Source organism: Schaalia georgiae DSM 6843, from assembly GCF_000429245.1.
Classification (GTDB): Bacteria; Actinomycetota; Actinomycetes; order Actinomycetales; family Actinomycetaceae; genus Pauljensenia; species Pauljensenia georgiae.
The window spans coordinates 57,172-114,842 of record NZ_AUBM01000010.1 but is presented as its reverse complement, the minus strand read 5'-3'; the positions used below and the strand labels follow the sequence as shown (position 1 = coordinate 114,842).

Annotated in this window: 49 protein-coding genes (2 of these 49 only partly in view); 33 read left to right on the top strand and 16 right to left on the bottom strand. The window is 70.7% G+C overall.

All coding sequences use genetic code 11. The features are described 5' to 3' along the window. The 3 genes from folK to G447_RS11165 all read left to right on the top strand — a co-directional run. A protein-coding gene (folK, locus tag G447_RS0106025) for a 2-amino-4-hydroxy-6-hydroxymethyldihydropteridine diphosphokinase (protein ID WP_243442319.1) crosses the window boundary here: on the top strand, positions 1-1,274 show its 3' portion. Its footprint begins 1,069 nt before the window's first position; only the last 1,274 of its 2,343 coding nucleotides appear in the window; its start codon lies off the left edge, out of view; its stop codon occupies positions 1,272-1,274. Beyond that, positions 1,271-1,744 (top strand): DUF3180 domain-containing protein, encoded by a 474-nt coding sequence (locus G447_RS0106020; protein WP_026430405.1) that lies wholly within the window; start codon positions 1,271-1,273, stop codon positions 1,742-1,744. Before folK ends, G447_RS0106020 begins: the two co-directional genes overlap by 4 nt. A 132-nt stretch (positions 1,745-1,876) precedes the next feature. Then, positions 1,877-2,635 (top strand): hypothetical protein, encoded by a 759-nt coding sequence (locus tag G447_RS11165; RefSeq protein ID WP_243442318.1) that lies wholly within the window; start codon positions 1,877-1,879, stop codon positions 2,633-2,635. An 86-nt stretch (positions 2,636-2,721) separates the two neighbouring features. Here the strand turns inward: G447_RS11165 and disA are convergent, their stop codons facing one another. The 4 genes from disA to G447_RS0105995 form a co-directional block, all read right to left on the bottom strand. Beyond that, entirely contained in the window at positions 2,722-3,792 is a 1,071-nt protein-coding gene (disA, locus tag G447_RS0106010) for a DNA integrity scanning diadenylate cyclase DisA (RefSeq protein ID WP_005869997.1), read from the bottom strand. Between the two features lie 37 nt (positions 3,793-3,829). Next, positions 3,830-5,203, bottom strand: coding sequence for a DNA repair protein RadA (radA, locus tag G447_RS0106005; protein ID WP_026430404.1), 1,374 nt, complete (start codon positions 5,201-5,203; stop codon positions 3,830-3,832). Positions 5,204-5,277: 74 nt separating this feature from the next. After that, positions 5,278-5,958, bottom strand: a complete 681-nt coding sequence (locus tag G447_RS0106000; protein ID WP_005869968.1) for a potassium channel family protein — start codon at positions 5,956-5,958, stop codon at positions 5,278-5,280. Between the two features lie 52 nt (positions 5,959-6,010). Further along, positions 6,011-7,465: a TrkH family potassium uptake protein gene (locus G447_RS0105995; protein ID WP_026430403.1), complete on the bottom strand. Its 1,455-nt coding sequence runs from the start codon at positions 7,463-7,465 to the stop codon at positions 6,011-6,013. Between the two features lie 236 nt (positions 7,466-7,701). On the opposite strand from G447_RS0105995, the gene G447_RS0105990 reads away from it, so the two are divergent. From G447_RS0105990 to G447_RS0105980, 3 genes are all read left to right on the top strand, one after another. Next, entirely contained in the window at positions 7,702-7,920 is a 219-nt protein-coding gene (locus G447_RS0105990) for a helix-turn-helix domain-containing protein (RefSeq protein ID WP_005869960.1), read from the top strand. A gap of 92 nt (positions 7,921-8,012) precedes the next feature. Next, positions 8,013-8,111, top strand: a complete 99-nt coding sequence (locus G447_RS12025) for a 30S ribosomal protein bS22 (RefSeq protein ID WP_003792170.1) — start codon at positions 8,013-8,015, stop codon at positions 8,109-8,111. An 87-nt stretch (positions 8,112-8,198) separates the two neighbouring features. Then, entirely contained in the window at positions 8,199-8,846 is a 648-nt protein-coding gene (locus G447_RS0105980) for a histidine phosphatase family protein (protein ID WP_005870000.1), read from the top strand. Between the two features lie 182 nt (positions 8,847-9,028). Here the strand turns inward: G447_RS0105980 and G447_RS0105975 are convergent, their stop codons facing one another. Beyond that, on the bottom strand, positions 9,029-9,385 hold the full coding sequence (locus G447_RS0105975) for a hypothetical protein (RefSeq protein WP_005869977.1): 357 nt from the start codon (positions 9,383-9,385) through the stop codon (positions 9,029-9,031). Between the two features lie 332 nt (positions 9,386-9,717). After that, positions 9,718-10,620 carry a ribokinase gene (locus G447_RS0105970; protein ID WP_026430402.1) on the bottom strand — a complete coding sequence of 301 codons (903 nt, stop codon included), beginning with the start codon at positions 10,618-10,620 and terminating at the stop codon, positions 9,718-9,720. A gap of 339 nt (positions 10,621-10,959) precedes the next feature. Here G447_RS0105970 and G447_RS0105965 point away from each other — a divergent pair, with 339 nt between their 5' ends. Both G447_RS0105965 and G447_RS0105960 read left to right on the top strand, forming a co-directional pair. Next, positions 10,960-11,907 (top strand): nucleoside hydrolase, encoded by a 948-nt coding sequence (locus G447_RS0105965; protein ID WP_005869981.1) that lies wholly within the window; start codon positions 10,960-10,962, stop codon positions 11,905-11,907. Positions 11,908-12,024: 117 nt separating this feature from the next. Continuing rightward, positions 12,025-13,359, top strand: a complete 1,335-nt coding sequence (locus G447_RS0105960; RefSeq protein WP_026430401.1) for an MFS transporter — start codon at positions 12,025-12,027, stop codon at positions 13,357-13,359. Between the two features lie 16 nt (positions 13,360-13,375). Here G447_RS0105960 and G447_RS0105955 read toward each other — a convergent pair whose 3' ends face one another. After that, positions 13,376-14,272, bottom strand: a complete 897-nt coding sequence (locus G447_RS0105955; protein WP_026430400.1) for a 1,4-dihydroxy-2-naphthoate polyprenyltransferase — start codon at positions 14,270-14,272, stop codon at positions 13,376-13,378. Positions 14,273-14,378: 106 nt separating this feature from the next. Continuing rightward, positions 14,379-15,698, bottom strand: coding sequence for an AMP-binding protein (locus G447_RS0105950; RefSeq protein ID WP_026430399.1), 1,320 nt, complete (start codon positions 15,696-15,698; stop codon positions 14,379-14,381). A gap of 288 nt (positions 15,699-15,986) precedes the next feature. On the opposite strand from G447_RS0105950, the gene G447_RS0105945 reads away from it, so the two are divergent. Both G447_RS0105945 and G447_RS12375 read left to right on the top strand, forming a co-directional pair. Continuing rightward, positions 15,987-17,429: a L,D-transpeptidase family protein gene (locus tag G447_RS0105945; RefSeq protein ID WP_026430398.1), complete on the top strand. Its 1,443-nt coding sequence runs from the start codon at positions 15,987-15,989 to the stop codon at positions 17,427-17,429. A 1,800-nt stretch (positions 17,430-19,229) separates the two neighbouring features. Beyond that, positions 19,230-19,733: an excalibur calcium-binding domain-containing protein gene (locus G447_RS12375; protein WP_165577596.1), complete on the top strand. Its 504-nt coding sequence runs from the start codon at positions 19,230-19,232 to the stop codon at positions 19,731-19,733. Between the two features lie 200 nt (positions 19,734-19,933). On the opposite strand, the gene G447_RS0105935 is transcribed toward G447_RS12375, so the two are convergent. Next, complete coding sequence (locus G447_RS0105935) at positions 19,934-20,914, bottom strand: 1,4-dihydroxy-2-naphthoyl-CoA synthase (protein ID WP_034476523.1); 981 nt, start codon at positions 20,912-20,914, stop codon at positions 19,934-19,936. Positions 20,915-21,021: 107 nt separating this feature from the next. Between G447_RS0105935 and G447_RS0105930 the strand changes: the two genes are divergently transcribed. The 3 genes from G447_RS0105930 (at position 21,022) to G447_RS0105920 (ending at position 25,889) form a co-directional block, all read left to right on the top strand. Further along, on the top strand, positions 21,022-22,110 hold the full coding sequence (locus tag G447_RS0105930; RefSeq protein ID WP_005871502.1) for an o-succinylbenzoate synthase: 1,089 nt from the start codon (positions 21,022-21,024) through the stop codon (positions 22,108-22,110). 205 nt (positions 22,111-22,315) lie between these two features. Continuing rightward, positions 22,316-24,061 carry a 2-succinyl-5-enolpyruvyl-6-hydroxy-3-cyclohexene-1-carboxylic-acid synthase gene (gene menD / locus G447_RS11160; RefSeq protein ID WP_051226260.1) on the top strand — a complete coding sequence of 582 codons (1,746 nt, stop codon included), beginning with the start codon at positions 22,316-22,318 and terminating at the stop codon, positions 24,059-24,061. Positions 24,062-24,164: 103 nt separating this feature from the next. Beyond that, complete coding sequence (locus G447_RS0105920; RefSeq protein WP_026430395.1) at positions 24,165-25,889, top strand: S1C family serine protease; 1,725 nt, start codon at positions 24,165-24,167, stop codon at positions 25,887-25,889. A 110-nt stretch (positions 25,890-25,999) separates the two neighbouring features. Here the strand turns inward: G447_RS0105920 and G447_RS0105915 are convergent, their stop codons facing one another. Next, the gene (locus tag G447_RS0105915) at positions 26,000-27,331 is read right to left on the bottom strand and encodes an isochorismate synthase (RefSeq protein WP_131295698.1); all 1,332 of its coding nucleotides are present in this window, start codon (positions 27,329-27,331) and stop codon (positions 26,000-26,002) included. A 57-nt stretch (positions 27,332-27,388) separates the two neighbouring features. On the opposite strand from G447_RS0105915, the gene G447_RS0105910 reads away from it, so the two are divergent. Then, positions 27,389-28,096 (top strand): class I SAM-dependent methyltransferase, encoded by a 708-nt coding sequence (locus G447_RS0105910; protein ID WP_026430393.1) that lies wholly within the window; start codon positions 27,389-27,391, stop codon positions 28,094-28,096. 274 nt (positions 28,097-28,370) lie between these two features. On the opposite strand, the gene G447_RS0105905 is transcribed toward G447_RS0105910, so the two are convergent. The 6 genes from G447_RS0105905 to G447_RS0105880 all read right to left on the bottom strand — a co-directional run bounded on the left by G447_RS0105905 (position 28,371) and on the right by G447_RS0105880 (position 36,231). Next, the gene (locus G447_RS0105905; protein WP_026430392.1) at positions 28,371-29,213 is read right to left on the bottom strand and encodes a class II fructose-bisphosphate aldolase; all 843 of its coding nucleotides are present in this window, start codon (positions 29,211-29,213) and stop codon (positions 28,371-28,373) included. Between the two features lie 10 nt (positions 29,214-29,223). After that, complete coding sequence (locus tag G447_RS0105900; protein WP_207382542.1) at positions 29,224-30,189, bottom strand: ROK family protein; 966 nt, start codon at positions 30,187-30,189, stop codon at positions 29,224-29,226. Then, the gene (locus tag G447_RS0105895; protein ID WP_026430390.1) at positions 30,186-31,058 is read right to left on the bottom strand and encodes an SIS domain-containing protein; all 873 of its coding nucleotides are present in this window, start codon (positions 31,056-31,058) and stop codon (positions 30,186-30,188) included. The genes G447_RS0105900 and G447_RS0105895 overlap by 4 nt, the downstream gene beginning before the upstream one ends. Before the next feature lie 151 nt (positions 31,059-31,209). Next, positions 31,210-32,406 carry a Gfo/Idh/MocA family protein gene (locus G447_RS0105890; protein WP_026430389.1) on the bottom strand — a complete coding sequence of 399 codons (1,197 nt, stop codon included), beginning with the start codon at positions 32,404-32,406 and terminating at the stop codon, positions 31,210-31,212. Between the two features lie 842 nt (positions 32,407-33,248). Further along, complete coding sequence (locus tag G447_RS0105885) at positions 33,249-34,409, bottom strand: ROK family transcriptional regulator (protein ID WP_026430388.1); 1,161 nt, start codon at positions 34,407-34,409, stop codon at positions 33,249-33,251. A 118-nt stretch (positions 34,410-34,527) separates the two neighbouring features. Continuing rightward, a complete protein-coding gene (locus tag G447_RS0105880) occupies positions 34,528-36,231 on the bottom strand; it encodes a DUF4832 domain-containing protein (protein WP_051226259.1) in 1,704 nt (567 codons plus the stop codon). A 144-nt stretch (positions 36,232-36,375) separates the two neighbouring features. On the opposite strand from G447_RS0105880, the gene G447_RS0105875 reads away from it, so the two are divergent. From G447_RS0105875 to nuoN, 19 genes are all read left to right on the top strand, one after another. Then, complete coding sequence (locus tag G447_RS0105875) at positions 36,376-37,290, top strand: carbohydrate ABC transporter permease (protein ID WP_034476520.1); 915 nt, start codon at positions 36,376-36,378, stop codon at positions 37,288-37,290. Positions 37,291-37,303: 13 nt separating this feature from the next. Beyond that, positions 37,304-38,182 carry a carbohydrate ABC transporter permease gene (locus tag G447_RS0105870; protein WP_005868801.1) on the top strand — a complete coding sequence of 293 codons (879 nt, stop codon included), beginning with the start codon at positions 37,304-37,306 and terminating at the stop codon, positions 38,180-38,182. 28 nt (positions 38,183-38,210) lie between these two features. Beyond that, positions 38,211-39,566, top strand: a complete 1,356-nt coding sequence (locus G447_RS0105865) for an ABC transporter substrate-binding protein (RefSeq protein ID WP_026430385.1) — start codon at positions 38,211-38,213, stop codon at positions 39,564-39,566. Between the two features lie 129 nt (positions 39,567-39,695). Next, positions 39,696-41,186, top strand: a complete 1,491-nt coding sequence (locus tag G447_RS0105860) for a glycoside hydrolase family 36 protein (protein WP_026430384.1) — start codon at positions 39,696-39,698, stop codon at positions 41,184-41,186. Between the two features lie 227 nt (positions 41,187-41,413). Then, complete coding sequence (locus G447_RS0105855) at positions 41,414-42,700, top strand: geranylgeranyl reductase family protein (protein WP_005869351.1); 1,287 nt, start codon at positions 41,414-41,416, stop codon at positions 42,698-42,700. 37 nt (positions 42,701-42,737) lie between these two features. Continuing rightward, positions 42,738-43,097, top strand: a complete 360-nt coding sequence (locus G447_RS0105850) for an NADH-quinone oxidoreductase subunit A (protein WP_005869353.1) — start codon at positions 42,738-42,740, stop codon at positions 43,095-43,097. A gap of 22 nt (positions 43,098-43,119) precedes the next feature. Beyond that, positions 43,120-43,674, top strand: coding sequence for an NADH-quinone oxidoreductase subunit B (locus G447_RS0105845; RefSeq protein ID WP_005869347.1), 555 nt, complete (start codon positions 43,120-43,122; stop codon positions 43,672-43,674). After that, positions 43,671-44,408: an NADH-quinone oxidoreductase subunit C gene (locus G447_RS0105840; RefSeq protein WP_005869343.1), complete on the top strand. Its 738-nt coding sequence runs from the start codon at positions 43,671-43,673 to the stop codon at positions 44,406-44,408. Before G447_RS0105845 ends, G447_RS0105840 begins: the two co-directional genes overlap by 4 nt. Then, on the top strand, positions 44,408-45,757 hold the full coding sequence (locus G447_RS0105835) for an NADH-quinone oxidoreductase subunit D (RefSeq protein WP_005869345.1): 1,350 nt from the start codon (positions 44,408-44,410) through the stop codon (positions 45,755-45,757). The genes G447_RS0105840 and G447_RS0105835 overlap by 1 nt, the downstream gene beginning before the upstream one ends. Continuing rightward, a complete protein-coding gene (gene nuoE, locus G447_RS0105830) occupies positions 45,754-46,455 on the top strand; it encodes an NADH-quinone oxidoreductase subunit NuoE (protein WP_005869354.1) in 702 nt (233 codons plus the stop codon). Before G447_RS0105835 ends, nuoE begins: the two co-directional genes overlap by 4 nt. Next, the gene (nuoF, locus tag G447_RS0105825) at positions 46,452-47,753 is read left to right on the top strand and encodes an NADH-quinone oxidoreductase subunit NuoF (protein WP_005869341.1); all 1,302 of its coding nucleotides are present in this window, start codon (positions 46,452-46,454) and stop codon (positions 47,751-47,753) included. The genes nuoE and nuoF overlap by 4 nt, the downstream gene beginning before the upstream one ends. After that, the gene (locus G447_RS0105820; protein ID WP_026430382.1) at positions 47,750-50,311 is read left to right on the top strand and encodes an NADH-quinone oxidoreductase subunit G; all 2,562 of its coding nucleotides are present in this window, start codon (positions 47,750-47,752) and stop codon (positions 50,309-50,311) included. The genes nuoF and G447_RS0105820 overlap by 4 nt, the downstream gene beginning before the upstream one ends. Beyond that, positions 50,308-51,636 carry an NADH-quinone oxidoreductase subunit NuoH gene (gene nuoH, locus G447_RS0105815; protein WP_005870465.1) on the top strand — a complete coding sequence of 443 codons (1,329 nt, stop codon included), beginning with the start codon at positions 50,308-50,310 and terminating at the stop codon, positions 51,634-51,636. The genes G447_RS0105820 and nuoH overlap by 4 nt, the downstream gene beginning before the upstream one ends. Beyond that, complete coding sequence (nuoI, locus tag G447_RS0105810) at positions 51,629-52,291, top strand: NADH-quinone oxidoreductase subunit NuoI (RefSeq protein ID WP_026430381.1); 663 nt, start codon at positions 51,629-51,631, stop codon at positions 52,289-52,291. The genes nuoH and nuoI overlap by 8 nt, the downstream gene beginning before the upstream one ends. Beyond that, positions 52,288-53,235, top strand: coding sequence for an NADH-quinone oxidoreductase subunit J (locus tag G447_RS0105805; protein WP_005870468.1), 948 nt, complete (start codon positions 52,288-52,290; stop codon positions 53,233-53,235). Before nuoI ends, G447_RS0105805 begins: the two co-directional genes overlap by 4 nt. Continuing rightward, entirely contained in the window at positions 53,232-53,531 is a 300-nt protein-coding gene (gene nuoK / locus G447_RS0105800) for an NADH-quinone oxidoreductase subunit NuoK (RefSeq protein WP_005870474.1), read from the top strand. The genes G447_RS0105805 and nuoK overlap by 4 nt, the downstream gene beginning before the upstream one ends. 14 nt (positions 53,532-53,545) lie before the next feature. After that, positions 53,546-55,513 (top strand): NADH-quinone oxidoreductase subunit L, encoded by a 1,968-nt coding sequence (gene nuoL / locus G447_RS0105795; protein WP_026430380.1) that lies wholly within the window; start codon positions 53,546-53,548, stop codon positions 55,511-55,513. A 27-nt stretch (positions 55,514-55,540) separates the two neighbouring features. After that, complete coding sequence (locus tag G447_RS0105790) at positions 55,541-57,091, top strand: complex I subunit 4 family protein (protein ID WP_026430379.1); 1,551 nt, start codon at positions 55,541-55,543, stop codon at positions 57,089-57,091. Then, a protein-coding gene (nuoN, locus tag G447_RS0105785) for an NADH-quinone oxidoreductase subunit NuoN (protein WP_005870495.1) crosses the window boundary here: on the top strand, positions 57,088-57,671 show its beginning. The gene runs 985 nt beyond the window's last position; the window shows 584 of its 1,569 coding nt (coding positions 1-584); the start codon lies at positions 57,088-57,090; its stop codon lies off the right edge, out of view. The genes G447_RS0105790 and nuoN overlap by 4 nt, the downstream gene beginning before the upstream one ends.

Genomic DNA, 57,671 nt, shown 5'->3' with positions numbered 1-57,671 from the left:
AAGTGCTCGCCGCGTCCGCGCGGGATAAGACGGACGGCCCGGGCGGGCCGGAGGGTGAGCAGCAGGAGCCGGGCGCCCGTTCCGGCGCCCCCAAGGCCGGGGAGTCCCTCGACGAGACCGTGGTCCGTCCGCTCCAGGTCCCCCTGCCCGCACAGGCGCAAGCTGCCGGGGCCCCGCAGGCCGACGGGTCCTCCCCCGACCGGGGACCGGTCCGCTCCCCCAAGCCCGCCACCATCCGTCCGATGCCTGCCCCGCCAGTCGGCGAGGGCGGCGACCAAGCCGTGTGGAACAGCCTGTGGGCGCGGTGGGCCAGCACCGAGGTCGGCGAGGACATCGCCGAGGCGATGGGCATCGAACGCCCGGCGTCGGCCCAGCCATCGTCCGCCGCGGCTGCGTCCGGCTCCGCCACGAGGGCGGGGGCTTCCGCGCCCGGCTCCGCCCCTGTCCCGGTTGTGTCCGAGCCCCCCGCGCCCGAGGACGGAGTGCCGGCCGAGCCGCCGGCCCCGCCGTCCATCCCGCCCAGGCTCCCCGGCTCCATCACGCGTCCGACCCTGGCCGCCAAGGGCGTCGGGCAGCCCCCGGCCCCCGAGGCGGAAGCCGCCTCCGGGGGAAGCGGCCACCGCCCCCAGCAGGGGCAACCCCCCCAGCAGGGGCAGGGCGGGCAGCAGAATCCCCGGAAAGGCGGAGCGAAGCCGCGCCGCAGCAAGCCGCAGCGCGGTTTCACGGGCACGCCCATCACTCGGCCCGACGGGGGGAAGGGAGCTCCGGCCCGCCCCGCCTGGCACCCCATATCCTCCGTTCCCGCGAACAGCCCCTCCGGGCGCGCGCCGGTGCGCACGAAGGCGCGTCCGCCCAAGGCCCAGGCCGCCGCTGTGGCGCAGCAGGGCAAGCCGTCATGGAGCTCGCTCTTCGGCGATGTCGGCGCAGAGGAGAACCACCCGGGCCACGAGACCTCAACCCAGCTGGCCCCCGTGCCCCGTGAGGCCGGGCGCGAGTCGGGCATGTCCCTGCCCGACTGGCAGTTCCCGCTGGCCGGTTCGGAGCAGGTGCGCGTGGTCGACGACCGTTCCCAGGGATCGGATCCCGAGCGCGGACAGCTGGCGGGCGAGGCCGACCAGCGCCGCGCGATCCTGGAGCCCAATCTGCCCAAGGGCACGCCCATCGGGCCCATCCCGGCCGATGAGGCCACCCATACGGGCATCCTCAGGCGCGTCGTCGTGCGCCCGACGATGACGGGGGCCATCCCCATCGTCAAACCGGGCAGGCGTCCGTGAAACCCGTGTCGGTGCTGCTCGTTGCAGCTACCGGCGCGATCTGCGGGGGCTTGGCCTTCGCCGCAACCGAAATGGGCACGAGGGTGGGCGCCACCCCCCTCCTCATCACACCCGCGCCCGCGGTGCTCTTCCTCGTGATCACCGTGTTCCTGCTGTGGGCGGGCGTGCACGTCAGGCGCTACCGCGCCAACAAGGACACGTGGATCGGGGCGCTGGGGGTGCTGCGCGTCGCCGTCGCTGCTCGCGCCTCGTCGATGGTCGGCGCCGGGCTCACGGGGATCCTGGTGGGCCTGACGGGCTCCAGCCTCGCTCACGCCGAGGCGGCCGTCATGGCGCAGAACGCCATCGCCGCGGGGCTCAGCGCACTGGCGGGCCTGGTGTGGACCGTGAGCGCCGTCGTCGTGGAGCGATGGTGCGTCATCAAACCCGATGACGAGGACGCTGCGGGCGACGGGCGGTGCCCCGCGTAGGCGCAGCCGCGCTTGGGCTTCGCAGAGGACGGCGCCAACTGACTCGCGGCGCCCCGCGTAGGCGGGACCGCACTCGCCGGGGCGCTGGCGCGCCCGTTTCCCCCAGCGCCTTCCAGCGTGTAGCGTCGGAACGTGCCAGGTAGACAGAACGGCCCCAGACGGCGAACGCCGTCACAGGGGGCCAGGAGGGCGGGCGGGAGCACCCGCAGCGTCAACCTGTGGCCCCGACGCATCATCACAGGGACGGGTCTGCTCGTCGTCGCCGCACTGCTCGTGTGGAGCGCGGTCTCCGTCGTGAAGGCCCTGCTGGCCGGTTCCCCGCCCGATCCCCAGCCACAATCGGCCTCGCAGTCGGGCGCCGACGCCTCGGGGTACCCGCTGGGCGCCGACCAGCGGGCGACGGCCGACGGGATCGTCACCGGGAACGCCACCGTCGATGTCCCCGTGTGCCTGGAGGCCAACCTCGAGGTGCGCGCCACAGCCTCCGACGCCACATCCGGCCAAGCGGTGCCCATCGGGGTGTCCCTGCGCAACCGCGGGGGCGTGGCGTGCCGCGTGGGTCTTTCCTCATTGGCTGTGAGGATCACCACTGGCGACCTTACGGTGTACGACTCCGCGGCGTGCGAGCAGGGGGCTGAGTCGGAGCAGGTGCTGCTGCTGAGCCCCGACCGCACGTGGAGCGGGACACTGGGCTGGGACGGCCTCGTCCACGTGAACGGGTGCGCGGCGCCCCCGGGGGGCGAGCGCGCCGCCGATCCGGGCACCTACCAGCTGCGCGTGTTCCTGGATGGGAAGGACACGGGGAACCACGTGGTCTTCGATGTGGGCGCGGCGCTCCCGCCCAAGCCCTCTCCCGCTCCCCAGTCGCAGTCGGGGGTCCAATCGGGATAGCGGGGGAGCGGTCCCCTGAGCCGTGCCGTCTGCGGGGCTCGCGGCGGTCGCAGTCCGCTCAGCGCAGGGTCCGGCTGCGCGGCGCCCTACCAGCCGACCAGCCCCGCTCGGGCCATGTGGGACTGGTGCAGCAGGTTCTCGTGGATGATCTTCGCCCTGTACGGGCCGACCCCCTCGACCTTCTGCAGTTCCTCCACGGATGCGGAGCGCAGCTGCGAGAGGGTGCTCCACCGTGAGGAGACCTCCTTGATGATGTTCCACGACAAGTGGGGCACCAGGGACAGCGCGCGGATGCCGCGGGGCTGCACTTCCCGGTCGAGGTCCGCGATCTCGAAGACCCCCAGGCCCAGCACATTGGCGATGGCGGACAGGTCGACGATGCGGTCGGAGCCCAGTGTGGTCAGCTCCGCCTCGACCCGGGCCACATCGCCCTGGTCGTGCGCGTAATCGCGCATCACAAGGGCGCGCTCGGAGGCTGAGCCGCGAACCAGGTCCTCCACCTGCAGGGCAAGCAGGCGCCCGTCCGAGCCCAGTTCCTCCAGGTACTGGTTGATCTCCGAGGTGATGCGGCGGATCATCTCCATCCGCTGCATCACAGTCGCGACATCGCGGACCGTCGCCGCGTCGCGCATCTCCAGGATCGTCAGGGTCTGGAGCACCTCGTCGAGGCGCTGGCTGTAGCGGTCCAGTGTGTCGACCGCCAGGTTCGCCCTCGACAGCAGGGCCTCGGGCTCCTCGACGAGGCGGTGCTCGCTGCCCACGTAGATGGAGATGATCCGCATGGAAGCCGACAGCGACAGGACGGGCAAGTGGATCTGGCGGGCCATGCGCTGGGCGGTGCGGTGGCGCATGCCGGACTCGTCGGTGGGGATCGAGGGGTCGGGCATCAACTGCACGTTCGCCTTGCGTATGCTCCAGTTCGTCGTGTCGATGACGACGGCGCCGTCCATCTTGGACAGTTCACGCAGGCGCGAGGCCGTGAACGGCACGTCCAGGTCGAAGCCGCCCGAGCACAGCGCCTCGACCTCCGGCGTGTAGCCGAGCACGATGAGCGCCCCCGTGTGCGAGCGCTGGATGCGCTCCAGCCCTTCGCGCAATGGCGTCCCGGGCGCGACCGCGTGGAGCGCCTCGCGCAGGATCGCGGCGTCTGAGGTCATTGTGGCCAGCCCTTCCCAAAGGTGGTTGATCCCCCCATTATTGCCGAGTCGGCTCGAAAGCCACGCGGATCGCCGCCGCCAGGTCGGAAATCGTGTAAACCGTTATCCCGGAAGGGGCGTGGAGCTCCTCGGCGCCCTGCGCGGGCACCAGGGCGGAGGCGAACCCCAGTCGCGCGGCCTCCTGCAGGCGCCTGGGCAGCCCGGTGCACGCCCTCACCTCGCCGGTGAGGCTGATCTCGCCCACCGCCACCATCTGGGAGCGCGGGGGCACCCCCTTGAGGCTGGACACGATCGCCACGGCCATCGCCAAATCGATGGCGGGCTCCGTGGTCCTGGCTCCTCCCACCGTCGACACGTACACGTCGGCCCCCGAGCAGTCCGCCCCCAGGCGCGCCTGCAGGACCGCCAGCAGCATGGCGACGCGCGCGTGGTCCACGCCCGAGGTCGTGCGCCTGGGGGAGCCGGCCCCGGTGGGGGCCACGAGGGCCTGGACCTCCGTGGGCATCGGGCGCCGCCCCTCCAGGGACACCGTCGCGCACGTGCCGGGCACGTCCATGCCCGTGCGCGACAGGAACAGGCCCGATGGGTCGGCCAGCCCCCGCACCCCAGAATCCGTGAGCTCGAAGCACCCGACCTCGTCCGTCGGGCCGTAGCGGTTCTTCACGGCGCGCAGCAGCCGCAGCCGCGAGTGCCTGTCCCCCTCGAACTGGCAGACGACGTCGACCAGGTGCTCGAGGACCCTGGGCCCCGCGATGCCCCCGTCCTTGGTCACGTGCCCGACCAGCAGGACCGGCAGGTTGCGGTCCTTCGCGACGCGGATCAACGACGCGGCGACTGCCCGCACCTGCGCGACGCCGCCCGCGCCGCCCTCCACCTGGGAGCTGGAGACGGTCTGGATGGAGTCCACGACCAGCAGGGCGGGGTCCACCGCCTCGATGTGCCCGAGCAGTGCCCCCAGGTCCGATTCGTCGGCGATGAGCAGGCGCTGGTCGATCGCCCCGATCCTTTCGGCGCGGCCCTTCACCTGCGAGGCGGACTCCTCGCCGGTCGCGTAGAGGACGCCCCCGCCACCCTCCAGGCTGCGGGCGGCTTTCGCGGCGATGTCGAGCAGCAGCGTCGATTTGCCGACCCCGGGCTCCCCGGCGAGCAGGATCACCGCGCCGGGGACGATCCCTCCGCCCAGCACGCGGTCCAACTCGCCCACCCCGGTGGGCCGCTTCGAGGCGCGCTCCCCGTCCACCTCGCCGATGGGCACGGCGCGCCTGCGCGGGGCGACCGCGCGGGCCATGGGGGACGCCGCCCCCGCCTCCTCGACCGTGCCCCAGGCGAGGCACTCGCGGCACTGCCCCACCCACTTCGGGGAGGACCACCCGCACTCCGAGCATCTGTAGGAAACCCTGTCTTTCGGCATGCCACAACCGTAAACGCCCCCGTGCGCATCTGCCGCCCCGCTCCGCCCGCGGGTCCGCGCTGTCCGGGGACCGCTCAGGGGCGGTTCGCGAAGTACTCGAGCAGGTGCGCGTCCCCCGACACGATGATCTCGTCCTCGGGGTTGACGCGGGTCAGGGAATCGGCGTACTCGAAGCGGTGCTTGGGGCGGCGCACTGCGAGCACGTTCACGCCGTAGCGGCCCCGCAGATCCAGCTCCTCCAGGGTGAAGCCGTGGATCTCCTTGGGCGGCCGGAGCTTCATGATGGCGAATCCGTCGGTCTCCAACTCGATGTAGTCGACCATGCGCCCGCCCACCAGGTGGGCGGTGCGCTTGCCCGCGTCCAGGTCCGGGTAGACGACGTGGTGCGCGCCCACCCTGCGCAGGATCCGCCCGTGCTGGGAGGAGGTGGCCTTCACCCAGATCGAGGAGATGCCCAGGTCCACCAGGTTCGCGGTGATGAGCACGGCGGCCTCCAACGAGGAGCCGACTCCCACGACGGCGCTGCGGAACTCCCGGGCGCCCAGCTGCTCCAGGGCCTCCTTCGATGTCGCGTCCGCCTCGACCAGGGGGAAGCGCCCGGCGAACGCCTGGACCCTCGAAGGGTTCTTCTCCACCGCCAGGATCTCGTAGCCCAGCTTGTCCTGGGTGACGGCGACCGCCGCCCCGAAGCGCCCCAATCCGATGACGAGGGTTCCGGACGCCAGGTTGTTCGCGTCGCGTTCTTCACTAGCCATGGGGGTATTGTCGCACTTCCCGCCTTCCCACGGGGGCCGCCGCCACGAGGGGCTACCCGATGATGGGCTGTTCCTTGGGCATGCGTATCACCCGGGATCTCTCCCGCAGCGCCAGGGCGGCGGCCACGGTCATCGACCCGGTGCGGCCGGCGAACATCAGTACGATGAGCACGTATTTCGCGGTGGTCGGCAGGTCGGGGGTGACGCCAGTGGACAGCCCCACCGTCGCGAAAGCGGACACCGTCTCGAAGAGGATCGTGTCCAGCGAGTAGGGGGTGAGGGAGAGCAGGAGCACCACGGACGCCGCGACCATCGCCAGGCCCATCAGGGAGACGGCGACCGCCAGGCGGACAGCGGATGCGGGGACGCGCCTGCCGTAGGTCTCGATGTCCCGGTCGCCCCTGGCCTCAGCGACGACCGCCAGCACCAGGATCGCGAAGGTCGTCACTTTCACGCCGCCCGCGGTCGAGGCGGAGCCCCCGCCGATCATCATGAGGATGTCCTGGACGAAGTGGGACTGCGGGTGCAGGGAGCCCGCGTCTATGGCGCTCAGCCCCGACGAACGGGCGTTGAAGCCCGCCAGGAGCGAGTTGAGGATCTTCGACGAGGAGTCGATGCCACCCAGGGTCGCGGGGTTGTGCCACTCGATGAGCGCCATGAACAGGGTTCCCGCGAACGCGAGGATCAGGTAGGTCGAGAGCGTGAGCTTCGTGTGCAGCGTCCACTTGCGGGGGGTGCGCCACCGCTTCGCGATGTCCATGATCACGGGGAAGCCGAGTGCCCCGACGAAGGTCCCCAGGATGATCGGGACGAGCATCCACCAGTCCGAGACGTGCGGGGCCAGGCCGTTGGGCAGGATGATGAAACCAGCGTTGTTGAACACGGAGATCGCCATGAACACCGCCTGCCATATCGCCGTCCCCGGCTCCGCGCCCATAGCGAGGAAACGGGGGAAGAACACCGCGGCGAGCAGCAGCTCCATCGTGAGTGAGGTGAAAATCACAGCTTTGAGGAGGGTGGAGATCTGCCCCATCGATTCGGTCTTCGTCTCCTGTGTGGCCAGCATCCGCTGGGTGAGGCCGAGATGGCGGGACACCGCGAACCCCAGGATCGAGGCGAGGGTCATCACGCCCAGGCCGCCCACCACGATGCCGAGGGCGATCACGGCCTGGCCGAAGCCTGACCAATAGGTAGCTGTGTCAACGGTCGTCAGCCCGGTGACGCAGACGGCGGACACCGCGGTGAAGAGGGTGTCCACGAAGGGGGCCTCCTTATCGGAGGCCGAGGCGAATGGAAGGGAGAGCAGGGCCGTGGTGATCGCGATGATCGAGGCGAAGGTCCCCAGTGCCAGGCGCGAGGGCGCGTAGCGCGCCTGGCGCGACAGCCACACCCGCACCCGCGTCCACGGCGTCGTGGGGACCTGTGGATGTGGCGTGTGGGACGATCCGGGCGCGGGTTTGACGACGGGGGAGGGCGGGGTGGCGATCTCGTCGGGATTCGGGAGCACTGGTTTTCGGCGTGGCTTCAGGAATAAGTGGGGGCGTGCGGAGGGATGCAGAGGATCCGTGGACGACGATGCGCGCGGGCGCGGGGGCACTGTTCCTCCTCCGGTGATAGTGGTGCTGAAGGTGATTGTGTGAAAGGACTTGCGGTTTCCATGCGGTTAGGCAGTAGTATATTCGGGAGGCCACGCAAGCTACGAACACTGGGTTCTGGGCGCCTCATGGACACTGGGAGTCGTCGATGGTTCAGCCTTCCGCGCCGCGTTTCATGACTGTCACCGAAGTGGCGGATATCATGCGCGTTTCGAAGATGACTGTGTACCGCCTGATCCACAGTGGCGAGATGCCCGCGATCCGTGTCGGGAAGAGCTTCCGCGTGCCGGAGGCCGCCGTTTCGCAGATGATCCATTCGGGGCTGACGGATCGTGGTGACGAGCAGAACCGCGCGATCGGCGGTTAGGCGGCTAGTATTAGACCGGCGTGCCCACCGGGCACCAGACTTCCACAGCGGTAGTACCTCTGCCGCGCACCGATCAGCGAGGGAGGAACCCCATGGGCTCCGTCATCAAGAAGCGCCGCAAGCGCATGGCGAAGAAGAAGCACCGCAAGCTGCTGCGCAAGACGCGTCACCAGCGCCGCAACAAGAAGTGAGCGCTCAGGGGTCCGGCGAATGCCGGGCCCCTTTCGACTCCCCAGCGCCTTCGCGGCGCGAGTGCGTGGTATGGCACACTTATCGGCATGGATACGACTATCGTTCACGTCATGCGCCACGGAGAGGTGGACAACCCCCACGGGGTCCTGTACGGCCGCCTGCCCGGATTCGGGCTGACCGGCTGCGGGCAGGCGATGGCGGAGCGCGTCGCGCGGACCCTGGTCGGGCGCGGGGCGGATATCACCCACGTCGTCGCCTCCCCTCTGCTGCGGGCCCAGATGACTGCGGCTCCAACCGCGGCCGCCTACGGCCTTCCGGTCGAATCGGATCCGCGGCTCATCGAGTCCGCGAACGTGTTCGAGGGCCTTCCGCTGGGGTCGAATCCGGCCGTCCTGGCGCGCCCCGCGTACTTCAAGTACTTCGTGAACCCGTTGCGCCCGTCGTGGGGGGAGCCCTACGCCGATATCGCGTCCCGCATGAGCGCGGCCCTGTCCGCCGCCCTGCGCTCGGCGCGCGGGCACGAGGCGCTGGTCGTCTCGCACCAGAACCCCATTGAGACGCTGACCCGGTTCGTGCGCGGCAAGACGCTCGCCCACCCGCCCAAGTCGCGTAATTTCGCGCTCGCGTCGCTGACCTCGTTCGTGTTCTCGGGGGCGACGCTGGTGGGCGTGTGCTACGAGGAGCCCGCTGCGGACCTCGTGGCGGAGGCGAAGGACCTCAGCTACCGGCGGTGATCGCAGGGCCGGCCCTCCCGGTGGGGGCGGCCCTGCAATCCGTTCCGCTTCCCGCTCCCGGCCGGCTCTGGGGCCGTCAGGGTACTCCTTGCCCACCGCTCCGGCGCCCGGCATCGCGCCGCAGTGGGGCCGTCGGGGTGCTCCTTGCCCGCCGCTCCGGCGCCGCGCTACCGGGAGCGCGATCAGTCGCCGGGCTCGGCCGGCCCCTCCTCCTCGTTGCGGCGCTGCTGCTCCTGACGGCGCTTGCGCTGGATGTCGCGCTCGAGGCGGAAGAGGAACTCGGGGTCGTCGTCGGGGGCGACGGGGCCCTTGGGTCCGGGCGGCGGCCGGTGCCCCCGGGCCTCGGCGCGGTTCACCCACCGCAGCACCAGCCACACGATCGCTCCGACGGCGAACAGCATCGTGGTGAAAACGATGATGACGAGCCACATCGGCTTGGGGATGCGGCCCGGCATTTCGTCTTCGGGCGCGCGCGACCAGTCGGCGACCGCGTAGATGGTGACCGCGATCCAGGCGACGACGAGGAGGACTCTGGGCATGGTTGAAGTCTACGGGGCCCGGGCACCCGGCGCCGCGCGGGTCTGTAACGGGATCGGAGCGCCCGGGGCCGAACGGGCGCTCAAGAATCCGGCGTCCCGGGCCCCGCCTCCGCACCACGGCGGCCCGGGCGCGCTCCCCACCGGGTTACGCACACAAGGACCCCGATTTAAGAAACACGCACCGCACACAAGGGCGGAATCAGGCCCTTGCGTGCGGTGCAGTGTTGCCTAATTCCCTCCCTTGTGTGCGACACGGGAAAGGGACGGATCCGGTGGCGAGAACGGCGGCTCCGTGCCCCCGCCCCCGCAAACACCGGCGAACCCTCCTGCGCCTAGGCGATGGGCTCAATGCCCGCGTAGGAGGGCGCGGCCCCTTTCGCCCGGACGGCGGCCCCGCCCGCTCGCATCCCCCAGCCGACCGAGTCCTCGAAGGAGTGCCCCGCCGCCAGTGCCGCCGCCAGGCAGCCGACGGTGGCGTCCCCGGCCCCAGTCGTGTCGACCACAGGGCCGTCGCCCACGGCGTCGAGGTGGGCGGATCCGGTGCGCGAGGCGTAGGCCGCGCCGGCGCCCCCGAGGGTGACGAGGACCTCGGGGATCCCCAGGGCCCTGAGGTCCTCGGCGGCGCGCACCGCCTCTGCGGGTGAGGCGGGCGCGGGGCGCCCCAGGACCAGCCCGGCCTCGCTCTCGTTGACGACGAGCACGTCGACGGAGGCCAGCACGTCCGGGTCGATGGCGTACACGGGCGCGAGGTTGAGGACGACGCGGGCTCCGCCCCGGTGCGCCCAGGGGATCAGGGCGGCGTTCGTCGCAGGGGGGATCTCGCCTTGGAGGACGACCACGTCGGTGCGCTCCAAATCGACCGCCTCGCGCGCCTGCTCGGCGCCGACCCGCCCGTTGGCCCCGGCGTCGAGGATGATCGTGTTCTGGCCGGTGGGCGCCTCAACGGTGATGAGCGCGGTCCCCGACGGCGTCGGGTCCTCCAGGAGCCAGGTGGTGTCGACTCCGTGGCTCGCGAGCTCGTCGCGGAGCCCCCGGCCCGCCGGATCCGCGCCGACGCGCCCGATGAACAGGGTGCGGGCGCCGCCGTGGGCGGCGGCCGCCGCCTGGTTGGCGCCTTTGCCGCCCAGGGTGTAGGCGACGCCGGAGCCGGACAGGGTCTCCCCGGGTTCCGCGAACCGTTCGACGGTGACGGTGATGTCCTGGTTGATGGATCCGACGACGATGACGCGTCCCATGGTGCTCCCTTCGTTGGGGTGATCGGGTGGCCCAATTGTCGCACGCGCGGGCGGCGGGGCGTGTGCCCCCGCGAGCCGTCGCCGCCTCTGCGCCGTCGGCGGGGCCCGCGCGGGCACTGCCGCTGCCCGAGTCCCCGCGCGTGGTGCGCGGGGCGATGGTGTGGGGGGTGGACGGCGCAAGGCGCGTTCGAGTCCCCGCGCGTGGTGCGCGGGGCGATGGTGTGGGGGTTGGACGGTGCAAGGCGCGTTCGAGTCCCCGCGCGTGGTGCGTGGGGGTCCGGCGGCCCCGAGTCCCCGGCTATGGTGGACGCCTAGGAGCCCCGACGGGAAGGAAACGCCGTGACAGCGAAACTCATCCTCGACTTGGACACGGGCATCGACGACGCCCTGGCCATCGCCTACGCGCTGGGGAGCCCCGAGCTCGAGCTCATCGGCATCACCTGCACCTACGGCAACGTCACGACCGAGCTGGCTGTGCGCAACTCGCTGGCGGTCCTGGCGCTGCTGGGCCGCACTGACATCCCCGTGTTCGCCGGGTCCGCCCACGCCTCGTGCGCCGACTCCTTCGAGCCGTCCCCCCTGGTGCGGCGCATCCACGGCGACAACGGCCTCGGCGGGGTGCGGCTCCCCGATTCGCCGCGCCCGGCGGAGGAGGGCGGGGCCGTGGACTTCATCGTCGAGTCTGCGCGGCGCCACGGCGCGGACCTCGTGTACGTGCCCACGGGATCGTCGACGAACATCGCTGCGGCCTTCGAGGCCGATCCCTCGCTGGCGGACCGGCTTCGCGTTGTGATGATGGGCGGCGCCCTGACCACCCGGGGCAACACGACACCATGGTCTGAAGCGAATATCAGCCAGGACCCGGAGGCCTCCGACGCGCTGCTGCGGCGCGGGCGCGTGACCATGGTGGGCCTGGACGTCACGCACCAGACCCTGCTCACCAAAGCGGCGACCGCGCGGTGGAGGCAGCTGGGCACCGCAGCGGGCACGGCGTTCGCCGACATGACCGACCACTACATCGATTTCGAGGCCAGTGAGATCGGGATCGCGGGCTGCGGGCTGCACGACCCCCTCGCAGTGGCGGTCGCGGCGGACGAGTCGCTGGTGGGGGTCCTCCCCATCAACCTGCGGGTCGACCTCGCCGGGCCGACCAGGGGGCGGACCATCGGCTCCCCCGAGGGCCTGGCGGAGGCCGACAAACGCACGAGGGCCGCCGTCCGGGTCGACGCGGAGCGCTTCCTCGCGGGGTTCATGGACAGGATGGAGCGAGTCCTCGGGGCCCGGTAGGCGAGTGCCGGCCCCGCCAGAACCCCCTTGATCCGCCCCGGACCCTGTGTCCGGTCCCACCCGCGGATCGGCGACCGGCTGTGGCAGCGCCGGAGCGGACTGTGTTTATCATTGCTGATGCGCAATCCCACTTCCGACGACGGCGTTTACGCCACCGGTCCCGCCCGCGTCCTGCTGCCGCTGCTGGGCATCTACATCGCGGGCACGATCACGCTCCAGGGCTTCAACCTGGTCTACCTGCAGGTCGGCGACGCCATCGGCGCGGGCGACTCGGTGGCCCTGATCACCGCAGTCCCCGGGATCGTCCTGGGGGTCGCCTGCTTCCTCTACGGCTCCTTGGGCGACTTCATCCCGCTCCGGCGCATCGTCGACGCCGGGGCGGTCCTCATCGCAGCGGGATCACTGCTGGGCCTGGTGGCCTCGTCGTCGCTGTGGGGGGTGATCGTGGCGCGAGCCCTGCAGATCCTGGGGTGCCAGGCGGCCGCCTCTGTGTACATGATCCTGGCGACGTCCATCACGGATCCGCGCCGCCGCGCCCTCTACGTGGGCCTTATGGCCGCGGCCTTCCAGGGGGCCACCGCTATCGGACTGGTCGTCGGCGGGTGGCTGGCCCGGGTGAACTGGGTCCTCCTCCTGCCCGTCCCCCTGATCGGCCTCGCGTGCGTTCCGGTCATGGGCCGGCGCGTACCCGCCCGGTCGTGCTCGGGCCGCATCGACGTCTTCGGACTCGCGGTGTTCAGCTGCTGCGCCCTGACGCTGACCGTCGCGGCGTCGAACCGGTCGTGGCTGCTCCTGGTGGTGCTGGTCGCCCTCATCGCGGTCTTCTGGGCGTACATCGGCCGGGCGCGCGAGCCCTTCATCACCAGGTCGTTCTTCACCAACACGCGGTGGCTGCGCGCGATCAGCCTGATCCTGCTGCCCTACACCCTGACATTCGCGATCGCCCCCATCGCGGCCAGGATCGGCCAGGACTACTACGGCATGGACGCCTCCGACGTCTCCTTGATGCTGATGCCCGCCTACCTGGTCGCCCTGGCCTCCGCAGTGGCCTCCGCGGCCGTGGTGAACCGCATTGGCCGGGGGGCGGCCGTTCGGCTGAGCGTCGCTGTGATCGGCGCGGGCGCGGTGCTCATGGCCGTCCGCATGGACGCGGGGACGTGGGTGCTCATCGTGTCGATGACGATGGTCTACGCCGGGTACGGCATGCTGTTCAGCCCCGTGTACAGCACTGTTCTGGCCACGGTGGCGCCCGGGCAGACGGGGCGCGGCGTGGCGATGAACGACTTGGCGATGCAGGGGACGTCCGCAGTGGGGATCGGCATAGCCACGCCCTGGATCGCCAGTGGGAGCGTGGCCGGGGTCCTACTTGCGTACGCGGTCATCGCTGCCCTCGTCGTGGGGATCGATTGGTGGCACGAGGCGGGCGAGGCCCGCCTGGAAGGGGCGCGCTGACCCGGGGGCGGACGGATCAGCGCGCGCCCAGCAGGGCGATCGCGGCCAACAGGGCCCAACTCAGCGTGTAGAGGCCGGTATTTCGCAGGACCGGTATGAGAGCCCGGCCCGCCGCTCCGGCGGCGACGGGGACGACCACCAGGAAGGACCAGGCGCAGCAGGCGGCGACGAGGGCGGCGGTCGAGTACCACGCCAGTCCCAGCCCGGCGGACAGGGCGCCCATCGCCGGGACGGGGGCCATGGCGCACACCGCGTAGACCCAGCGCGATGCCGGGTCGCCCAGGCGGACGGCGAGGGTGCGCTTGCCGCTGGCGCGGTCGGTGGGGATGTCCCGGATGTTGTTGGCCATCAGGAGCGCGATGGAGAGCAAACCGAGGGCGCTGGCGCTCGTCCACAGCCACCAGGGTGCGCTGGCCGCCTGCGTCCAGGCGGTGCCCACGCAGGCGGTCAGCCCGAAGAAGACGAAGACCATCGACTCCGACAGTCCGATCCCCATGTACGCGTAGGGGCGCGGGCCCCCCGTGTAGAACCACGCGGCCGCGACGGCGGCGCAGCCGACCCCCAGTAGGGGCCACGTGCCGGAGAGCGTCACCAGGGCCACTCCGGCGGCGCCCGCGACCGCGAAGCACCCCAGCGCGGCCATGAGCACGGTCCGGGGCCGGGCCAGGCCCCCTCCGGTCAGGCGCGCGGGACCCTGGCGGTCGTCGTCGGTGCCCCGGATGCCGTCGGAGTAGTCGTTGGCGTAGTTGACGCCCACTTGCAGCGCCAGGGCCACGACGAGCGCCAGGAGGGCCCGCAGGGGCTCACGGGCGCCCAGGTGCCATGCTGCCGCTGTCCCCACGATGACGGGTGCCGCTGCTGCGGGCAGTGTGCGCACGCGCGCGCCTTCGACCCAATCGTGAACGGTTGCCATGCGCGCCAGTGTAGTGGAGGGGCGCGGCGGTGCCCGTCCCCCCCGTTACCTGCGCCTGAAGGCGATGGTTACGCCCGCCCCGGCAGCGCGGCGGTGGCCGCCCCCGTTACCTGCGCCAGTCGCGGTCGGTGCCCGCCAGCGACGAGGCGAGGGAGGCGGCGGCGGCCCGGTCCACCTTGTCGAAGCCCAGGTAGGGCAGGGAATCGACGGCGACGACGCGGCGCGGGGCCTGCATGCGCCCGAGGGTGGAGGCGACGTGGTCGCGGATGCGCTGTCCCAGGCTCGCCATCGCGGTGGCGTCGATGGGGGCCTCGCGCGGCACGATGAGCGCGGTGACGACCTGCCCCCACTTGGTGTCGTCGGTGGGCATGATCCACGCGTCGGACGCCTCGTCGAGCTGCCTGATGCACCTGCGGATGGGCGCGGGCGCGATGGAGAGGCCGCCGGAGACGATGACGTCGTCTGCCCGTCCGCGCACCTCGACCAGTCCGGAGGCGAGGATGATCCCGATGTCGGCGGTGATGAGCCAGCGGTGGCCGCACTCCTCGAAGAAGGGCTGGTCGCCGGTGAGGTAGCGCGTCATCAGGGTGTCGCCTGCGATGGCGAGGCGCATGTGGATGCCCTGGTCGATGGCGCGCACGGTCGTGCCCGGCAGGGGGACGCCGTCGTAGACGCAGCCGCCGCAGGTCTCGGTCATGCCGTAGCTGGTGACGACGGGCAGGCCCATGCCCTTGGCGCGTTCGAGCAGCAGGTGGTTCGTGGCGGCGCCGCCGACGAGGATCGCGGATAGCCCCCTCAGGGCGGAGACGACCTCGTCCCCGGCGTCCAGGCACGCGGAGAGCTGAGTGGGCACGACCGACAGGTAGCCGGGGGCCCCGTCCCGGGTGGCGCCTTCGACAGCGGGCAGCAGGTCGCGGGGGTCGAAGCCGTTGGTGCAGTCGACGATCTGGGGGTCGGTGCCCGCGACCGCCGCGCGCACCAGCACCATCGCGCCCGCTATGTGGTGGGTGGGCAGTGCCAGGATCCACCTGCCGGGGCCGGACAGCGCGGCCTCGGTGGCCTTGGCGGAGGCGACCAGGGCGTCGGTGGAGATGCCGACCAAGCGGGGGTTTCCGGCGCTGGAGCCCGAGGTGGGGATTACCAGGTCGATGCCGTCGAAGAACCCGGGGTCGTCCACGTGCGCGGCGACATCGGGGTACTCGTCGGCGGGGAACGCCTCGGACGGCTGCAATGCGGTGCCGCGCAGGGTAGAGGGCGGGACTTGGTCGGGATCGCGCAGGACGACGATGGTGCGGGGGGCCGGATGGGACGGGTCCGCTTGGCGCGCCTCGTGGAGTTCGATCAGTTTGTGCAGGGACGCGTTCGCCAGGGCGGCGGCTCCGGCGCCGGTGCCGCCGGGCACGACGAGCACTCGTGGCGTTGCCATTGTGAACCTCCCGAACGAGAGCTGACTGGTGGGCCCGAATCAATCATAAGCTGCGCAAACGCCCCTCCGCTGCCCAAGGGCGGGCGTCCCTGGTCACGTGCGTGTGGCGAACCTTGCAAACGGTGGTCGCCGGTGCCGCACCGGGGTCAGTGGCGCCCTCCAATGCCCTCCGGCCTGGGGGAGCGGCCCCCTGTGGGCCCAGGCGGGCGCCCGGTGTGCGCGGAACCGCAATTGAAATTTCTACATCCACTACCCGGGCGCAGGGCTGGGGCGCTAGTATTGCCCGTGATGCTTGGAAAACTGTCTGCTCGGAACAAGTGGGCGATCGGATCCCTCGTGGCCGTCGTCCTCGTTGCTGCTGCCGCGTGCGTCGTCTACGCGGCCAACTACTCCTCCCGCGCGCTGCCCCACACGTCGGTGGCGGGGACCTCCGTCGCCGGCATGACCCGGGCGGAGGTGGCCGACCTCGTGCGATCGCGCGCCGACGCCGCGATGGTGACCATCACTGTCGAGGGGCAGGCGACCACGGCCCCGCTCACCGACGCGGGCGTGAGCGTCGACGCCGAGGCGACCGCCAAGGCGGCCGTCCCCGACTCCACGTCCTTCATGACGAAGCTCAGAGCCCTTTTCGCCTCCACCGACATCGCCCCCGTCACCACGACCAGCGACGACTCGGTGGCCGAGCTGACCGCGAAGGTCAACTCCACGCTCACGACGGAGATGAAGAACGCCCAGGTGGGCGCCTCCTCGGACGGCACGGGCTTCACGGTCGTCCCGGACCAGAAGGGCAACGGCGTGGACACGGACGAGGTGAGGGCCGCTGTCCTGTCCGCCGCTGCCTCGCTGTCGTCGAACAGCACTGACGTGTCGTCCAAGCAGATGGACCCGGTGGTCACGACCGCCGACGCCCAGCGCGCCGCCGACGAGGCGAGCGCCCTGATCGCGCAGGACGTGGCCATCGACGACGGGATCGACACCTACCGGGCGACCCAGGAGGACAAGGTCAAGTGGGTCGAGTTCCTCACGAAGAGCGATGGATCCCTGGAGGCCCCCTCCCTGGACAAGGTGAAGGTGGCCGACTGGGTGAACAAGACCGCCCAGGAATCCGACGTGGCGCCTGTCAACGGCGTCAACAACGTGGATTCGGAGGGCAAGGTCCTCACAGTCGCCCGCGAGGGCAAGTCCGGCCTTAAGACCAACAACACCGAGCAGATCATCAAGGACCTGATGGCCTCGCTCTCCGACGGCAAGGATTACTCGGGCACTTTCCACTACGACGACGTCGCCCCCTCGTGGGACACGAAGCAGGTCGCGGAGGGCACGGAGAACCTGGTCTACAAGGCGGCCGAGGGCGAGAAGTGGGTCGATATCGACCTGAGCGCGAACACGGTTACCGCCTATGAGGGCGGCAAGGTCGCGGGCGGGCCCTTCTACATGGTGCCCGGCGCCCCCGGCACCCCCACGGTCACGGGGACCTTCCACGTCTACCTCAAATACGAGACCCAGACGATGCGCGGCGAGAACGCCGACGGCTCGAAGTACGAGACAGAGGGCGTCCCGTGGGTCACCTACTTCACGGGCTCCTACGCGATGCACGGGGCGCCCTGGCGGTCCTCCTTCGGGTGGAGCGGCTACGGCGGCTCGCACGGCTGCGTGAACATGCCCGTGGACGCCGCGAAGTTCATCTACGACTGGGCGGACATGGGTTCGACCGTCGTCGTCCACTACTGACCGCTCCGGGCGCGCGGCGCGCCGGTAGCACACGAGGCCGGGGTCCCATCGGGGCCCGGTCCTCTTATGCCCGTGGTCGCGTATCCCGTCCCACCGGCCCGGGCTGCGCGATAGGGGTCCTGGTTCTCCTATGCCCATGGCGTGGCCCCGTGGGGATGGGCCGTGTTCCACGGGGGCGTGCGGCGGGACGACCCGGAGGCATGCTCGTGGTCGCGTGTTTCCGTGACTTTTTCGGGACGAGGGGGTGGCTGTCGAGTCCGGAGCTGGAGCGCTGCGTGGAGCGCTTCGAGGCACATCTTGTCGCAGAACCTGGTGGGCCTGGGGGTGTTCCGGGTCATTGATAGGGCGGGTTGGAGTGTATTGGGGCGGGCCTGTGGTCTGGCCGGTACACTGCTCCCGCTGAGTCCGGGGGAAGGGAGGATACGGGTGTTGCGCGTGATGGTCATATCCACCGCTCCCGTCACCTGCTCGGTAAGGTTGGCTTCCGTGTGCGGTGGTGGTGCGCTGCTCGTGGTCCAGTGGTCTGGTGGTCTGGTGGTCTGGTGGTCCAAAATGCGTCTGGGTTTCGCTGTGTTCGGCGGGTTCCGCGCGTGGGTGGTCCGAAATGCGTCTGGGTTTGGTGGTTTTGGCCGGATTCGGGTGGATTCGGTGGGACTCAGACGCTTTTTGGACCACATGCCCGCCAAGCCCCCGTTCCCGCCCGAAACTCAGACGCTTTTTGGACCACTCCCGCCCGCCGCCACCCGGATTCGCAGTGGAGCCCGCAGGAGTCGGGGCGTCGAATGTGCAGCGGGCGGGGCTCCGCATTGGGGTAGGTTACGGTGTATTGGGGCAGGTTATTAACCTGCCCCAGTGGGGGTTGTCCTGCCCCAGTAGGTGGTTTCGTGCCCCGATGCTGTTCGTTGGGTTCGGGAGGGTTCCGTGGTGGGGGTGGCGGCTGGTCGGCTCGCTAATTTGGGTATGGTTTTGGCTTGGTCGCTGGGAATGGGGCCGCTTGTGGTGGCTGTGGGCATGCTGTTGGTGGATTCGGTCAGCTCTCTGCCCTGCCCGGTGCTCCCAGGGAGGGGACTGAGGCGGCGCTGGTCTGCGCCTCGGGCGCCGGAGGGCGCAGTGCTTGTCCGTCAGGATCGGTGTTCCGCAGTGGGAACACCTTGTCGGCGAGTGTTTGAGTCCGGGTGTTGCGCGCTGTGGGCTGTTCTTGCAGCGGTACCGACACGGTGGGCCCCACTTTCACAGCGATGCCTCCGCTTTCACGGGGATACCGCGCTTTGCAAGTGTTATAACACTTGCAAAGCGCGGCATCCCTTTGAAGTCTCAGCTTCACTTGCGAAACAGTCCGAGCGCCCGACCGGGGGGCGAGACTTCCCTATGAAAACGCGACATCACTTGCAAAACGGACCAGGTGCACACCTTCTGGGTACGGGGCTCCTCTGAGAATGTGGCTCCAGTTATAGAACGGCCCGCGCGCCTTCCCGGTCGGCGTGCTTTGCTATACGGGGCTCCGCCAAAGAGCCCGACCGGTCTTGGATCCCCTCCTGCCGTCGTATTCAGGGATTGCCCCGGGCAGGTCGAATTGCGGCGTGCCGTATCGCCCTGGGGCATTCCTTCGGAATCTGTGCGGCCGTGCGCCCCATTACCCTAGGATACTGAACAAGGGTTCGGATGATCGTTCCCTGTTTGGTCTATGTTCCCGAAGGAGGGGTCATGGCGTCCGATTCGAGGAAATGGAAGCGTTGGCTAGCGAGTGCGGTCGGTGTTCTCGCGGTGATGGGCGCGATGGGATCATGTGGTGGGCGGGATGTGCCCACTGTGGTGGGCGCCGAGCTCCCCCAGGCCGTTCAGACCTTGAAGGGTTCGGGGTTCGCAGAAGTCGCGGTCAGCGATGACCAGGGCGCTGCCATCACGGAGCCCCATTACGGTGACGGTTACACCGTCACCGCCCAGGATCCCAGCGGTGCCAAGGCCAGCACTTCGACGGTCGTCAAGATGACCGTCACCCGCACGGTTCCCGTTCCCGCGCCGTCGCCCTCCCCGACCCGGACAACGCGCGCCCCCGCCTCGTCGCCGACTCCCAGTCCGAAGCGCGCGACGTCCACTCCCGAACCGTCGCCGACGCCCAGGGCGACGACTCCCGAGCCGGAGCCGACGGCGCAGGAGCCAGCACCCGCCCAGGCGCCCGCGTCTGTGTACTACGCGAACTGCTCCGAGGCCCGGGCCGCCGGGGCGGCTCCCCTCTACCAGGGCGACCCCGGTTATCGTCCGGGTCTCGACCGGGACAAGGACGGTATCGCCTGTGAGCGGTAACTGGTTGGGCGGTCGCCCGTTCCCTGCGTTCTGTGCGAAGAAAGCGGGAGGCAGTGCGCTCCGTCAGTGCCACTGGCCCGGGGGAGCGTCGGGTAGTGTGTGGCGCCCCGCTGGGGGTGCCACTGGCCCGGGGGAGCGTCGGGTAGTGTGTGGCGCCCCGCCCGGCGACACTCCCGTCGGCCACCTCGCCCAGTGGCCGCTCAGTAGTAGTACGGGTACGGCGACCAGTCGGGGGCCCGGCGCTCCAGGAAGGCGTCGCGGCCCTCCTGGGCCTCGGGCGTCATGTACGCCATGCGCGTCGCTTCGCCCGCGAACAGCTGTTGGCCGGCCAGGCCGTCGTCAGCCAGGTTGAACGCGTACTTCAGCATACGGATGGCCTGCGGCGACTTCGAGGCGATAGTGCGCGCCCACTGCAGGGCCGTCTCCTCCAACTGGGCGTGGGGGACGGCGCGGTTCACCACGCCCCACCGCTCGGCCGTCCTGGCGTCGTAGCGCTCAGCCAGGAAGAAGATCTCGCGCGCCCGCTTGTCCCCGGCCTGCCTCGACAGCAGGGCCGAGCCGTAGCCCGCGTCGAAGGAGCCCACGTTCGCGTCCGTTTGCATGAAGGCCGCGTGCTCCACCGACGCCACCGACAGGTCCGCGACGACGTTGAGCGAGTGCCCCCCGCCCGCCGCCCACCCGGGGACCGCCGCGATGACGGCCTTCGGCATCGAGCGGATGAGGCGCTGCACCTCCAGGATGTGGAGCCGGCCCGCCCTGGCGGGATCCACCTGCTCGCGCCTGCGCCCCGTGTCCGCCGAGGCGTCGGCCCCCTCCACCTCGTAGCAATAGCCATCGCGCCCCCGGATCCTCTGGTCCCCGCCCGAGCAGAAGGAGTACCCGCCGTCCTTGGGGGAGGGGCCGTTGCCCGTGAGGATCACGGCGGCCACGTCCGGGGTGCGCCGTGCGTGGTCGAGCGCCGTGTACAGCTCATCGACCGTCAGCGGCCGGAACGCGTTGCGGATCTGCGGCCGGTCGAAGGCCACCCGCACGACGGGCATGTCGGCGCCCGCCTCGCGCCCGTCCAACTCCACACCCCGCGAGATCCCGCGGTGGTAGGTGATGTCCGTGAAGGAGAAATCCTCGACCGGACGCCACCGTGCCCGGTCAAAAGTGTCTGAAACATAAGGGAGGGCGCTCATGCAACCAGCGTACCCTCTCTGAGACAACCGCTTTCCCGACCGACAGAAAAGCGGGATAATGACATTGCTGTACGGATCCCGCCGCGCTCACCACCCAGGGGAAGCCCATGACCACCCGCCTGACGCCCGACGAAGGGCCAGTGACGAAGACCCGCGCCACGGCGACGCTCACCCGCATCCCCATGAGAACGCTTCCCCCGCTGCTGCGCAAGAAATTCAAAGCCGTCAAGGACCTCCTGGTCTACTCGGTGCCCATGCGGACCCGGTTCAGGAGGGTCACCAGCCGCGACGGGATCCTGCTGCACGGCAAAGCCGGGTGGGGCGAGGCCGCTCCCTTCTGGGACTACGGTCCCGAGGAGTCGGCGCGGTGGATCGACGCGGCCATCAACGAGGCGACCGTGCCCATCCCCTTCACCCGCCGCAAGAGCGTCCCCGTCAATGTCATCGTTCCCGTGCTCGGCCCCGAGGCCGCCGCCGCCCGGGTCGAGGAATCCCACGGCTGCGCCACCGCGAAAGTCAAAGTCGCCGACCCCGGATCCACCCTCAAGGAGGACTGCGCGCGCGTCGAGGCGGTCGCCGATGCCCTCACCCGCACCGTCAAACGCGAACGCTGGATCCGCCTCGACGCCAACGGCGCGTGGGACGTGGACCAGGCGGTCACCGCTATCCACGAGCTCGAGCGCGCCGCCGGGGACGTGCCCATCGAGTACGTGGAACAGCCCTGCGCCACCGCCGACGAGCTCTACGAGCTGCACCGCCTCATCGACGTGCCCATTGCTGCCGACGAGTCCATCAGGCGGGCGCCCAACCCCGTCGCCGCCGCCCGGATGAGCGGGGCCCAGGTCGCCGTCATCAAGATCGCACCGCTCGGCGGCCCAGAACGGGCCCTTCGCATCGCCCGCGACACTGGGCTCAGGGTCGTCGTCTCCTCCGCGCTGGAGACCTCCGTCGGCCTCGCCGCCGGCGTGCGCACAGCCGCCGCCCTGCCCGGCAAGGCCCTGGCGTGCGGACTGGCCACGGCGAGCCTGCTGGCCGCCGATATCACCGCGCCATTGGAGGTGTCCGGCGGGCGCATCCACGTCGCCACCCGCAGCCCGGACCCCGAGCTCATCGACCACAGCCCCGTCGACGGCGACCTGCTGTCGAAGTGGTTGGCGCGGCTCATGGCTTGCGCGCCGCACATCCTCGACAGGTGAGGCCGCGCCACGGCGGGGTGCCGTGTGCTGTTCGACCGGGGGCGCTGGTCTCCCGGCACACGGGTCCAGCGCAGTGCTCCGCGCGCACCGGTCCGACTGGGCGCACCGTTCCGTCCCGGTGTGTTGGTCCTGCCGGGGTGGCCCGGTTCCTGCGCAAGGTCCGGCCCCGCCCGGGGCGTGCCGCGCGTGCCGCTAGAGTGGGCCCATGACTGAGAACCCGTCGATCCTGGCTGCCCGCACTATCGTCGGCTCCCTCATAGGGGCTGGAGTCGGGCACGTCGTCTACTGCCCCGGGTCCAGGGACGCGCCCTTCGCATATGCGCTCGCGGACCTCGGAGGACTTGTCGGGACGACCGTGGCCATCGACGAGCGCAGCGCAGGATTCTACTGCGTCGGCCTTGCCCGCGCGGGCGTCCTGGCGGCCGTCATCACCACCAGTGGCACCGCCGTCACCGAGCTGCACCCCGCAGTCGCCGAGGCCAGCCACGCCCGCCTGCCCCTCGTCGTGGTCAGCGCCGACCGGCCCTTCGAACTGCGGGGGGTGGGGGCCTCGCAGACCACCGACCAGGTCGGCCTGTTCGCCTCCCATGTGCGCGGCACATGGGACATCCCAGCGGGGGCGGAGGACGCCGGGCGCCTCGCGGGCCTCGTCGCACGCGCCGCCGCAGCCGCCCGGGGCGCCCCCACGGGCGCGCCCGGCCCCGTCCACGTCAACGTCGGACTGAGGGACCCGCTGGTCCCCGCCGGGACGGGCGGGCACCGCGTCGAGGCCCCGGTGCCCGCGGGGAGGGCGCCCCTGGTCGCCGCTTCCGCCCCCAGGGCCACCCCATGGGAGGAGGCCGTCCCCGCGCCCACAAGGGGCGTCGTCGTCGCAGGGGACGGCGCCGACCCGGGCGCCGTCGAATGGGCGCGGCGCGCGGGGATGCCCCTCTTCGCCGAGCCGTCCAGCGGTGTCCACGCCGCTTCGCGCCCCGGCGGCGTCCTCGCCCACCAGCAGGCGGCGCTCACCTCGGAGCTGGCCGAGCGGATCGAGACGGTCGTCCTCACGGGCAGGCCCACCCTTTCGCGCGCGGTCAACGCGCTGCTGGCGCGCCCCGACGTGCGCCTGGTCGTCGTCGACCCCCACCCGCAGTGGAGCGATCCCGCCGCGAACGCCGACGCCGTCGTGGCCGCCCTGGCCCCGCCCACAGTGGGGGACGGCGCGGAGCAGCGGGAGAATACCGGAGGGGCCGGGGGCGTTTGGGCGCCACCGGGCTGGCTGCGCCAGTGGGAGCAGCAGGACCGCGCGGCGCGCGCCGCCATCAACGCCCTCGTCGTCCGATGCGTGGCCCAGGAGGCCCCGCCCACCATGTTCGAGGTCGCGCGTGCGGTCGAGGAGGCCTCCGACGGCCCGCTCGTGCTCGGCGCCTCCAACCCGGTGCGCGCCGTCGACCTCGTGTGCGCGGAATTGGCGGGGCGCCGCATCCACTCGAACCGGGGCCTGGCCGGCATCGACGGGACCATCGCGACGGCTGCGGGCATCGCCCGGGGGCTGGGGGCGAGTGGGGCGGTCGCTCCCAGGATCGTCGTCCTGCTGGGCGATCTCGCCTTCTTCCACGACGCCTCGTCGCTGGCGCTCGCCGCCGCGGAGGGCGCGCCCCTGGACATCGTCGTCGCCGACGACCACGGCGGGGGGATTTTCGCCACCCTGGAGCACGGGCGGCGCGAGCACGCCGACTTGTACGACCGGTGGTTCGGGGCGGGGCAGAGCACCGATATCGCGGCACTCGCCGCCGCCTACGGCGCCCGCTACCAGCGGCTGGACGCCGACGGACTGCGCGGGGCGCTGCGGACGGGCGCGGACGGCGGGGGAGTGCGCGTCCTCCACGTGCCGATCAGCCGCGCCGCCGGACTCTACGCCACGGCGGGCAGCGCCGCGGCACTCGGATTGGCGGCTCCCGGGCGGATATGAGGATTCAGACAACTTTCAGTGAACCCCCAGTGGTTGGGAATGAAGGGCGTGCATACTTGACTCAACGCACAACCCCGTAACGAGCCAGTAACGAGAAGGATCTATGAGCGACGAGAACTCCCAGTGGGTGCCCCGCGATCCGGGGACCCGGCCCGAGGCGTGGACCGACCAGGTCCAGCAGACCCCATACGCGTCAGGCACCGGGCAGGCGCCCGCCGCTGGTGCTGTGCCACAGGCGCCGTCCGCTGCTCCCGGTGCCGCCGAGACGGAACAATTCCCGCGCATGCGGGGGGGAACGTGGTCGCGGGGCGCTGAGGAGACCGCGCGGCTGCCCAGGACCGACGGCGCCGCGGCACCGTTGAACGCCCAGGAGACCACTCGACTGCCAAGGGTCGGCGAGACCATGCAGTTGCCGCGCGTGCAGGAGACCGCGCAGCTGCCCAGCGCGGCCGCCGGGCAGTTCCAGTCCGAGGCGTCCCCTGCCTACGGGCAGGCGGGGCTCGAGGCCGGGCCCGCCTACGGGCAGCCCCCCGCTGAGGCGTCCCCCGCCTACGGGCAGGCGGCTCCGGGCGGCGACGGCTCCCACGACTTCCCCCCGCCAGTCGGCCAAATGCCCTTGCAGCAGGGCGCGCCTGAGCTCGCGCCCGTGACCGGGAAAGCCGCCGCGAAGAAGGGGCCGGGATGGTTCGCCCTCGTCGCCTCGATGCTCGTCACGGCACTGGTCACTGCGGGTGGCCTGTGGTTCGTGCTCCGCCCCGACTCCACCCAGAACACGTCGGCCCCCCCGGCCAACGGCGGGACGGTTGCGTCCGTGGCGTCCACGGGCTCCGCCCCCGACTGGCAGGCGGTCGCCTCCGCCGTGTCCCCCGCAGTGGTGACGATCCAGGTGCAGAGCTCCTCGTCCACGGGCATGGGATCCGGCGTCGTCTACGACGCCAAGGGCGACATCGTCACCAACTACCACGTCATCTCCGCCGCCGTGCAATCCGGCGGGAAGATCCAGGTGACGCTTGCTGACGGGCGCATCTACGACGCTGAGGTCGTCGGCCACGACCGCACGACCGACCTCGCCGTCATCCGGCTGGTCAACCCCCCCTCGGATCTGACGGTCGCGCGATTCGGCTCGTCCTCGCAGCTCACCGTAGGATCGCCGGTCATGGCGATCGGCGCGCCCCTGGGCCTGTCCAAGACCGTGACGACGGGGATCGTCTCCGCGCTCAACCGGCCCGTCGAGGTGGCCGTGGACGACGACTCCTCCAACAACAACGGGCAGGGGGACTCCAGTGATCCCTTCGGCCAGCAGAAGCGCAACCAGAGCTCCTCGGACACGGTGATCACGAACGCCATCCAGGTCGACGCCTCGCTGAACCCCGGTAACTCCGGTGGTCCCCTCTTCGATCAGACCGGCGCCGTCGTGGGCATCAACTCGTCCATCAAGTCGGTCACCAGTTCGGACGGGCAGGCCGGATCGATCGGCCTCGGTTTCGCCATCCCCTCGGACCTGGTGACCTCCGTCGCCGACCAGTTGATCGCCAACGGCACTGTCAGCCACGCGGTGCTCGGTGTCAATATCGCGACCGCGACCGTCAGTGTCGGCGGCGACACCTACGCGGGGGCCGAGATCGCGGATGTGACCTCGGGCGGGGCGGCCGACAAGGCAGGCCTGCGCAAGGGCGATGTCATCACCCAAGTGGAGGGCCAGGAGGTCTCCTCCGCCAAGCAGCTCACCGGTTACATCCGCCGCTACAAGGGTGGGGACACCGTGAAACTCACCTATGTGAGGGACGGCGCCTCACACGAGGTCCAGGTGGTGCTCCAGGCCAAGTGAGGGCAGCCGCACAAGGCGGTCCCGGCCAGTGGCTCCGCACCGATGACGCCCGGGCGTCATCGGTGCGGAGCCCTTTTCCGCCTCGCCGCCGCACGCCGCCGTGCGGTGTCTCAGTGCGCGCCGAGGGCGTCCAGGAGGGCCCGCATCTTCGCCTCCGTCTCTGCCAACTCGGCCTCCGGGTCGGAGTCGGGCATGATCCCGGCGCCCGCGAAGAGCCTGATCCGGGAGTCCTCCTCCGCCCCCGACCCAGCGCCCTCGACCTGGCCGCAGCGCAGGGCGAGGGCGAACTCGCCCTCGCCCGCGGTGTCGATCCAGCCGACGGGACCCGCATAGCGGCCCCGGTCCGTGTCCTCGTAGCGCTCTATGAGCTCCATGGAGTCGCGGCGCGGTGTCCCGCAGACCGCAGCCGTGGGGTGCAGGGCGGCGACCGCGTCCAACAGCGACGCGTCCAGGACGCCCGACACGTCAGTGGCGAGGTGGGTGACGTTGGGCAGTTCCAACAGGAAGGGCTCGCGGGGGACGCGCAGGTCGGAGCACAGGGGGTGCAGGGCGGAGGCCACGGACTCGACGGCGAGCGTGTGCTCGCGCAGGTCCTTGTCGGACTCCAGTAGCGCCGGGCCCCCGCCGGGTGCGCACGTCCCCGCCAGGACGCGCGAGAAGACGCGCCCGGATCGCGCGGAGGCGAGCATCTCGGGGGTCGCCCCGATGAGGCCCTCGACGCCGAAGACCCACGTCGACGGATAGAGCGCGCCGAGGCGCTCCAGCAGGCAGCGCTCGTCGAAGTCGCGAACGCGCGCGATCATGTCCCGTGCCAGGACGGCCTTCTGGGCGCGGCCCCCGCGCAGCAGCGCCGCCATCCGGGTGACCTGTCCGCGCCACTGGCCCCGGGTCATCGAACCCTGTTCGGAACCGACCAGGCGCGCCACGGAGACGGGGGAGCGGCCCTCCAGGAGCGCGGCGGCGGCTCCGAGCGGATCGGCGGGCAGGTCCGCCGGATCCACAGCCGAGGGCGCGGGGGGTGCGCCGGTGCCCGAGGCGGGGGCCGTGTCGGCGGCGTGTTCCGTTCCGGCATCGTAGGCGGCCGCGCGGACGACGAAGCGCTCGCCCTGGCAGTCGATGACGGCCACGGCGGGAACAACCGCGACGGAAACCCCGGAGGAGAAGGCGAAGGACGCGAAGGCGACCGGCCGGGGGCCGGGGGAGTGGGGAGTGCCGGCCACCGCCGCCCACTGTTCGCGGAATCCGGCGATGGCCCCGGGGCCGCGGTGCGCGAACCTCCAAGCGGTGCCGACTCCTACGATCGAGCGCCGCTGCCCCATCCACGCGCACCCGCCCCGCGCCTTGGGCAGGAAATCGAGGAGTCCGGCACGCGCCAACGGAGACGACCGGGGCACCTGGCGCACGTGGAATCGCAGGGCCGAAAGGGGGGCGGTTGACAGCACGCCCCCATCGTAGCGGGCGACGCGACACCCGGCCCCCGGACGTGGGAGGATTGAAGTATGAGTGAAGTCCTGCGCGCAGACCTAAACAAGACCCAGGCGGACGTCGCGTCAATGTTCGACCACGTCGCCGAGCGCTACGACATGATGGACGCCCTCTTGACCGGGGGCATGAACCACGTGTGGATAGCCGCGTTCTGCAAGGCGGTGGCCCCGCACCCCGGCGAGCGGATCCTCGACCTGGCCGCGGGGACCGGTGTCTCTTCGGCTGCTCTGGCGAAGGGCGGGGCCGAGGTGGTGGCTTGCGACCTGTCCGAGGGCATGATCGAGGTGGGCCGCCAGCGCCACCCGGACATCGAGTTCGTGCAGGGCGACGCCATGGATCTCGACTTCGAGGAGGCGTCCTTCGACGCGGTGACGATCTCCTACGGGCTGCGCAACGTGCCCGACCCCGAGGGGGCCCTGCGCGAGATGGCGCGCGTTGTGCGCCCCCGGGGCCGCTTGGTGGTCTGCGAGTTCTCAACGCCGCCCTCGCGCGCCTTCGGTGCCGTGTACGGCGCCTACCAGCGGACGGTGATGCCGTTGCTGGCGCGCCTGGCGTCCAGCAACGCCCAGGCCTATGACTACTTGGTCGAGTCGATCCGCCAGTGGCCCGACCAGCGCGCCCTGGGCGCGATGATCGCCCGCAACGGCTGGTCGGAGGTCGAGTACCGCAACCTCACGGGCGGTGTCGTCGCCCTGCACCGCGCGGTGAAGCCACTGCCGTAGGGCGGCGCAGTGCGGGCCGCACCCCAAGTGTGTGCTTCCGGGGGAGCCGGTCCGGGGACCGGCTCTGGCCTAGGCGCGGGCCGCACCCCGAGGGCGTGCCTCTAAAGGGGCGTGGGTACAGGTCGGCCCTGGCGCGGGCACAGGCATTCCCCGGGTGCGAACGCGTGTTATCGGCACCGCGAGGGGGTTGTCGACATCGCGAGGGGGTTATAACGCGCGTCGGTGTCGACAACGCGCGTCGGCGTCCGCGCCGCACCGCCATCGGGGCCGCTGGCTAGTCATGCGCGGTGGTGTACAGGCGCATGAGGCGCTCGGCCTCGGCGCTGACCGCGTGGTTGGCGGGGCCCATGTACTTGCGGGGATCGACGATGCGCGGATCCTCGCCGAGCAGTCGGCGGACAGCGGATGTGAACACGACGTTGAGGTGCGTGGACACGTTGATCTTCGTCATCCCGGCGCGGATCGCGGAGCGCATCCCGTCGTCGGGCACGCCCGACGAGCCGTGGAGCACCAGAGGCACGGCGACGGCGCGGTGGATGGCGGCGATACGGGCGTCGTCCAGCACCGCGTCGCGGGTGGCCATCGCGTGCGAGGAGCCGACGGCGACGGCCAGCATATCCACCCCGGTATCCGCGACGAACGCCGCCGCCTCGTCGGGGTCGGTGCGCGCCGAGGGGTCGTGGACCCCGTTCTTGCCGCCGACCTCGCCGAGTTCGGCCTCGACGCTGACTCCGGCGGCGTGGGCGGCCTCGGCGATCCGCATCGTGGAGGTGCGGTTGTCGGCGTCGGGCAGTCTCGACCCGTCGTACATGATCGAGGTGAAGCCGAGGTCGATGGCCGCGCGGCACAGGTCGGGGTCCTCGGCGTGGTCCAGGTGGACCGCGACGCGCGCCGACGAGGCACGGGCCAGTTCGAGGAGCGCCTTCCCCAAGGGCGCCAGACGTCCGCCGTGGTACTTCACGGCGTTCTGGGAGAGCTGGAGGACCAGAGGCAGGCCGCAGCGCTCCGCGGCGTCGATGAAGGCTTCGGCGTGGTCGAGGAGGACCACGTTGAAGGCCGCGAGGCCGCGGCCCTGTTGAGCGCACTCGCGGGCGAGTGCTGCGGTATCGGCGAACATGGCTGCCTTTCTAGTGGAGGGTTGGTGCGGAGGGCCCGTGGGCGCCCCGAAGCGCCAGGGTGGCGGCGCCGAGCGCCTGCGACGCCGGGCCCAGCGCCGCGGGGACTATGCGGGGAAGGGGCATGCGCCCGGTGACGGAGGCCGCGCCCCGGGCGAGGTTGTCGTAGACGAGCGGTCCGCCCTTCGACAGGCCGCCGCCGATGACCAGGGGCACGTCGCCCACCTGGTGGCGGACGATCCCCAATTGGGCGCCGAGCAGGCTCATCGCGGAGGCGAAGACCATTGCGGCGGGCCCGCCATCGGGCTCCTGCGCGCGCTCCTCGGCCTCGCGGGCCCCCGCCCCGGGGCCGATCATTCCGGCTTCGGCGGCGCGCCGCGCGATGGCCGAGGCGGAGGCGATCTGCTCGAGGGGGGTCCGCCGGCCGGGACTGTCGGGGTCTTCGACCACGATCTGGCCGATCTCGCCCGCCCACGCCGGTGCGGGGCAGAGGCGCGAGCCGATGATGAGCGCCGAGGCTATCCCCGTGCCGATGGCGACGTAGAGCATGTCGGCCTCGCCCACCCCCCACAGCGACTCGGCCAGGGCGCCGCAGCGCACGTCGTGGCCGAGGGCGATGGGGGAGCCGAGGGCGTCGGACAGGAGCCTGCGCAGGGGGGCGCCGCGCCACCCGAGGTTCGCCGACAGGACGCCGACGCCATGGGCCTCGTCGACGATCCCGGGAACGCACACGCCCACGGGCAGTCCCCGTCCGGCGTCCAGGTCGCGCACGAGGCCGACGACGGTGCCGACGAGGGCGGGGACGTCGCCGACGGGGGTCGCGCAGGGGCCTGCCGCGGTGAGGATGGAGCCGTCCTGCCCGACCAGCACGCTCTTGACGGTGGTGCCGCCGATGTCGATCCCGACGGCTGCGGGGACCGGGGCGGCGGGGCGGAGAGGGGCGTTCCCCGCCCCGCCGCCCCGGTCGTCGGTGCTCACGGCAGGATCACCGAGCGCGTGAGGTTGCGCGGAGCATCGGGGTCCAGGCCCCGGGCCGCGGCGCGCGCGACGGCGAGGCGCTGGGCGAGGACCAGGTGGGCCATGGGATCCCATTGCGAGGCCACCAGTTCCGCGCCGGTCGCGGCCACCTGCTCGCCGAGGCCCTCGGGGACCGGGCCGAACACCCAGGTGAGGCGCCCCGGCTGGGCGATGGAGATGGGGCCGTGGCGGTACTCCATCGCCGGGTACGCCTCGGTCCACGACTGGGAGGCCTCGCGGAGCTTCAGGCCCGCCTCGTTGGCCAGCCCGATGGTCCAGCCGGTGCCCAGGAAAGCGATCTGGTCCGCGTCGACCCAGCGCTGGGGGAGCTCGGCGTCCAACGCGAGCTCGGCGTCGGCGGCGGCCGCGGCGATGTCGTGGCCGAGCGAGGCGCGGAAGTAGGCCAGGGCGGTGGTGGCGAAGCGGGTCTGGACCACGGACTCCTCGTCGGCGAAGCCGAGGACGACCTCGGTGGAGGCGAAGGAGGAGGCGGGGCCGCCGCCGACCGCGGTGACCAGCAGGCCCGGGGTGCCGCGCTCGGACAGGCGGCGCAGGACGTCGACGACCTCCGTGGTGGTTCCCGAGCGGGACAGGCAGATGACGCGGTCGTAGTGGCGGTCCCAGGGGAACTCCGTTGCCGTGAACGCGTCGCCCGGCCCCTTGCCCTTGCGCTCGCGTGCGGTGGTGTACGCCTGGGCGACGAACCACGAGGTGCCGCATCCGACGACTGCGAGGGATTCGCCGTCGCGGGGGAGCGGGGAGGCGTCGACTTCCAGCGCGCGCCTCCACAGCCGCGGTTGGCTGGCGATCTCTTCAAGGGTTTGGGACATCCGTGTCTCCTCACGCTTCTCGTAAATATGCAACACTCATTTGTAACGAGTGTTCTTATACTACCGGTGCGCGGGCCGTGGGGGAATGGGAACGGCCGTGCCAAGCGACGGCGGCCCGACTGGGCGCCCCGCGGAGGGGGTTGCGGCCCGACTAGGCGCCCCGCAGCCGGGCAGCGCGGCGCTGGTTGTCCTCGAAGTACGCCGCCAGTTCCGGGCGGACGCGGGGCACGTCGTAGGGGGTGTTGTGGTTGCGCAGCGAACGGGTCGCCAGGACCCCTGCGGCGACGGCCTCCCGGGCCCCCAGGGGTGTGGTGTCGGTGGGCTCCCCGTTGAGGACGAAGCGCAGGAACTCGGCCATTGTGGCGATGTCCGCGTCGTCGTGGCCCCTGGCGTCCCCCCGGATCGGGATCTCGATGTCCCCCTTGGCGTCGTAGCCGCGCCGGTGGGTCCACACGCGCACGACGCCGCCCTGGCCGTCGCCGAAGTTCTCGGCGCGGCCCCGGGTGCCGATCACTGTGTAGTTCCGCCAGTAGTCGGGCGTGAAGTGGCACTGCTCGTAGGAGACCATGACCCCCGAGGCCTGGCGCATGAGCAGCATCGACATGTCCTCCACGTCGATTGTGGGGTTGAGGCCGGTGAGGGACTCGGGGGGCCAGTTGTCGAAGGAGAACCAGTCCTGCATGAGCTGGCCCGGGCGAGGGGCCCTGTCGGTCAGCGAGCCGTACACCATGAGGTCGCCCATGGCGACGACCCGGGCGGGGACGGAGTCGGAAAGCCAGTTCATGACGTCGATGTCGTGGGCCGCCTTCTGCAGCAGCAGGCCGGTGGTTCGCGACCGGTCGGCGTGCCAGTCCTTGAAGTAGTAGTCGCCGCCGTTGCCCACGAAGTGGCGGCACCAGATGGCCTTGACCTCTCCGATCGTCCCCTGGCGGATGACGTCGCGGAGCGTGCGCACCACCGCCATGTGGCGCATGTTGTGCCCGACGTAGAGGGGGGTCCCGGTCCGGTACGCGGTCTCCAGGACGCGGTCGGCGCCCTCGATCGTGATGGCGATGGGCTTCTCCAGGTAGACGGCGGCACCGGCCTCCAGCAGCGCGCAGGTGATGGCCTCGTGCGTGTCGTCGGGGCTGGTGACGATCGCCGCGTCGATTCCGGCGGCGAGGAGCTGGTCGGTGTCCTCCACCCAGGCCAGGTGCTCGCCGAACGCCCGGGCCGCACGCGCGCGCATCTGCGGGTCGGGGTCGGCTCCGCCCACGAGGTGGGCGCCGATGCCCGTTTTGGCCAGGTTCTCTGCGATGGCGCTTCTGGCTCCGAGGCCGATGATTCCAATGCGCAACTCGGTGACCATGGTTCCTCCGTCGGGTGAGTGCCGTCTATGGGCTCCACCAATTATTCTCGCGGCGGACGAATTATGCAACATTCTAGACAAAAGTGTTGGGGCGAGGGCGTGGGCGGGCTGCGTTGTGGTCGCCGCCAGGTTCTGGGGGCGACCACCGTCAGTTCGGGGGTGGTGTGGCGTGGTCCGCCCGAGTGGTGTGGGCCGTGACAGGGGATGCGGGAACGGGCGCCGAGCCTGGCGTGGGAGGGCGCGCGGGGCGCCGTCCACCGGGCCCTGATGGCCCGGGCCGGTGGGCGCGGCGGCCTCGGCTGGGATGTGGGCGTGGACTCGTGCGTCGTCCGCGCCCACCAGCGCGCGACCAGCACGTCCCGCCACGCAGGGGGCTCGCCGGAGTTGCGGGAACCGGCTCGTTGAGCCGCCCGGCCATGGCGCGAGTGCTCCTCCGGCCCCGCCTCCCACGCCAAGCGCACCGTCGTCGAGCGGGCCTTCGCGTCCCACAAGCAATGGAGGGCACCGCCCACCCGCCACGGACGAACTCGCCGTCGTCCACACAGCGGGCCTCCTCATCCACACAATCCTCACCCGGCCCACTAAAAAGACACGCCCTAGGGCTCCGCTCTGCGGGATCCGCCCGCGGTTGCACCACTTAGCGCGCTGGTGCGCCACTTGGGCCCGAGTGGGCCCTGGTCCTCCCGGCGTGTCGGGGGCCTAAGTGGTGCGGGCAATGCCCAAGTGGTGCAGACGGAGGCTCAGGGCGTGTTGTGCGAGTCGTTCGAGCCGGTGGTCGATGCTGGATGCGGGTGGTGGCTTGGTGCCGGGCGCCCACACACCACCCCCTTTAGAGACGCGCCCTAGGCGTGCTGGGTGAGGGACTGCGCGGGCAGCAGGTAGTCGGAGTACGAGTGCGCCTCGAGGAACTGCGCGCCCCGCCATGCGGCGCCGTCGACGACCCCGCGGGAGCCTAGCCGGGACACCCGCAGTTCGGGCATTCGCAGCACGAGGGGGGCCAGGGCCTCGGCGAAGGGCTCCTTCCACAGGTCAGCCGAGGCGGAGATGCCGCCGCCGAGGATGAGCACGTCGGGGTCGACGGTGAGTACGAGGGCCGCCGCCCCGACGGCCAGGTCGTGGGCGAACTCGTGCACCAGGCGCGCCGCCTCGCGGTCGCCCCCGCGCATCCGCGAGCACACCCACTCGGCGGCCATGATGAGGGGCAGCCCCTTGGGCAGGCCGGGGTGGCGGCTGAAGATCGCGGGGGCCTTCGCCCACCGCAGGATGTCGAGGGCGCCGACCTCTCCCGCGGCCCCGCCCCCGCCCCGGCAGACGACGCCGTCGATCATGAAGGCCGCGCCGACGCGGGCTCCGGCCATGATGAACGCCCCGTTGGAGACCCCGATGGCCTGGCCCCTCCACGCCTCGGCGGTGAGGGCGAGTTTGCAGTCGTTCTCCACCAGGACTTTCCGCCCGTAGCGCTCGGAGAGGTCCTGGACGATGTTGACCGAGGACCAGCCGGGCAAGGAGTTGCCGAAGGGGCTGTTCCCCTCCAGGTCGACGGGGCCGGTGAGGCCGGCGGAGATCACCGAGACCCGCTCGGGGTCCACCTCGGCGCGGTTCAGGGCCTCGTCGATGACCCCGTGGGTGCGCTCCACGCGCGTCGCGGCGGGGGTGCGGGGTGAGACGGGGGCCTCCGCGTAGCCGAGCTCCGCGCCGTTGAGGTCCGTGAGCAGTGCGCTGACGCGGTTCGCGCCGATGTCGACGCCGAGGACCAGGCCGGCCGTGGACGCGAAGCGGTAGCGCTTGGCGGGGCGCCCGGCCAGGGTCCCGTTCGCCGGGGGCAATGAGATGATCCACCCCAGGTTCTCCAGGTGGGCGACCGTGGAGGAGATGGAGGTCCGCGACAGCCCGGTGGCCTGCGATAACTGGGTGACAGTCGCCGAGTCCACGCCGCGCAGGCACGAGATCACCGTGAGCGAGTTCAACTCACGGACGCGGTCGGGTCCAAAAGCTTCAAGCATGGTGCGTCCTCGGATCATGGCGGTGCCCGCTTCCCTTGTACCACAAGTTTACCGCGTGAGGGCGCGTTGCGGCCCGCTCAAGCGGGTGCGGCGGGGCCGGGCCGCACCCGCTCGGTCCTCAGCGCTTGCGCCGGACCAGGAGCGTGCCGACCGTCCCGGCCACGGCGGCCGCGATGATGAGGGGGACGGTCAGCGAGCCGGTGTTCGCCAGGTGCGAGGCCTTGGTCCCCGCAGTTGGCCTGGCGGTGGGGGCGCCCGGATCCGCGGGTGCGCCGGTGGCCGTCTCCGCGGGGTCGGGGGAGGCGCTCGGGTTGGGCGCGGGGCCCGCCTGGAGCGTCGACACTGCCAGCGGCAGGGTGAGGGCGCCCTCGAGGCGGGTGCCCATGCCCTCGTTGGCGAAAGCCACGGGGGCGCCTCCGGGCAGCGGGTTGACGACCCGCATGGTCACCGCGAGGTCGCCCGCGTCGGCGGGAACCGTGATGTCGGCGTGGGCGGTGGCGCTGGCGCCGGGCTGGATCGTGGGCAGCACGCCCTGGATCCGCTGGGTTCCCACGACGGTGCCGGAGGGGTCGAGAAGGGCGAACTCCAGGGGCCAGTCCGCGTAGAAGGGGGCCAGGCCGCTGTTGGCGATCTCGGCCTCCACCGAGACGATGCGGGTCCCGGCCCCGTTCGAGGCGGGCTCGGACACCGAGGCGCGCGCCTGCTTGGCGCTGAGCACGTAGCCCATGCGGGCGTTGGCGGTCTTCGCGCGCTCGAGGTCGGCGCCGGTGTAGCCCTCGGAGAAAGCCTTGTGGTTCATGAGCCACGTGGCGTGGGTGGCGTCCAAGGAGGCGTCCATGTCGAAGTTGCGCCCCTGGGCCCTCTCGGCGTCGGCCCCCGGGCAGTTGAGGGGCTGGGAGAAGATGCAGTGCTGGAGCGGCGGGTAGACCTCGCCGCCGATGGGCGCGTGCTGCCACGCCCCCTCCTCGTGCTCGGCCTTCATGTGGGACATGAAGTGCCAGTCCACGTTGTCCAGGGTCGAGTAGGCGAAGGAGTCGTCGTGGTAGCCCATGCCGTGCGCCTTCGTGGCCGCGGAGGGCAGGCGGTACTGGACGGCGGTCGTGTTGAAGGCGTCGTCCCATGCGGCGACGAGGCGGTCCTGGAAGTCCTGGGCGGGCATCCAGTTCTCGCCCTTGGGGTTGTCGGCGCTGGTTTCGCCGTTCATCGGCCACGTGTGGTTCTCGCCCCAGAAACCGATGAGCCCCGCTGTGATGAAGCCGATGCGGGCGTCGCCGTCGTACTTCTGCCCGAGGGCGCGCACGAAGTCGAGGATCATGTCCTGGACGCGGGAGTCGTTGTAGTCGGGGGAGAAGGAGATGTTCTTGTTGTCGAAGAAGGTGTAGGTGCGGGACGTGTCGATCCCCTGGTCGATGAGGTACTGGGGCACGCCCGTGGGCCGGCCCGGGTAATCCAGGTAGAAGCGGAAGACGGTCTGGTGTCCGCGCTGGCCGATCTGGTTCAGGCGCGTCTCGAGCGCTGAGAAATCGTAGGTGTGGTGGCCGGTGACGACGGAGGAGACCGGGATGTAGGTCCACTCCATCGTGTACCCGAGTCCCTCGGAGGCCGAGGGCGGCGCGGAGCCGTCATCGGGGGCGAAGGGGATGAAGCCCTTGAGTGGGTTCGCCACGGGGGCGGGGGCCGACGCGACCGGCTGCCACTGGCCGGACGGCGTGGATGCGATCGACGAGGCCGGGCCGGTCCCGAGCGCCGCGGGCAGGCATGCCCCGGCGGCCACGAGGAGCCCGGCCGCTGCTGCGGTCACCGTTTTCCTTGCAGTCCTCATCCTTGAGAATCCTTCCGTGTTGACTGTGGAGGAGGGTCCCCCATATAAGGAAGTCAAGCAGTGGGGAGCAATTCTGTCAACGGTCTTGACAAAGTTTGTCAAAGATGTTTCATTAGTCGTGTCACATCAATGGAGGTGTTCTCAATGACGAGTCCAACGGTGGCGGGGAAGCGCCGAGCAGCCCCCCGCACCAGGAAGCGCAGGGACGACCGGATCGCGGCCGCCGTGCTCTTGGCACCCTCGTTCGCCGGCTTCCTCGTATTCTACGTCTATCCGGCCCTGCGGGGTATGTGGTACTCGTTCACCGATTTCTCCATGCTCAAACCGCCCAACTTCGTCGGCGTCGACAACTACGCCACCGCCCTGGGATCCGCCGAGGTCTGGAACGCCTTCGTCGTCACCGTCGTCTACGCGGCCTACAACATCATCGGGCAGACCTTCCTCGGGCTCCTGCTCGCCGCCCTCATGCAGCGCTTCGCCCGCTCGACGTGGGTGCGGTCCATGCTGCTGCTGCCCTGGCTGGTGCCCAACGTCGCCATCGCCCTGATCTGGGGGTGGCTGCTCGACGCGAACCTCGGCTTCGTCACCCACCTGCTCAAGGGCATCGGCATCGAGGGCGTCACCTTCTTCAACGAGCACGCCGCCATGCCGATCGTCGCAGGCATCAACATCTGGGCGTACACGGGCTACACGGCGTTGCTGCTGTACGCCGGGATGCTGCAGATCCCGGGCGAGCTCTACGAGAGCGCCGCCCTGGACGGGGCGGGGGAGACGCGCATGTTCTTCTCCATCACCCTGCCCCTGCTGCGACCCGTCCTGGTCCTCGTCTTCGTCATGGGCCTCATCGGCTCGTTCCAGCTATTCGACACCGTTCAGATCGGCTACGCCGGGCACCCGATACCGGCGGTGCGCGTCATCTACTACTACATCTACCAGCAATTCACGTTCTTGAAGATGGGTTACGCCAGCGCCGTCGCCATGCTGCTGGTCTGCGTGCTCGGCGTGCTCACAGCCATCCAGCTGCGCCTCATGCGCGCGGGAACGTCGGACCTGGCCTGAGAGGGGAGCACCAGTGCTACGCAGAATACAGGCGTCGCGCGTCGCCGCCTACATCATTATCGCCCTGGCGGTCCTCGTCACGGTCTTCCCCTTCTACTGGATGATCAGGACCGCGCTGACCCCCCAAGCGGACCTCATCGCCGACTCCACCAGGCTGTGGCCCTCCCACCCCACCCTCATCAATTTCAAACGGATCCTCGGCCTGGTCTCCGTGGAGGAGGCCCAGGCCGCGGGGGGCTCGGGCGCCACGATCAACTTCGCGATCGCCACGACCAACTCCCTCATATACTCCGGGGGCATCGCCATCGCCCAGACCTTCTTCGCCGCGTGCGCCGCCTACGCCTTCGCCCGGCTGCGCTTCCCCGGCAAGAACTTCCTCTTCGGGTGCGTCATCGGCGCGCTCATGGTCCCCGGCATCTTCTCCCTGCTGCCCAACTACGTCCTGGTCAAGCAGCTCGGATGGCTGGACACGATGCACGGCATGATGCTGCCGGCCCTGTTCATGGCGCCCTTCTCCGTCTTCTTCCTGCGCCAGTTCTTCCTCTCGCTGCCACGCGAGATCGAGGAGGCCGCGATGCTCGACGGCCTGGGGCCCATCGCCCGCTTCTTCCGCGTGACCATCCCCATGTCGACAGGGCCGATCATGACAATGGCCCTCATCACTATTATCGGGATGTGGAAGGACTTCCTGTGGCCGCTGCTCGTGGGGAGGAACGGCGCCCAGCTGCTCACCGTCGCCCTCGGGATCTTCCAACAGCAGTCCCCCAACCGCGCCCCGGACTGGACTGGGCTCATGGCGGGCTCGACCCTGTCCGTCATCCCCGTCCTCATCCTGCTGGTCCTCATGGGCCGCAAGCTCGTCGAATCGCTCAATTTCTCAGGAATCAAATAGGCCCTGTGCCCCGACCCGAAGGAATACCATGAAACCCCGCACCATAGCCAGCGTCGGCCTCGCGGCTCTCATGACCGCGTCCCTCGCCGCCTGCAACGCGAACACCGCCTCGACCACCGGAGGGCAATCCGGCGCCGACGGCGTCACCATCAACTACTGGCTGTGGGACGACCGCCAGGCGCCCCTCTACCAGCAGTGCGCCGACGACTTCCATGCGGCCAACCCGGGCATCACCGTGAAGATCACCCAGACGGCGTGGGGGCAGTACTGGGAGACGCTCACCACGCAGCTGGCCGCGGGCAACGCCCCCGACGTTTTCACCAACCACTCGGCGCACCTGCTGCAGTTCATCGACAACAACCAGATCATGGACCTGACGGAGATGGCCCAGAAGGCGGGCGTCGACGACTCCATCTACCAGCCCGGCCTGGCCGACCTGTCCAAGTACGACGGCAAGCGCTACGGCCTGCCCAAGGACTGGGACACGGAGGGCCTCCTGTACGACACGGCCGTGGCCACCGAGGCCGGATACTCGAAGGAGGATATGGCGGAGCTGACGTGGAACCCCACTGACGGCGGTACTTTCGAACAGTTCATCGCCAAGACCACCGTGGACGCCAACGGCAAGAACGGCCTCGACCCCGACTTCGACAAGAACAACGTCGTGCGCTACGGCTTCTACCCCGAGTGGGCCGACGGGGCCATCGGCCAGAACGGCTGGGGAAACCTGGCCGCCTCCAACGGCTTCACCTACGGCGACCGCAACGTGGCGCCCACGAAGTTCAACTACTCCGACCCGTCCCTGGTCGACACCGTCACCTGGATCCACGGCCTCATCGACAAGGGCTACGCCCCCAAGTACGACCAGCAGTCCACACTGGGCACCGAGGCCACGATGAACGCGGGGACCGCGGCATCCACGATCCAGGGCTCCTTCACCGCCAGCGCCTACCTGGGCAAGGACGCGCAGCGCGCCTTCGCCTTCGCGCCGCTGCCCAAGGGCCCCATCGGCCGCCGCTCCGCGATGAACGGCCTGCACGACGTCGTGTGGTCGGGCACTACCCACGCCGACGAGGCCTTCAAGTGGGTCGCCTACATGGGCTCCGAGGCGTGCCAGGTCAAGGTCGGTGAGTCCGGCGTCATCTTCCCGGCCGCCACGAAGGGCACCGAGGCCTCCCTCAAGGCGCGCGAAGCGCAGGGGCAGGACAACTCCGCGTTCACCAGCGTGGTCGAGAACAAGGAGACCTTCCCGGTCCCCGTCCTCGCCCACGGCGACGAGGTCAACACCCTCATCGAGGACGCCGTCAAGGCGATCGCGGACGGGGCCGACCCCAAGTCCACCCTGGAGACCGCCAACAAGAAGGCGAACGACCTGCTCAAGTGACCCCATCGACGAGGCGGGGGCCGGTGCCGCAGTGGGAAGCGGCCCCCGCCTCGTCCCCCCTGCCGCAGGCGATCCCCGCTCGATGGGGCCGCCGTCCCCCGCCCACCCCCCCACACGAAGGACCACGCGATGACCAGCCCCGCACACGCCCTGCCCAACGGCGCCCCCCTGCTCGCCTCCCCCGGCGCCCGCATCGTCAAGGAAAGCGACGACCACGTGCTCATCAGAGCATCGCGCGTCGCGATCCTGCACTCGATGGCGGGCGGCCAGTACTACCGCAGCGGCCACAACTCCTGGTCGCCCAGCGGCTGGTCCGCCCTGGACGGGCCCCCTCTGCGCATCGCGGACCCCGAGCGGCGCACCACTGCTGACGATCCCTCCTCCGACGACCCCTTCCGCCACCACGGATCGTGGATGGGGGCCGTGGCGCGCGGGGAGGACGGCGAGGCACTGCTCGTGGGCGCCCTCGACGGCGCCCACCCGTGCGTGCGCTGCGACGAGGACACACTGGTCGGCTTCGACCCCGGCGGCGACGCCCTGTGGATGGTCGCCTGGGGGGACGAGCAGCGGGTCTTCGACAGCTACACCGCGGCGCTGGCCCCCCGCGCCCTGCCGCGCCGCCCCGCCCCCCGGGTGTGGTGCTCGTGGTACTCCTACTACGAGAAGATCACGTGGCGCGACATCGAGGAGCAGCTGGACTCCCTGGCCGGCCTGGGGTACCAGACCGTGCAGATCGACGACGGTTGGCAGGCAGGGGTCGGCGACTGGCGTCCGAACGCCAAGTTCGGCGACCTCGCCGAGTGCGCCCGGCGGATCCGCGACCACGGCATGACGCCCGGGCTGTGGGTCGCGCCCTTCATCGCCCGCAAGGGGGCGCCCCTGTTGGAGGCCCACCCCGAGGCGTTCGTCCACGGCCCCGACGGCTCCCCCGTCGTCGCCGGCTACAACTGGGGCGGCCCGTACTACGCGCTCGACACGACGCACCCCACCGCGCAGCACTACCTGCGTGGCCTCGTGCGCTCCCTGGTCGGCGCGGGCATCGGCTACCTCAAACTCGACTTCATCAACGCGGCGGCCGTCCCCGGCCAGCGCTTCGAGGACGCCTGGGGGGACGAGGCGTACCGCCTCGGCTGCGCGGTCGTCCGGGAGGAGGCGCCCGAGGCGTACCTGCTGGGCTCGGGGGGCCTCGTCATCCCCTCCATCGGCGTCCTCGACGGCATCCGCGTCAGCTGCGACGTGGCGCCCATCTGGAAGAACTACGCCACCGAGGACCCCTCGGACGCCGAGGCCCGCAACGCCTTCAAGGGCTCCGTGGCGCGCCTGTGGCTGCGCTCCCTCATCGACGTCGATCCCGATGTCGTGTTCTTCCGCCACGTGAAGAACCTGCTCAACGACCAGCAGATCGAATGGCTCCGCGATGTCGCCGCCGTCGCAGGCTTCAAGTCCTCCTCCGACCCCGTCGCGTGGCTCACCGAGGAGGAGATGGGCACGGCCAGGGCGTGGCTGGCGCGCACCGAGGCCGTGGAGCGGGTCTCGCGCAACAGGTGGCGCATCGACGGGCGGGAGGTCGACTTCGGTCCCGGCCTGGACCGGCCCGAGCACTGCTACCCCGTGTCGTGAGGGCGGCGGGCGCCGCCTTCTGATGTCCCGGCCCGCCCGCGATTAAGGAAAGCGGGATTTTCACAAATTCTGCTCCGGCGCGCGGGCAGCGCCCCCGCTTTTCCGCGGAAAGAGGCCGAAACGCGATCGAGGTGCACCGGGTCACCCCGATGGCTAATGTGGGCCAACGGATCGTGAACGCGCGGTCCGTCGCGCACGTGCGTGCGCGCAACCCATGGACACGGAGGATGAAGGTGGCAGCCAATAGCGGGGGCGATACCGGCGCCGACGTCGTCGTCGTCGGCGCGGGCCCCGCTGGAGCCGCCACCGCCTACCACTTGGCCACCGCGGGCGCGGACGTCCTCCTGCTCGACAAGAGCGCCTTCCCGCGCGACAAGATCTGCGGCGACGGGCTCACCCCCGCTGCGGTCCACGAGCTGGCCGCCATGGGCGTGGACACGACGGGATGGGCGCGCAACCGCGGCCTGACCGTCATCGGCGGCGGGCACACCATCCGCATGGAGTGGCCCGACCAGAAGTCGCTGCCCGGCTACGGACTCACCCGCGCCCGCGCCGACCTCGACCACGCCCTGGTCCGCCGTGCCGTCGGGGCCGGGGCGCGCCTGGTGGAGGGCGCTGCCGTCACCGGGGCCACCACGGACGCCTCGGGCCGCGTCACCGGGGTCGCTGTCAAATCAGGTCGGGGCCGCCACTCCCGCTCCTACACGGTCAGCGCCCCCCTCACCGTCGACGCGGGCGGAGTCGCGGCGCGCCTGTCCACTGGCCTCGGCCTGGCCAAGCGGGACGACCGGCCGATGGGGGTCGCCGCGCGCGCCTACTTCCGCTCCCCCAGGGGCGACGAGGAGTGGATGGAGTCCCACCTGGAGCTGTGGAGCGGCGAGCCCGGGCGCTCCGACCTGCTGCCCGGGTACGGGTGGATCTTCCCCATGGGCGACGGCGTCGTCAACGTCGGACTCGGCTCCGTCTCCTCCCGAGCGGGCGGCGCCGACCTGCCCTACAAGAAGGTCTTCGAGGCGTGGACCTCGAACCTGCCCGCCGAATGGGGACTCACCCCCGACAACCAGATCGGCCCCCTGCGCTCGGCCGCCCTGCCCATGTGCTTCAACCGCACCCCCCACTACGCCCAGGGTCTGGCCCTGGTGGGCGACGCCGGGGGGATGGTCTCCCCCTACAACGGCGAGGGCATCGCCCCGGCGATGCGCGCCGGGCGCTTCGCCGCCTCCTGCGCCGTCCAGGCCCTGCGCCGCACGACCCGCGCCGGATTCGACCGCGCCATGGGCGAGTACCCCCGCCTGCTGCGCGAAGAGTACGGCGGCTACTACCAACTCGGCCGCGCCTTCGTCGCCCTCATCGGCAGACCCCGGATCATGCGGGCGTGCACGAACCTCGGCCTCCCCATGCCGCGCCTGATGAAACTCGTCCACAAACTCCTCTCGGACGGGTACGAGCGCCACGGCGGCGATATCGACGACCGGCTCATCACAACGCTGACGAAGCTGGTGCCCTCGGCATGACCACGACCAGTACCACGCCCACACCCCGGGAGGAACAATGACGAATCCCTACGTGCCGCTGCTCATCATGTCGGCAGCCGCCCTCGTACTGGCATTCGGTGGCCTGGTCGCCTCCGCCGTCCTGGGCCCCACGAAGAAGTCCAGGACCAAGGCGGACAACTACGAGTGCGGCATCCAGCCCACCAGCGCCCACCTCACCGAGGGCCGTTTCCCTGTGCGCTACTACCTGGTCGCCATGACCTTCATCATCTTCGACATCGAAGTGGTCTTCATGTACCCGTGGGCGGTCAGCTTCAACCAGCTCGGCCTCTTCGGCCTGGTCGTCATGATGAGCTTCCTGGTGACCCTGGCTGTGCCCTACGCCTACGAGTGGCGCCGCGGCGGCCTGGACTACTGACGGAGAGGGGCTGAGGAGAAACATGGGTCTTGAAGAATCCCTGCCCGCGGGCATCGCGCTGACCAGCGTCGAGAAAGTCCTCGGGCTTGCACGCAAGTACAGCCAGTGGCCCGTCACAATGGGCCTGGCGTGCTGCGCCATTGAGATGATGGCCGCGGGCACGCCCCGTTTCGACATGGCGCGCTTCGGCTTGGAGGTCTTCCGCGCCTCGCCGCGCCACTCGGACCTGATGATCGTGTCGGGCCGCGTCAGCCACAAGATGGCCCCCATCATCCGGCGCGTCTACGACTCCATGCCCGAGCCCAAATGGGTGATCTCCATGGGCGCCTGCGCCTCCTCCGGCGGCGTCTTCAACAACTACGCCGTGGTGCAGGGCTGCGACCACATCGTGCCCGTCGATGTCTACCTGCCCGGGTGCCCGCCCCGCCCCGAGGCCCTCATCCACGCGGTCCTGGTGCTGCGCGAGCAGATCGGCAAGGAGCCGCTGGGCGTCCACCGCCGCGAGATCGCGCGCAAAGCCGAGCAGGCCGCCCTCGAGGCGACCCCGACCCACCAGATGAAGGGACTCCTCGTATGAGCGACCTGCCGATCCCCGGGGACGACGCGCCCGCCCGGGCAGGGGCGGCCCCGTCCCCGCGCGGCTTCGCGCTGCCCGAACCCATCGCCCGCCGAGAGGGCCTCTTCGGCGCGGGAGGCGACTCCTCCACCTCCGGTTTCGCCGGCCTGGTCGCCGACTCCTTCCTGCCCGGAGAGGCGGCCCGGCCCTACGGCGGGTGGTTCGACCAGGCCGTCGACGTCCTCGAGGAGCTCATCGGGGCCGACGGCCTCGAAGTCGCCGACGTCATCGAGAAGGTGGTCGTCGACCGCGGCCAGCTCACCGTCTTCATCGCCCGTGAGCACATCGTGCGCGTCGCCGAGCACCTGCGCGACGACCCCGACCTGCGCTTCGAGATGTGCCTGGGCACCAACGGCGTCCACTACCCGGCCGACACCGGGCGGGAGCTCCACGCCATCTACCCCCTGTACTCGATCACCCACAACCGGATGATCCGCCTCGAGGTCGTCTGCCCCGACGCTGATCCCCGCATCCCCTCCATCGTCTCCGTCTACCCCGCCAACGACTGGCAGGAGAGGGAGACCTGGGACCTCATCGGCATCGTCTTCACCTCTCACCCCTCGCTGACCCGCACTGCCCTGCCGGACGACTGGGTGGGCCACCCCCAGCGCAAGGACTACCCCCTCGGCGGCGTCCCCGTCGAGTTCAAGGGCGCCACCACGCCGCCCCCCGACACGCGTAGGAGCGTGAACTGATGAGCCGACCCGCCTTCCACGCAGCGCCCGGTGCCAGCGACCTGCCCCTCGACGACATCCCGGAGGTCCTCGCCCAGGGCGGGGACTGGGACGAGGTCCTGGCCGAGATCGAGAAGATCACCTCCGAGCGCATCGTCGTCAACCTGGGGCCCGTCCACCCCTCCACGCACGGCGTGCTCCGCCTCATCCTGGAGCTCGACGGCGAGAAGGTCCGCGAGACCCGCGTCGATACCGGCTACCTGCACACCGGCATCGAGAAGAACATGGAGTACCGCACCTGGACCCAGGGCGTCGCCTACTGCACGCGCATGGACTACGTGGCGCCGTTCTTCCAGGAGGCCGCCTACTGCCTGGGCGTCGAGCAACTGCTCGGCATCACCGACGACGTGCCCGAGCGCGCCTCGCTGATCCGCGTCGTCATGATGGAGCTGTGCCGCATCGCCTCGCACCTGGTCGCCATCGGCTCCACGGGCAACGAGATGGGCGCCACGACCATCATGACCATCGCCTTCCGCGGGCGCGAGGAGATCCTCCGGGTCTTCGAGCGCGTGACCGGGCTGCGCATGAACCACGAGTACATCCGCCCCGGCGGCGTCATCCAAGACATCGGCGAGGGCACCACCGGCTACATCCGCGAGCGCCTGCGGGGCGTGCGCCGCGACATCGGGGAGCTCCAGGACATCCTCCAGGAGAACCCCATCTTCAAGAAGCGCCTGTGCGACGTGGCCGTCATGCCGCTCAGCGCCCTCATGGCCCTGGGCCACACGGGCCCGGGGGTGCGCGCAGCCGGCCTGCCCCTCGACCTGCGCAAGTCCCAGCCCTACTGCGGCTACGAGGACTACGAGTTCGACGTGCCCACCCGGGACCAGTCCGACGCGTACAACCGCACGATGGTGCGCTTCGACGAGTGCTACGAGTCGATGCGCATCGTGTGGCAGGCCCTGGAGCGCCTCGAGGCCTGCGAGGGGGCGCCGGTCATGGTGTCCGACCCGCAGATCGCCTGGCCCGCGCGCCTGGCCGTCGCCTCCGACGGGCAGGGCAACTCCCCGGACCACGTCCGCGAGATCATGGGGGAGTCGATGGAGTCCCTCATCCACCACTTCAAGCTGGTCACCGAAGGGTTCCACGTGCCCGCCGGGCAGGTCTACCAGACCGTCGAGCACGCCAAGGGGATCCTCGGAGTCCACCTGGTCTCCGACGGGGGGACGCGCCCGTTCCGCGCGCACTTCCGCGACCCCTCCTTCGCGAACCTGCAATCACTGGCCATGATGACCGAGGGCGGCCAGCTGGCCGACGTGGTCGTCTCCCTGGCCGCAATCGACCCCGTCCTCGGAGGCGTTGACCGATGAGCTACACCCCAGACGTTGAGGCCCGGCTGCGGGCGGACTCCGCGCAGATCATTGCCCGCTACCCCGAGGGGCACTCGCGCAGCGCCCTGCTGCCGATGCTCCACCTCGTCCAGTCCGTCGACGGCTACGTCAGCGCCGACGGCATCGATCTGATCTCGCGGATCCTCGACCTGCCCCGGGCCGAGATCTCCGCCGTCGCCACCTTCTACACGCAGTACAAGCGCCACCCGACTGGCGACTACCTCGTGGGCGTGTGCACCAACGCCCTGTGCGCGGTCATGGGCGGGGACGAGATCTGGGAGAGGGTCTGCGCCAAGGTCGGCGTCGGCAGTGACGAGACCAGCGAGTCGGGCCGGATCACCCTGGAGCGCATCGAGTGCAACGCCGCGTGCGACTACGCCCCCGTGGTCATGGTCAACTGGGAGTTCTTCGACAACCAGACTCCCGAGTCCGCGCTGGCGATCATCGACGACATCGAGGCCGGGCGCGACATCCACCCCACGCGCGGTCCCGCAGTAGCACCCACCTTCAAGGAGAACGAGAGGGTCCTGGCGGGCTTTCCCGACGGCCGCGCCGACGAGGGCCCCTCCGCGGGCCCGGCCACACTGCTGGGCGTGGGGATCGCCCACGAGAACGGGTGGACCGAACCCGTCGCCGTTCCCGACGGCGTCCAGGCGGAGGGAGGCGAGCAGGCGTGACGACCTACCGCGCGCCCGGACCGCTCACCCCGGTCCTCACCCACGGGTGGGGCGAGGAGCGGTCCTGGACCCTCGACTCCTACCGCGAGCGCGGCGGCTACCAGGGGCTGGAGAAGGCCCGCACGATGGAGCCCGCCGCCATCATCGACGCCGTCAAGGCCTCGGGCCTGCGGGGCCGGGGCGGAGCGGGCTTCCCCACCGGCCTCAAGTGGTCCTTCCTGCCGCCCGACGACGGCGGGCCCCGCTACCTCGTCGTCAACGCCGACGAGTCCGAGCCCGGCACCTGCAAGGACATCCCCCTCATCATGGGCAACCCGCACGTGCTCATCGAGGGCATCGCGATCACCTCGCGCGCCATCGGCTGCGACCACGCCTTCGTCTACTTGCGCGGCGAAGTCGCCCACGTGTACCGCCGCCTGCTTGAGGCGGTGCGCGAGGCCACCGAAGCCGGCGTGCTCGGCGGCCTGCGCATCACCGCCCACGCGGGCGCAGGCGCGTACATCTGCGGCGAGGAGACGGCCCTGCTCGACTCCCTCGAGGGCCGCCGGGGCCACCCGCGCCTCAAGCCCCCCTTCCCGGCGGTTGCGGGCCTGTACGCCCGCCCCACCGTGGTCAACAACGTCGAGACCATCGCGCAGGTGGCGGGCGTTTTCCGCAACTCGCCGCAGTGGTACTCGTCGATGGGCACCGACAAGTCCAAGGGCCACGGCATCTTCTCCCTGTCGGGCCACGTGGCCAACCCCGGCCAGTTCGAGGCGCCTTTCGGCATCACCATGCGCGAGCTCATCGAAATGGCCGGCGGCATCCGCGAGGGCCACCGCCTGAAGTTCTGGACGCCCGGGGGCTCGTCCACGCCGATCTTCACCGAGGACGAGCTGGACACCCCGTTGGATTACGAGTCCGTGGGCGCCGCAGGGTCCATGCTGGGCACCCGCGCGCTGCAGGTCTTCGACGAGACGGTGTCCGTCGTCCGCGTCATCGCCAGGTGGAGCGAGTTCTACCAGCACGAGTCGTGCGGCAAGTGCACGCCGTGCCGCGAGGGCACCTACTGGATCAAGCAGATCATGTTCCGCCTGGAGCGGGGCGAGGGCCTGCCCGGAGACGTCGACCTGCTCGACGAGATCGCCCACAACATCGCGGGGCGCAGCTTCTGCCCCCTGGGCGACGCCGCCGCGACCCCCATCATGTCCGGCATCAAACGCTTCCGCGAGGAGTTCGAGGCGGGGCTGACCACGCCCGCGCGCGAGCGCTTCCCCTACGGGGCGTCCGCCACCCACGCGCGAGGAGGAGCCCGATGAGCGACGCCCCCACGATGGTCGACGTCATCATCGACGACGTCCACGTCTCAGTGCCCCAGGGGACCCTGGTCATCAGGGCCGCCGAGCAGGCCGGTATCCGCATCCCCCGTTTCTGCGACCACCCGTTGCTGGAACCCGTCGCCGCATGCCGCCAGTGCCTCGTCGAGGTCGGCATGCCCGACCGCAACACCGGCGAGCTGCGCTTCATGCCCAAGCCACAGCCCTCGTGCGCGCAGACCGTCACCCCGGGGATGGTCGTCAAAACCCAGCGCACCTCCGAGGTGGCCGACACCGCCCAGCGCGGCGTCATGGAGTTCCTGCTCATCAACCACCCGCTGGACTGCCCCGTGTGCGACAAGGGCGGCGAGTGCCCCCTGCAGAACCAGGCCATGACCGAGGGGCGCGGCAAGTCCCGCTTCGCCGACGCCAAACGGACCTTCAAGAAGCCCCTGCGCCTCACCAGCCAGATCCTGCTCGACCGGGAGCGCTGCATCCTGTGCCAGAGGTGCGTGCGCTTCGGCAAGGAGATCTCCGGGGACGTCTTCATCGACCTGCAGGGCCGGGGCGGGGGCACCGCCCCCACCGACGACCACTACTTCATGGGCGAGCAGATCGGCGGCTTCGACACCACCACCCTCGGGTTCTTCGACCCGGCGGCCAAGGACAACTCGGCCCCCGACCTCTCCAGCCCCTACGGCACCGACGCCATCGCAGGCTCCTTCAACGAGGGGGACCTGGGTCCCGCCGGCCTCGACCAGTCGGGGCGGGCCTTCGCCTCGTACTTCTCCGGCAACATCATCCAGATCTGCCCCGTGGGCGCCCTGACCGCGGCGTCCTACCGCTTCCGCGCCCGCCCCTTCGACCTGGTCTCCACCGCGTCGGTGAGCGAGCACGATGCCTCCGGCTCGGCGATCCGCCAGGACATCCGCCGCGGAGAGGTCGTGCGCCGCATGGCCGGCAACGACCCCGAGGTCAACGAGGAGTGGATCACCGACAAGGACCGCTTCGCCTTCGAGTGGGACGGGCAGGACCGCTTGAGGGCCCCCCTGGTGCGCGAGGACGGGGAACTGGTCCCAACCTCGTGGTCGGACGCCCTCGACCGCGCGCGCAAGGGACTGGAGGCGGCCCCCTCCGCCGGGTTCCTGCCCGGTGGGCGCCTCACCTTCGAGGACGCTTGGGCGTGGTCCAAGTTCGCGCGCACCGTCCTGGGGTCGGACAATATCGACTTCCGCTCGCGCGAGGCCACCGAGGAGGAGCGCTCTTTCCTGGCCTCCACGGTCGCCGGCTCCGGCCTGGGCGTCACCTACTCCGACTTGGAGGGCGCCGGCCAGGTCCTCCTCGTCGCCCTGGAGCCCGAGGACGAGTGCGGCGCCCTCTTCCTGCGCCTGCGAAAAGGGGTGCGCCGCGGCGGGGTGCGGGTCGCCACCGTCGCCCCGTTCACGTCCGCCGGCTCCCAGAAGCTCTCCGCCGCCGTCCTGCGCTCCGCGCCCGGCACTGAGCCCGCTGTCGTTGATTCCATTGCCCCCGGCGGCCAGAACGCCGCGCTCTTCGACGCCCTGGCAGGGGGCGTCGTCCTGGTGGGCGAGCGCGCCGCCCGCACCCCCGGGCTGCTCACAGCGGTGCGCGCCCTGGCCCAGCGCAGCGGCGCCCGCCTCGCGTGGGTGCCCAGGCGCGCCGGGGACCGCGCCGCCCTGGAAGCGGGCTTGCTGCCCGGGCTCGCACCCTTCGGCAGGCCCCTGGCCGGCGCCGACGCGACGGGCCTGGACTGGGAGGGGGCTCCCTCCGAGCGGGGCCTCGACGCCGAGGGCATGCTGGCCGCCGCTGCCCGGGGCGACCTGGGCGCCCTGGTCATCGGAGGCGTCGACGTGCGCGACTTCGCCGACCCGGACGCCGTGCGCGCCGCCATCGCGGCCACCCCCTTCGTGGTGAGCCTCGAGGTCCGCTCTTCGGAGGTGGCGCGCCTGGCCGACGTGGTCCTCCCCGTGGCCCCGCCTATCGAGAAGAACGGGACCTTCATCAACTGGGAGGGCCGCCTGCGGCCCTTCGGCCAGGCCGTCTCCGCGCGCTCCCTCACCGACCGCGACGTCCTGGTGCGCCTGGCGGAGGAGTTCGGCGCCGACCTGGGGATCACGGCCCTGTCCGACCTCTACGCGGAGGCCAACCCGCTGATGGACTGGGAGGGCGCGCGCGAGGCGTTCGCCCCCGCCGGCACCCGGCCCCTGCCCGGGATCGGCGAGGGCCAGGCCCTCCTGGCCGCGCACAAGCCGATGCTGGACGCGGGCCGCCTCCAGGACGGCGCGCCCTGGCTGGCCGGAGCGGCGCGCACCCCCGTCGCCCGCGCCTCGGCCGCCACGCTGGCCGCCGTAGGAGCGGCGGAAGGACAGCCGCTCACGATCACCACCGGCCGTGGCTCCCTCACACTCCCCGCAGTCGCCGACGACCTGCCCGACCACGTCGTGTGGGTGCCCGAGTGCTCCAACGGTTCCATCGTCCACGAGTCCCTCGGCGCGCCCGGCGCCGTTGTGACGCTCAGCGCCAGTCAGGAGGTTGCCCGATGAGCGCCCTCGCCCCCGCGGCCGCTCAGTACACCGCAGCGGATTTCAGCGAAGAGACCTGGTGGCTGTCCCTCATCAAGGCGGTCTTCATCATCGTCTTCCTCATCTTCAACGTCCTGCTCGCCCTATGGGTGGAGCGGCGCGGCCTGGGGCGCATGCAGACCCGCCCCGGCCCCAACGTGGCGGGCCCCCTAGGCCTGTTCCAGGCCTTCGCCGACGCGGGCAAACTCCTGTTCAAGGAGGACATGTGGACCAGGCGGGCCGAGAGGTTCCTCTACTTCCTGGCCCCCGCCATCGCGGCCTTCGCGGCCTTCAGCGTCTTCGCCGTGATCCCCATGGGCCCGAATGTGGGCCTGTTCGGCCACTCGTCCCCGCTGCAACTGGCGGACATGCCGGTCGCCACCCTGTACATCCTGGCGATCGCGTCGCTGGGCCTGTACGGAATCGTCCTGGGCGGCTGGTCCACACGCTCCACGCTGCCCCTGTACGGTGCTGTCCGCTCCAGCGCCCAGGTGATCTCCTACGAGCTCGCGATGGGCCTGTCCCTGGTCTCCGTGTTCCTCATGTCGGGCACGATGTCCACCTCCCAGATCGTGGCCGCGCAGGGCCAGTACTGGTGGGTGTTCACCCTGTTCCCCGCCTTCGTCATCTACTGCGTCTCCGCCACCGGCGAGGTCAACCGCCTTCCCTTCGACCTGCCCGAGGCCGAGGGCGAGCTGGTGGCCGGGCACATGACCGAGTACTCGTCCATGAAGTTCGGCTGGTACTACCTGTCCGAGTACGTGAACATGCTCAACGTGTCCGCTGTGGCGACCACCATGTTCCTGGGGGGCTGGCACGCCCCCTGGCCGCTGTCCCAGGTGGAGTTCCTCGCCTCCGGGTGGATGGGCATGGTGTGGTTCTTCCTCAAGATGTGGTTCTTCATGTTCCTGCTGATCTGGACACGGGCCACACTGCTGCGCTTCCGCTACGACCAGTTCATGACTCTGGGGTGGAAGTGGCTCATGCCCATCGCCCTGGCGTGGCTCGTCATGGTCGCCCTGGTGCGCGGCCTCACCCAGTTCGTCACGGTGTCCGCCCCCGTGCTCTACGGCTCGGTCGTCGTCGTCTTCCTGATCGCCCTGGTCGTCATCTGGGTCACCGACCCCGGTGAGGAGCCCGCCCACGACCCCGCCGACGAGGAGTACACGGGTTTCGCGGACGGCTTCCCCGTCCCGCCGCTGCCGGGGCAGGCCCCCGTCGCCTCGCCGCGCGCCGAGCGCGCAGCCGCTGCCGCAGCCGGGGACACCAGCCCGGCAAGCCCCCACGAGGAGGGTTCCGATGAGTAAGAAGAAGCCCGCCGACGACGAGCAGATGCTCTTCGAGCACGACCCCAAGGGCCCCATCGGGCGGTTCGTGGCGCCCATGGCCGGGTACGGCGTGACCATCTCGTCGTTCTTCCGGCCCACCGTCACCGAGCAGTACCCGCGCGAGAAAGCGCGCGTCATGCCGCGCTTCCACGGCCGCCACCAGCTCAACCGCTACGCCGACGGCCTTGAGAAGTGCGTCGGCTGCGAGTTGTGCGCGTGGGCGTGCCCCGCGGACGCCATCTTCGTCGAGGCCGCCTCCAACACCCCCGACCAGCAGTACTCCGCGGGCGAGCGCTACGGCCGCGTCTACGAGATCAACTACTTGCGCTGCATCTTCTGCGGCATGTGCATTGAGGCGTGCCCGACGCGGGCGCTGACGATGACCAACGAATTCGAGTTGGCCGAGTACACGCGCGAGGACGACATCTACGTCAAGGACGACCTGCTGGTCCCCCTGTCGGAGGGGATGCTCTCGACGCCCCACCCGATGGTCCCGGGCAAATCCGATGGCGACTACTACCGTGGAGAAGTCGATGGGCCCGTGCCCGAGCAGATCGACTGGGTGGGGAGCCGGCGCCCCGACGACCCCAGTCTGCCGGGCGCGCGGGCGCTCGTGGGAGAGGACGAACGATGAACCTGCTGCAAGGCTGGCCCGCCATGGGCTCGGTGGGAGAGGCGGTCCTGTTCGCGTGCGCCGCGGTCTTCATGGTCGCCTGCGCCCTGGGCGTCCTCTTCTTCAAGAAGGCCGCCCACTCCGCCGTGTGCATGGTCGGGGTGATGCTGGGCCTGGCGGTCCTCTACATCGCGAACAACGCCCCCTTCCTGGGGGTCGCCCAGATCGTCGTTTACACGGGCGCGATCATGATGCTCTTCCTCTTCGTCATCATGCTCATCGGCATCGGCGAGTCCGACGACTACGCCCTCCAGGGACGCGGCCGGATCATCGCCGCCGTCCTGGGCGGCCTGGGCCTGGCGGTGTGCGTAACGACTGCCGTGGTCCGCTCCACCGCCGACGCCCGCACGGCCGAGCCCGTGGACCCGTACTCGAACGCCCCCATCACGGACCTGGCGGTCATGCTCTTCGAACGCCACTGGCTGTCGATGGAACTGGCCGGGGGCCTGCTCATCACCGCAGCCCTGGGCGCCATGGTGCTCACCCATTCGGACCGCCTCGTGCCCAAGGCCGGCCAGGCGCAGGCCGCGCGCTCCAAGATGCGCGCCTTCGCCCAGTCCGGCCGCCGCATCGGCCAACTGCCCGCCCCCGGCGTGTACGCCCGCTCCAACGCGGCCGATGTGCCCGCCGTCTCCGGCGAGACACTGGGCCCCGTCGAGGAGTCCGTCCCCCGCGTGCTGCGCGTGCGCGGCCTGGAGCGGTCCATCGGCGAGGTCGACAGGGAGGTCGCCCAAGCCCTGGCGCGCGCCAACGGCCAGAGCGAATCGCCCTTCGGAGTCGTCGGCCCTGCAGATGTCGGCCGTTCCGGATCGTGGGGCATGCCAGGACCCGCCGCCCCCACCGGACTCAACCAGCCCGAGCCCCGCCGCAGCGACGGGGCAACCACCCAGGAGGAAGCAAAGTGAGCCTAGCCTGGTACCTCATCCTCGCGGCGGTCCTCTTCGCCATTGGCGCCGTCGTGGTCCTCGTGCGCCGCTCCGCGGTGATCTCCCTCATGGGCGTCGAGCTCATGCTCAACTCCGCGAACCTGGTGCTCGTCGCATTCTCCCGCATCGGGTCGAACATCGACGGGCAGATCATGGCGTTCTTCGTCATGGTCGTCGCTGCCGCCGAGGTCGTCGTCGGCCTGTCCATCATCGTGTCCATCTATCGTTCGCGCGCCACGACCAGCGTGGACGACGCCAACCTGCTCAAGCACTGAAGGAGGGCAACACCATGACACCGTTCCTCCTGCCCACCGCCGCCGCGCCCGCGGCTGCCACGGGGGCCGCGTCGCTGGCGCCCCTGATGATCCTGGTGCCCCTGATAAGCGCGGGCCTGCTGCTGCTCCTGGGCCGCGCCGCCAACTCCTGGGGGCACTGGCTGGCCACCGCGGCCTCGTGGGCGTCCTTCGGGGTGGGCGCCGCCGTGGCGGCCCAGATGCTCGGCTCCGACCCCTCGTCGAGGCGCTTCTCCCAGACGCTGTTCACTTGGATCCCCGCCGGGGACTTCACGGTGGACTTCGGAGTGCTGGTCGACCCGCTCTCCCTCACCTTCGTCATCCTGGTGACCTTCGTGGGCTCCCTCATCCACGTGTACGCCATCGCCTACATGGCCCACGACGAGGCGAGGCGCCGCTTCTTCGCCTACCTCAACCTCTTCATCGCGGCGATGCTCGTCCTGGTCCTCGCCGACTCCTACGCCGGCCTCTTCGTGGGCTGGGAGGGCGTGGGCCTGGCCTCGTACCTGCTCATCGGGTTCTGGAACCACGTCCCCGCCAACGCCGTGGCGGCCAAGAAGGCCTTCATCATGAACCGCGTGGGCGACATGGGGATGCTCATCGCCATGATGGCCATGGTCGCGAACTTCTCCTCAGTCTCCTACGCCGAGGTCAGCGCCGGGGTGGGCGGGGCCGGACAGGTCCAGGCCACCGTCATCGGCCTCTTCCTGCTGGTCGCCGCCTGCGGCAAGTCCGCGCAGTTCCCCCTGCAGGCCTGGCTGGGCGACGCCATGGCCGGCCCGACCCCCGTGTCGGCCCTCATCCACGCGGCCACCATGGTCACCGCGGGCGTCTACCTGGTCGTGCGCTCCGGCGCGGTCTTCACGGCCGCCCCGGCGGCCGCCGCGGCAGTGGTCGTCGTCGGCGCCATCACCCTGCTCTTCGGCGCCGTCGTCGGATCCGCCAAGGACGACATGAAGAAGGTCCTGGCGGCCTCGACGATGAGCCAGATCGGCTACATGATGCTCGGCGCGGGCCTGGGGCCCATCGGCTGGGCCTTCGCCATCTTCCACCTGTTCACCCACGGCTTCTTCAAGGCCCTGATGTTCCTGGGCGCGGGCTCGGTCATGCACGGCATGGCCGACCAGGTGAACATGCGCCGCTTCGGCGCCCTGCGCGGCGCCATGAAGGTCACGTGGCTCACCTTCATGATGGGCTGGCTGGCCATCCTGGGGGTGCCGCCCCTGTCCGGGTACTGGTCGAAGGACAAGATCATCGAGGCCGCGTTCTCGATCCACTCCTTCGGCGGCTCCGAGGCACCGTGGGCGCCCTGGGTGTTCGGCACCGTCGCCCTGGTGGGCGCGGGCGTCACCGCGTTCTACATGTCGCGCCTGTTCTTCATGACATTCCACGGCAAGGCGCGCTGGACCACCGAGGCCGAGGGGAGCCCCGTGCACCCCCACGAGTCCAGCCCCCTCATGACCATTCCGATGGTCGTCCTTGCCGTCGGGGCCGTCGTGATCGGCGCGGCCCTGTCCGTCGGCGACTTCTTCACCACGTGGCTGGAGCCCGCCATCGGCCCCGTCGAGCATGGCGAGCCCGTCGTGGGCGAGTACGTCCTGCAGGGCGCCACCCTGGTCCTCGTCCTCGTGGGCGCGTGGATCGCCTGGCGCAAGTACGGCGCCGCCGAGGTCCCCGCATCCGTCCCCGCGGGCAACGCCCTCACCGAGGCGGCGCGCCGAGACCTCTACCAGGACAGAGTCAACGAGGCGCTCTTCATGGCGCCGTCCAAAGGGCTCGTCACCGTGGCCACCGTGGGCGACTCCGCCGTCATCGACGGAGCTCTCACCGGCGCCGGGCGCGTCTGCCAAGGCGTCGGGAAGCTCGTCGGCGCCACGCAGAACGGCTTCGTGCGCGCCTACGCCTCGTACATCCTCGCGGGCGCGGTGGCCGCGGTGGCGCTCGTCCTGGCGTTCAGGCTCTGAAGGGGATCACGAACAATGGAAAACGCAATGGAAGTCTCACAGTTCCCCTGGTTGACCGCGATGGTCGCCCTCCCGGCCCTCGGCGCGGCCCTGCTGGGCCTCGTCCCCGCGCTGCGGCGCTCGGCCGGACGGGCCGTCGCCCTCGCCGTGTCCGCAGCCGAACTGGTCCTCGCGCTCGTCGTCGCTGCCACGCGCTTCGACTGGTCGGCCCCCGCCTCGTACCAGGTCACCGACTCCCTCAAGTGGATCCCCCAGCTGGGAATCAGCTGGTCCCTGTCCGTGAGCGCCCTGTCCCTCGTGATGGTGCTGCTCGCCACCGCGCTGGTTCCGCTGGTGCTCGTCGCCGGGTGGGACGAGGAGGAACCCGCCGACCAGGGGGCCTATCCCGCCCTGGTCCTCGCGCTCGAGTCCTTCATGGTCACGATCTTCACGGCGTGGGATCTCGCGGTCTTCTACTTCGCCTTCGAGGCAATGCTGGTGCCCCTCTACCTCATGATCGGCCGCTACGGGGTGGGCGGGGAGGCCGCGCGCCACCGGGCCGCCATGAAGTTCCTCCTCTACTCGCTCTTCGGCGGGCTCGTCATGCTGGGCGGCGTCGTCGCCCTGTGGGCGACGGCCCCCGCGCCCGCCTCCCGTGAGACCTTCTTCCGTTTCGACACGCTCGCCCAAGTGTCCCAGTCCCTGCCCCAGGGGGCACAGGCCCTCGTCTTCGCGACCTTCATGGTGGCCTTCGCCATCAAAGCGCCGATGGTGCCCGTCCACACGTGGCTGCCCGACACGGCCGCCGTGGCCCGCCCCGGCACGTCGGTGCTGCTGGTCGGCGTCCTCGACAAGATCGGCACTTACGGGATGATCGTGCTGTGCCTGCGGATGCTCCCCGGTCCATCGGCCTCCGCCAGGTGGGCGATGGCGGTCCTGGCCGTCGTGTCCATCATCTGGGGCGGCCTGGCCGCCAACGGACAGAACGACATTATGCGCCTGGTGTCCTACACCTCGGTGTCCCACTTCGGTTTCATGGTGCTCGGCGTCTTCATCGGCTCCGAGACGGCACTGGTGGGGGCGATGTTCTACATGGTCGCCCACGGGGTGTCCATTGCCGCGATGTTCTGGTTGTCCGGGTGGCTGTCGCGCCGGGGCGGCACACAGGACATGCGCGAGTACGCCGGGATGCAGCGCGTCGCGCCCGTCCTGGCGGGCCTGTGGCTGACGGCCGGCCTGGCCTCCATCGCGCTTCCCGGCCTGTCGGGCTTCGTGCCCGAGTACCTGGTCCTGATGGGGACGTGGCGCGTCAACGTTCCGATCGCCGTCTTCGCGGTCCTCGGCGTCGTCATCGCCGCCATGTACGTGCTCATGCCCTACCAGCGGGTGTTCACGGGTGCCCCCGCCAAGGGCAAGGAGGGCCTGAGCGACCTCGGCGGGCGCGAGAGGGCCGTCATGGCCCCCATCGTCGCCGCGATGCTGGTCCTGGGCATCTGGAGCGCCCCGCTCGTCTCGGCGCTCACCCCCATCGCCAATGACGCGGCCCTGGGCTCCCCGGCGCCGACCGCCTCCGCTTCTCCCGAAGGGAGCTCCAAGTGATCCCCCTGCCCCAAGCAGCTTTCTCCGCCCCCGACGTCCGGTGGGCGGCGCTGGCCCCCATCCTCATCGTCCTGGGCACCGCCGTGCTGAGCGTGCTGGTCGAGGCTTTCGCCCCCGTGCGCGCCCGTCGGCCCATCGTCATCGGCCTCGCCCTCTTCGCCACCGGCGCCGCGGCGGCCGTCCTGGCGCTGCGGTGGACCACCGTGCTGGCGGCCCCCGCCTCGTTGGGGGAGTACATCGAGGATCCACTGACCGTGGGCGCGCAGTTCGCCTTGGCGATCATCGGTTTCCTGTCGATTCTGGTCATGGCCGACCGCACGCGTGTGGGGGACGGGTCCTTCGCGGCCCAGCCCTCCGACCGCCCGGGCTCGGCCGCTGAGGAGCTGTCCGAGGCGAAGGGCTACCAGCGCTCCGAGGTCTTCCCCCTGGCCCTGTTCTCGTTGGGCGGCATGATGGTCTTCCCGGCGGCGGACAACTTCGTGGCGCTCTTCGTCGCCCTGGAGGTCATGTCGCTGCCGCTGTACGTGCTCGCGGCCACCGCCCGCAGACGCAGGCAGCTGTCCCACGAGGCTGCGCTGAA

Bases quoted from the DNA above. Each gene is read 5' to 3' on its own strand.
- disA (WP_005869997.1), bottom strand. From the start codon at position 3,792: ATGACCTCAGACGCCGCGATCCTGCGCGAGGCGCTCCACGCGGTCGCG.
- radA (WP_026430404.1), bottom strand. From the start codon at position 5,203: ATGCCGAAAGACAGGGTTTCCTACAGATGCTCGGAGTGCGGGTGGTCC.
- G447_RS0106000 (WP_005869968.1), bottom strand. From the start codon at position 5,958: ATGGCTAGTGAAGAACGCGACGCGAACAACCTGGCGTCCGGAACCCTC.
- G447_RS0105990 (WP_005869960.1), top strand. From the start codon at position 7,702: ATGGTTCAGCCTTCCGCGCCGCGTTTCATGACTGTCACCGAAGTGGCG.
- G447_RS12025 (WP_003792170.1), top strand. From the start codon at position 8,013: ATGGGCTCCGTCATCAAGAAGCGCCGCAAGCGCATGGCGAAGAAGAAG.
- G447_RS0105980 (WP_005870000.1), top strand. From the start codon at position 8,199: ATGGATACGACTATCGTTCACGTCATGCGCCACGGAGAGGTGGACAAC.
- G447_RS0105975 (WP_005869977.1), bottom strand. From the start codon at position 9,385: ATGCCCAGAGTCCTCCTCGTCGTCGCCTGGATCGCGGTCACCATCTAC.
- G447_RS0105970 (WP_026430402.1), bottom strand. From the start codon at position 10,620: ATGGGACGCGTCATCGTCGTCGGATCCATCAACCAGGACATCACCGTC.
- G447_RS0105960 (WP_026430401.1), top strand. From the start codon at position 12,025: ATGCGCAATCCCACTTCCGACGACGGCGTTTACGCCACCGGTCCCGCC.
- G447_RS0105955 (WP_026430400.1), bottom strand. From the start codon at position 14,272: ATGGCAACCGTTCACGATTGGGTCGAAGGCGCGCGCGTGCGCACACTG.
- G447_RS0105950 (WP_026430399.1), bottom strand. From the start codon at position 15,698: ATGGCAACGCCACGAGTGCTCGTCGTGCCCGGCGGCACCGGCGCCGGA.
- G447_RS0105945 (WP_026430398.1), top strand. From the start codon at position 15,987: ATGCTTGGAAAACTGTCTGCTCGGAACAAGTGGGCGATCGGATCCCTC.
- G447_RS0105935 (WP_034476523.1), bottom strand. From the start codon at position 20,914: ATGAGCGCCCTCCCTTATGTTTCAGACACTTTTGACCGGGCACGGTGG.
- G447_RS0105930 (WP_005871502.1), top strand. From the start codon at position 21,022: ATGACCACCCGCCTGACGCCCGACGAAGGGCCAGTGACGAAGACCCGC.
- menD (WP_051226260.1), top strand. From the start codon at position 22,316: ATGACTGAGAACCCGTCGATCCTGGCTGCCCGCACTATCGTCGGCTCC.
- G447_RS0105920 (WP_026430395.1), top strand. From the start codon at position 24,165: ATGAGCGACGAGAACTCCCAGTGGGTGCCCCGCGATCCGGGGACCCGG.
- G447_RS0105910 (WP_026430393.1), top strand. From the start codon at position 27,389: ATGAGTGAAGTCCTGCGCGCAGACCTAAACAAGACCCAGGCGGACGTC.
- G447_RS0105905 (WP_026430392.1), bottom strand. From the start codon at position 29,213: ATGTTCGCCGATACCGCAGCACTCGCCCGCGAGTGCGCTCAACAGGGC.
- G447_RS0105895 (WP_026430390.1), bottom strand. From the start codon at position 31,058: ATGTCCCAAACCCTTGAAGAGATCGCCAGCCAACCGCGGCTGTGGAGG.
- G447_RS0105890 (WP_026430389.1), bottom strand. From the start codon at position 32,406: ATGGTCACCGAGTTGCGCATTGGAATCATCGGCCTCGGAGCCAGAAGC.
- G447_RS0105885 (WP_026430388.1), bottom strand. From the start codon at position 34,409: ATGCTTGAAGCTTTTGGACCCGACCGCGTCCGTGAGTTGAACTCGCTC.
- G447_RS0105880 (WP_051226259.1), bottom strand. From the start codon at position 36,231: ATGAGGACTGCAAGGAAAACGGTGACCGCAGCAGCGGCCGGGCTCCTC.
- G447_RS0105875 (WP_034476520.1), top strand. From the start codon at position 36,376: ATGACGAGTCCAACGGTGGCGGGGAAGCGCCGAGCAGCCCCCCGCACC.
- G447_RS0105865 (WP_026430385.1), top strand. From the start codon at position 38,211: ATGAAACCCCGCACCATAGCCAGCGTCGGCCTCGCGGCTCTCATGACC.
- G447_RS0105860 (WP_026430384.1), top strand. From the start codon at position 39,696: ATGACCAGCCCCGCACACGCCCTGCCCAACGGCGCCCCCCTGCTCGCC.
- G447_RS0105855 (WP_005869351.1), top strand. From the start codon at position 41,414: ATGAAGGTGGCAGCCAATAGCGGGGGCGATACCGGCGCCGACGTCGTC.
- G447_RS0105850 (WP_005869353.1), top strand. From the start codon at position 42,738: ATGACGAATCCCTACGTGCCGCTGCTCATCATGTCGGCAGCCGCCCTC.
- G447_RS0105845 (WP_005869347.1), top strand. From the start codon at position 43,120: ATGGGTCTTGAAGAATCCCTGCCCGCGGGCATCGCGCTGACCAGCGTC.
- G447_RS0105840 (WP_005869343.1), top strand. From the start codon at position 43,671: ATGAGCGACCTGCCGATCCCCGGGGACGACGCGCCCGCCCGGGCAGGG.
- G447_RS0105835 (WP_005869345.1), top strand. From the start codon at position 44,408: ATGAGCCGACCCGCCTTCCACGCAGCGCCCGGTGCCAGCGACCTGCCC.
- nuoE (WP_005869354.1), top strand. From the start codon at position 45,754: ATGAGCTACACCCCAGACGTTGAGGCCCGGCTGCGGGCGGACTCCGCG.
- G447_RS0105820 (WP_026430382.1), top strand. From the start codon at position 47,750: ATGAGCGACGCCCCCACGATGGTCGACGTCATCATCGACGACGTCCAC.
- nuoH (WP_005870465.1), top strand. From the start codon at position 50,308: ATGAGCGCCCTCGCCCCCGCGGCCGCTCAGTACACCGCAGCGGATTTC.
- nuoI (WP_026430381.1), top strand. From the start codon at position 51,629: ATGAGTAAGAAGAAGCCCGCCGACGACGAGCAGATGCTCTTCGAGCAC.
- G447_RS0105805 (WP_005870468.1), top strand. From the start codon at position 52,288: ATGAACCTGCTGCAAGGCTGGCCCGCCATGGGCTCGGTGGGAGAGGCG.
- nuoL (WP_026430380.1), top strand. From the start codon at position 53,546: ATGACACCGTTCCTCCTGCCCACCGCCGCCGCGCCCGCGGCTGCCACG.
- G447_RS0105790 (WP_026430379.1), top strand. From the start codon at position 55,541: ATGGAAGTCTCACAGTTCCCCTGGTTGACCGCGATGGTCGCCCTCCCG.